Annotated in this window: 51 protein-coding genes and 2 CRISPR repeat arrays (2 of these 53 cut by a window edge); of the genes, 25 read left to right on the forward strand and 26 right to left on the reverse strand. The window is 72.3% G+C overall.

Annotation, left to right across the window (positions count from 1 at the left end; genetic code table 11):
• Both ACFVNO_RS03840 and ACFVNO_RS03845 read right to left on the reverse strand, forming a co-directional pair.
• Positions 1-99, reverse strand: partial view of a MarR family winged helix-turn-helix transcriptional regulator gene (locus ACFVNO_RS03840; RefSeq protein ID WP_378888976.1) — the beginning only. 360 nt of this gene lie to the left of the window's left edge; the window shows 99 of its 459 coding nt (coding positions 1-99); its start codon is at positions 97-99; the stop codon falls past the left edge of the window.
• A 2-nt stretch (positions 100-101) separates the two neighbouring features.
• The gene (locus ACFVNO_RS03845; protein ID WP_220565185.1) at positions 102-734 is read right to left on the reverse strand and encodes a DJ-1/PfpI family protein; all 633 of its coding nucleotides are present in this window, start codon (positions 732-734) and stop codon (positions 102-104) included.
• A gap of 593 nt (positions 735-1,327) precedes the next feature.
• On the opposite strand from ACFVNO_RS03845, the gene ACFVNO_RS03850 reads away from it, so the two are divergent.
• Positions 1,328-2,704, forward strand: coding sequence for a GntP family permease (locus tag ACFVNO_RS03850; protein ID WP_355257001.1), 1,377 nt, complete (start codon positions 1,328-1,330; stop codon positions 2,702-2,704).
• A 16-nt stretch (positions 2,705-2,720) separates the two neighbouring features.
• Here ACFVNO_RS03850 and ACFVNO_RS03855 read toward each other — a convergent pair whose 3' ends face one another.
• Positions 2,721-3,449, reverse strand: a complete 729-nt coding sequence (locus tag ACFVNO_RS03855) for a FadR/GntR family transcriptional regulator (RefSeq protein ID WP_220565189.1) — start codon at positions 3,447-3,449, stop codon at positions 2,721-2,723.
• A 108-nt stretch (positions 3,450-3,557) separates the two neighbouring features.
• Here ACFVNO_RS03855 and ACFVNO_RS03860 point away from each other — a divergent pair, with 108 nt between their 5' ends.
• Together ACFVNO_RS03860 and ACFVNO_RS03865 are read left to right on the forward strand one after the other, a co-directional pair.
• Positions 3,558-4,067, forward strand: coding sequence for a gluconokinase (locus ACFVNO_RS03860; protein ID WP_355257005.1), 510 nt, complete (start codon positions 3,558-3,560; stop codon positions 4,065-4,067).
• A 44-nt stretch (positions 4,068-4,111) separates the two neighbouring features.
• Entirely contained in the window at positions 4,112-5,581 is a 1,470-nt protein-coding gene (locus ACFVNO_RS03865; RefSeq protein WP_378888982.1) for a hypothetical protein, read from the forward strand.
• Positions 5,582-5,676: 95 nt separating this feature from the next.
• Here the strand turns inward: ACFVNO_RS03865 and ACFVNO_RS03870 are convergent, their stop codons facing one another.
• On the reverse strand, positions 5,677-6,066 hold the full coding sequence (locus ACFVNO_RS03870) for a hypothetical protein (protein ID WP_220565195.1): 390 nt from the start codon (positions 6,064-6,066) through the stop codon (positions 5,677-5,679).
• Between the two features lie 380 nt (positions 6,067-6,446).
• On the opposite strand from ACFVNO_RS03870, the gene ACFVNO_RS03875 reads away from it, so the two are divergent.
• The 7 genes from ACFVNO_RS03875 (at position 6,447) to ACFVNO_RS03905 (ending at position 14,056) form a co-directional block, all read left to right on the forward strand.
• The gene (locus ACFVNO_RS03875) at positions 6,447-8,114 is read left to right on the forward strand and encodes an ABC transporter substrate-binding protein (RefSeq protein WP_378888985.1); all 1,668 of its coding nucleotides are present in this window, start codon (positions 6,447-6,449) and stop codon (positions 8,112-8,114) included.
• Positions 8,115-8,277: 163 nt separating this feature from the next.
• A complete protein-coding gene (locus tag ACFVNO_RS03880; protein WP_220565197.1) occupies positions 8,278-9,282 on the forward strand; it encodes an ABC transporter permease in 1,005 nt (334 codons plus the stop codon).
• The gene (locus tag ACFVNO_RS03885; protein ID WP_355257018.1) at positions 9,282-10,331 is read left to right on the forward strand and encodes an ABC transporter permease; all 1,050 of its coding nucleotides are present in this window, start codon (positions 9,282-9,284) and stop codon (positions 10,329-10,331) included. Before ACFVNO_RS03880 ends, ACFVNO_RS03885 begins: the two co-directional genes overlap by 1 nt.
• 2 nt (positions 10,332-10,333) lie before the next feature.
• Entirely contained in the window at positions 10,334-11,401 is a 1,068-nt protein-coding gene (locus ACFVNO_RS03890; protein WP_355257021.1) for an ABC transporter ATP-binding protein, read from the forward strand.
• Complete coding sequence (locus tag ACFVNO_RS03895) at positions 11,398-12,498, forward strand: ABC transporter ATP-binding protein (RefSeq protein ID WP_378888991.1); 1,101 nt, start codon at positions 11,398-11,400, stop codon at positions 12,496-12,498. Before ACFVNO_RS03890 ends, ACFVNO_RS03895 begins: the two co-directional genes overlap by 4 nt.
• 247 nt (positions 12,499-12,745) lie before the next feature.
• The gene (locus ACFVNO_RS03900; protein WP_378888994.1) at positions 12,746-13,510 is read left to right on the forward strand and encodes an LPXTG cell wall anchor domain-containing protein; all 765 of its coding nucleotides are present in this window, start codon (positions 12,746-12,748) and stop codon (positions 13,508-13,510) included.
• Positions 13,511-13,690: 180 nt separating this feature from the next.
• Positions 13,691-14,056: a thiol-disulfide oxidoreductase DCC family protein gene (locus ACFVNO_RS03905; protein ID WP_220565203.1), complete on the forward strand. Its 366-nt coding sequence runs from the start codon at positions 13,691-13,693 to the stop codon at positions 14,054-14,056.
• Positions 14,057-14,343: 287 nt separating this feature from the next.
• On the opposite strand, the gene ACFVNO_RS03910 is transcribed toward ACFVNO_RS03905, so the two are convergent.
• The 3 genes from ACFVNO_RS03910 to ACFVNO_RS03920 all read right to left on the reverse strand — a co-directional run bounded on the left by ACFVNO_RS03910 (position 14,344) and on the right by ACFVNO_RS03920 (position 17,579).
• The gene (locus ACFVNO_RS03910) at positions 14,344-15,237 is read right to left on the reverse strand and encodes a 3-methyladenine DNA glycosylase (RefSeq protein ID WP_355257030.1); all 894 of its coding nucleotides are present in this window, start codon (positions 15,235-15,237) and stop codon (positions 14,344-14,346) included.
• Between the two features lie 24 nt (positions 15,238-15,261).
• Positions 15,262-17,025, reverse strand: coding sequence for a hypothetical protein (locus ACFVNO_RS03915; protein ID WP_220565206.1), 1,764 nt, complete (start codon positions 17,023-17,025; stop codon positions 15,262-15,264).
• 128 nt (positions 17,026-17,153) lie between these two features.
• A complete protein-coding gene (locus tag ACFVNO_RS03920) occupies positions 17,154-17,579 on the reverse strand; it encodes a hypothetical protein (protein WP_220565945.1) in 426 nt (141 codons plus the stop codon).
• Between the two features lie 155 nt (positions 17,580-17,734).
• Between ACFVNO_RS03920 and ACFVNO_RS03925 the strand changes: the two genes are divergently transcribed.
• Entirely contained in the window at positions 17,735-19,159 is a 1,425-nt protein-coding gene (locus tag ACFVNO_RS03925) for an aldehyde dehydrogenase family protein (RefSeq protein ID WP_355257034.1), read from the forward strand.
• Positions 19,160-19,255: 96 nt separating this feature from the next.
• On the opposite strand, the gene ACFVNO_RS03930 is transcribed toward ACFVNO_RS03925, so the two are convergent.
• Together ACFVNO_RS03930 and ACFVNO_RS03935 are read right to left on the reverse strand one after the other, a co-directional pair.
• Complete coding sequence (locus ACFVNO_RS03930; RefSeq protein WP_355257037.1) at positions 19,256-20,293, reverse strand: trypsin-like serine protease; 1,038 nt, start codon at positions 20,291-20,293, stop codon at positions 19,256-19,258.
• 262 nt (positions 20,294-20,555) lie between these two features.
• The gene (locus tag ACFVNO_RS03935) at positions 20,556-22,199 is read right to left on the reverse strand and encodes an alpha/beta fold hydrolase (RefSeq protein ID WP_378889002.1); all 1,644 of its coding nucleotides are present in this window, start codon (positions 22,197-22,199) and stop codon (positions 20,556-20,558) included.
• Positions 22,200-22,535: 336 nt separating this feature from the next.
• On the opposite strand from ACFVNO_RS03935, the gene dxr reads away from it, so the two are divergent.
• From dxr to ACFVNO_RS03965, 6 genes are all read left to right on the forward strand, one after another.
• The gene (gene dxr / locus ACFVNO_RS03940) at positions 22,536-23,783 is read left to right on the forward strand and encodes a 1-deoxy-D-xylulose-5-phosphate reductoisomerase (RefSeq protein ID WP_378889005.1); all 1,248 of its coding nucleotides are present in this window, start codon (positions 22,536-22,538) and stop codon (positions 23,781-23,783) included.
• A 21-nt stretch (positions 23,784-23,804) separates the two neighbouring features.
• On the forward strand, positions 23,805-25,166 hold the full coding sequence (locus ACFVNO_RS03945; RefSeq protein WP_378889008.1) for a M50 family metallopeptidase: 1,362 nt from the start codon (positions 23,805-23,807) through the stop codon (positions 25,164-25,166).
• Positions 25,167-25,492: 326 nt separating this feature from the next.
• Complete coding sequence (gene ispG / locus ACFVNO_RS03950; RefSeq protein WP_378889011.1) at positions 25,493-26,653, forward strand: flavodoxin-dependent (E)-4-hydroxy-3-methylbut-2-enyl-diphosphate synthase; 1,161 nt, start codon at positions 25,493-25,495, stop codon at positions 26,651-26,653.
• Positions 26,654-27,181: 528 nt separating this feature from the next.
• Positions 27,182-28,666, forward strand: coding sequence for an amino acid permease (locus ACFVNO_RS03955; RefSeq protein WP_220565214.1), 1,485 nt, complete (start codon positions 27,182-27,184; stop codon positions 28,664-28,666).
• Between the two features lie 292 nt (positions 28,667-28,958).
• Positions 28,959-29,783, forward strand: coding sequence for a carbon-nitrogen hydrolase family protein (locus ACFVNO_RS03960; protein ID WP_378889014.1), 825 nt, complete (start codon positions 28,959-28,961; stop codon positions 29,781-29,783).
• Between the two features lie 61 nt (positions 29,784-29,844).
• Positions 29,845-31,560: an NAD(P)/FAD-dependent oxidoreductase gene (locus ACFVNO_RS03965; RefSeq protein ID WP_355262436.1), complete on the forward strand. Its 1,716-nt coding sequence runs from the start codon at positions 29,845-29,847 to the stop codon at positions 31,558-31,560.
• A 151-nt stretch (positions 31,561-31,711) separates the two neighbouring features.
• Here the strand turns inward: ACFVNO_RS03965 and ACFVNO_RS03970 are convergent, their stop codons facing one another.
• The 6 genes from ACFVNO_RS03970 to ACFVNO_RS03995 all read right to left on the reverse strand — a co-directional run bounded on the left by ACFVNO_RS03970 (position 31,712) and on the right by ACFVNO_RS03995 (position 38,496).
• Complete coding sequence (locus ACFVNO_RS03970) at positions 31,712-32,629, reverse strand: RNA polymerase sigma-70 factor (protein WP_220565217.1); 918 nt, start codon at positions 32,627-32,629, stop codon at positions 31,712-31,714.
• A complete protein-coding gene (locus ACFVNO_RS03975; RefSeq protein ID WP_378889019.1) occupies positions 32,626-33,819 on the reverse strand; it encodes an NAD(P)/FAD-dependent oxidoreductase in 1,194 nt (397 codons plus the stop codon). The genes ACFVNO_RS03970 and ACFVNO_RS03975 overlap by 4 nt, the downstream gene beginning before the upstream one ends.
• 143 nt (positions 33,820-33,962) lie before the next feature.
• Positions 33,963-34,781 (reverse strand): class I SAM-dependent methyltransferase, encoded by an 819-nt coding sequence (locus ACFVNO_RS03980; RefSeq protein WP_378889022.1) that lies wholly within the window; start codon positions 34,779-34,781, stop codon positions 33,963-33,965.
• Positions 34,778-36,094, reverse strand: a complete 1,317-nt coding sequence (locus ACFVNO_RS03985; RefSeq protein WP_355262426.1) for an aspartate aminotransferase family protein — start codon at positions 36,092-36,094, stop codon at positions 34,778-34,780. Before ACFVNO_RS03985 ends, ACFVNO_RS03980 begins: the two co-directional genes overlap by 4 nt.
• Positions 36,095-36,098: 4 nt before the next feature.
• Positions 36,099-37,196: an FAD-dependent oxidoreductase gene (locus ACFVNO_RS03990; RefSeq protein WP_355262424.1), complete on the reverse strand. Its 1,098-nt coding sequence runs from the start codon at positions 37,194-37,196 to the stop codon at positions 36,099-36,101.
• The gene (locus ACFVNO_RS03995; RefSeq protein ID WP_378889026.1) at positions 37,189-38,496 is read right to left on the reverse strand and encodes a pyridoxal-phosphate dependent enzyme; all 1,308 of its coding nucleotides are present in this window, start codon (positions 38,494-38,496) and stop codon (positions 37,189-37,191) included. Before ACFVNO_RS03995 ends, ACFVNO_RS03990 begins: the two co-directional genes overlap by 8 nt.
• A 189-nt stretch (positions 38,497-38,685) precedes the next feature.
• Here ACFVNO_RS03995 and ACFVNO_RS04000 point away from each other — a divergent pair, with 189 nt between their 5' ends.
• Positions 38,686-39,960 carry a phenylacetate--CoA ligase family protein gene (locus tag ACFVNO_RS04000; RefSeq protein ID WP_378889029.1) on the forward strand — a complete coding sequence of 425 codons (1,275 nt, stop codon included), beginning with the start codon at positions 38,686-38,688 and terminating at the stop codon, positions 39,958-39,960.
• Positions 39,961-40,022: 62 nt separating this feature from the next.
• The gene (locus ACFVNO_RS04005; RefSeq protein WP_378889032.1) at positions 40,023-41,534 is read left to right on the forward strand and encodes a class I adenylate-forming enzyme family protein; all 1,512 of its coding nucleotides are present in this window, start codon (positions 40,023-40,025) and stop codon (positions 41,532-41,534) included.
• A gap of 69 nt (positions 41,535-41,603) precedes the next feature.
• Here the strand turns inward: ACFVNO_RS04005 and ACFVNO_RS04010 are convergent, their stop codons facing one another.
• Together ACFVNO_RS04010 and ACFVNO_RS04015 are read right to left on the reverse strand one after the other, a co-directional pair.
• Positions 41,604-41,774 (reverse strand): DUF397 domain-containing protein, encoded by a 171-nt coding sequence (locus ACFVNO_RS04010; protein ID WP_378889035.1) that lies wholly within the window; start codon positions 41,772-41,774, stop codon positions 41,604-41,606.
• The gene (locus tag ACFVNO_RS04015; RefSeq protein WP_355262409.1) at positions 41,767-42,576 is read right to left on the reverse strand and encodes a helix-turn-helix transcriptional regulator; all 810 of its coding nucleotides are present in this window, start codon (positions 42,574-42,576) and stop codon (positions 41,767-41,769) included. The genes ACFVNO_RS04010 and ACFVNO_RS04015 overlap by 8 nt, the downstream gene beginning before the upstream one ends.
• A gap of 368 nt (positions 42,577-42,944) precedes the next feature.
• On the opposite strand from ACFVNO_RS04015, the gene ACFVNO_RS04020 reads away from it, so the two are divergent.
• Both ACFVNO_RS04020 and ACFVNO_RS04025 read left to right on the forward strand, forming a co-directional pair.
• Positions 42,945-43,511 (forward strand): hypothetical protein, encoded by a 567-nt coding sequence (locus tag ACFVNO_RS04020; RefSeq protein WP_378889038.1) that lies wholly within the window; start codon positions 42,945-42,947, stop codon positions 43,509-43,511.
• Positions 43,511-43,771 (forward strand): hypothetical protein, encoded by a 261-nt coding sequence (locus ACFVNO_RS04025; RefSeq protein ID WP_378889041.1) that lies wholly within the window; start codon positions 43,511-43,513, stop codon positions 43,769-43,771. The genes ACFVNO_RS04020 and ACFVNO_RS04025 overlap by 1 nt, the downstream gene beginning before the upstream one ends.
• A 488-nt stretch (positions 43,772-44,259) precedes the next feature.
• Positions 44,260-44,715: a CRISPR direct-repeat array (repeat unit 29 nt; unit sequence GTGAGCCCCGCGCACGCGGGGATGGACCG).
• Positions 44,716-44,780: 65 nt separating this feature from the next.
• Here the strand turns inward: ACFVNO_RS04025 and ACFVNO_RS04030 are convergent.
• The 6 genes from ACFVNO_RS04030 to ACFVNO_RS04055 form a co-directional block, all read right to left on the reverse strand.
• Positions 44,781-44,990, reverse strand: coding sequence for a hypothetical protein (locus ACFVNO_RS04030; protein WP_378889044.1), 210 nt, complete (start codon positions 44,988-44,990; stop codon positions 44,781-44,783).
• Positions 44,991-45,197: 207 nt separating this feature from the next.
• Positions 45,198-45,509, reverse strand: a complete 312-nt coding sequence (locus tag ACFVNO_RS04035; RefSeq protein WP_378889047.1) for a hypothetical protein — start codon at positions 45,507-45,509, stop codon at positions 45,198-45,200.
• Positions 45,510-45,515: 6 nt separating this feature from the next.
• Positions 45,516-45,668: a hypothetical protein gene (locus ACFVNO_RS04040; protein WP_378889050.1), complete on the reverse strand. Its 153-nt coding sequence runs from the start codon at positions 45,666-45,668 to the stop codon at positions 45,516-45,518.
• A gap of 500 nt (positions 45,669-46,168) precedes the next feature.
• A CRISPR array of direct repeats spans positions 46,169-46,441; the repeat unit is 29 nt; unit sequence GTGAGCCCCGCGCACGCGGGGATGGACCG.
• A 75-nt stretch (positions 46,442-46,516) separates the two neighbouring features.
• Positions 46,517-46,942 carry a VOC family protein gene (locus ACFVNO_RS04045; RefSeq protein WP_378889053.1) on the reverse strand — a complete coding sequence of 142 codons (426 nt, stop codon included), beginning with the start codon at positions 46,940-46,942 and terminating at the stop codon, positions 46,517-46,519.
• Positions 46,943-47,101: 159 nt separating this feature from the next.
• Entirely contained in the window at positions 47,102-47,755 is a 654-nt protein-coding gene (locus ACFVNO_RS04050; protein WP_378889056.1) for a class I SAM-dependent methyltransferase, read from the reverse strand.
• 135 nt (positions 47,756-47,890) lie between these two features.
• Positions 47,891-48,337 (reverse strand): glycine-rich domain-containing protein, encoded by a 447-nt coding sequence (locus tag ACFVNO_RS04055; protein ID WP_378889059.1) that lies wholly within the window; start codon positions 48,335-48,337, stop codon positions 47,891-47,893.
• 590 nt (positions 48,338-48,927) lie between these two features.
• On the opposite strand from ACFVNO_RS04055, the gene ACFVNO_RS04060 reads away from it, so the two are divergent.
• Positions 48,928-49,824: a hypothetical protein gene (locus ACFVNO_RS04060; protein ID WP_378889062.1), complete on the forward strand. Its 897-nt coding sequence runs from the start codon at positions 48,928-48,930 to the stop codon at positions 49,822-49,824.
• 70 nt (positions 49,825-49,894) lie between these two features.
• On the opposite strand, the gene ACFVNO_RS04065 is transcribed toward ACFVNO_RS04060, so the two are convergent.
• On the reverse strand, positions 49,895-50,455 hold the full coding sequence (locus ACFVNO_RS04065; RefSeq protein ID WP_378889065.1) for a GNAT family N-acetyltransferase: 561 nt from the start codon (positions 50,453-50,455) through the stop codon (positions 49,895-49,897).
• 688 nt (positions 50,456-51,143) lie between these two features.
• Between ACFVNO_RS04065 and ACFVNO_RS04070 the strand changes: the two genes are divergently transcribed.
• Entirely contained in the window at positions 51,144-51,965 is an 822-nt protein-coding gene (locus ACFVNO_RS04070) for a MerR family transcriptional regulator (protein WP_355262387.1), read from the forward strand.
• 186 nt (positions 51,966-52,151) lie between these two features.
• On the opposite strand, the gene ACFVNO_RS04075 is transcribed toward ACFVNO_RS04070, so the two are convergent.
• Positions 52,152-52,382: a hypothetical protein gene (locus ACFVNO_RS04075; protein ID WP_355262384.1), complete on the reverse strand. Its 231-nt coding sequence runs from the start codon at positions 52,380-52,382 to the stop codon at positions 52,152-52,154.
• Between the two features lie 354 nt (positions 52,383-52,736).
• Here ACFVNO_RS04075 and ACFVNO_RS04080 point away from each other — a divergent pair, with 354 nt between their 5' ends.
• Both ACFVNO_RS04080 and soxR read left to right on the forward strand, forming a co-directional pair.
• On the forward strand, positions 52,737-54,239 hold the full coding sequence (locus ACFVNO_RS04080) for an MFS transporter (protein ID WP_378889070.1): 1,503 nt from the start codon (positions 52,737-52,739) through the stop codon (positions 54,237-54,239).
• A gap of 43 nt (positions 54,240-54,282) precedes the next feature.
• Positions 54,283-54,744, forward strand: coding sequence for a redox-sensitive transcriptional activator SoxR (soxR, locus tag ACFVNO_RS04085; protein WP_355262378.1), 462 nt, complete (start codon positions 54,283-54,285; stop codon positions 54,742-54,744).
• 229 nt (positions 54,745-54,973) lie between these two features.
• Here soxR and ACFVNO_RS04090 read toward each other — a convergent pair whose 3' ends face one another.
• Positions 54,974-55,581, reverse strand: the 3' portion of a protein-coding gene (locus ACFVNO_RS04090) for a helix-turn-helix transcriptional regulator (protein WP_355262375.1). 232 nt of this gene lie beyond the right edge of the window; the window shows 608 of its 840 coding nt (coding positions 233-840); its start codon lies off the right edge, out of view; it ends in the stop codon at positions 54,974-54,976.

The following is a 55,581-nucleotide window of genomic DNA, read 5'->3' on the forward strand; positions in this document are numbered from 1 at the left end:
CAGTTCCTCGGCCACCGACAGGAACTGGCCGTTGAGGCGGAAGACGGTGAGGGCGGTCCCGCTGAGCAGTTCGGCGCTGCGGAGGTCGGGCCGCGCCATGGTCAGGCCCCCTCCATCAGAGCGAAGTAGGCGCCGGCGTCGTGCTGGGCGTGCAGCCGGTACCAGGCGTCCAGCGTCCGGGGCGTGAACAGGTCCAGCTGGGCGAAGATCTCGCGGGCGAACTCGATCGGCGCGGTGGAGCCCGCGGTGATCAGCCCGTCGTCGGTGACGGCCAGGGCGTTGCGGTACCTGGCCGCGCCGGTGTAGCCGGTGGCCAGCAGGTACTCGGGCGCGGAGCTGGTGTGGTCGCGGTAGTCGAGCAGGCCCTCGCGGGCCAGGCCGGCGGTGGCCCCGCAGATCGCCGCCACCGGGACCCCGGCGTCGAGGAAGATCCCGGCGGCCGAGGCGAGGGAGGTCATCGACTCCGGGTCGACGTCCCAGGAGGCCGCGCCCGGCAGGATCAGCATCGCGCTGCTGGACGGCTTGAGCTGGGTGAGCGTGAGGTCGGGCAGGACGGTGACGCCGCCCATGGTGGTCACCGGGGCGCCGCTGAGCCCGACGGTGACGACGTCGTAGCGGCCCGGGGTGCGCTGCCACTCGCCGCTGCGGATGGTGGAGACGGCGTGGCCGATCTCCCAGTCTGCGAGCCCCTCGTAGACGGCGAGGTGGACGGTCTTCCTGCTCTCGGTGTTCATGACAACATCCTGTCATCCTGACAGCATGCTGTCAAGAGAGTAGGGGTGTGGGAATCAGAGTTCACGTGCATTCGATCGGGTGTCCATTGCCGGTTTCCGGGCGGAGTGTTCCGCGGGGCGCCCTGCGCCTGAAGAGCATGGTGAACCATCTTCCGGGCCCTGTGCTTTTCCGGGCGGTGAGGAAATTCGGATAGGCCCCTCTCCCAAACGGGAGTCCCTGATGTCTTCGCAGGTCGTTCGGGGTGTGGCGCGGGATTCGTCGTTATGTTCGGTCGCGCTTCGGGGGGCGTTCCGTCGGCGGGGGCGAGGGTCCGGATTTCGGTGGTTCGCGGGAAAAGTGGCGGAATGCGCGTTCGTGGTCCCGGGGTGCGCCCGCGAAGTGGAGTGTGACGGGGCTCACTCTCAATCGGGAACGCCCGTGTCATCGGGGGTGCGGGTGACCCGCATCTCGCTCGGGTCACAGAAGCCCACGCGGGTGTTCACAGAAGCTCACAAATGGTACTACCATTTCGTCCGCCTGCCTCGAGGACAGGCCGAGGTCGCGATGTCCGGCGACCCCGCACCTCCGACTCCGCTCACCGGAAGGCTCCGCTGTGGAGAACTTCACCCCCGTCTACGGGACGGGACCCCTCCTCGGGATCGCTGTCGGGGCCATCGCCCTGCTGCTCTTCCTGATCATCCGCCTGCGACTGCACGCCTTCATCGCGCTCGTCCTGGTCAGCCTGCTGACCGCGGTCGCCGCGGGGATCCCGGTCGCCGAGATCATGCCGACCCTCCTGGGCGGATTCGGCGGAACCCTCGCCAACGTCGCCCTGCTGGTCGGCCTCGGCGTCATGCTCGGCCGCATGCTGGAGGTCACCGGCGGCGCCGCCGTCCTGGCCGGGGCCCTCATCAGGGTCTTCGGCGAGAAGCGGGCGCCCCTGGCGCTGGGCGTCGCGTCGCTGCTCTTCGGCTTCCCGCTGTTCTTCGACGTCGGCCTCGTCGTCATGCTGCCGATCGTCTTCAGCGTCGCCCGCCGGGTCGGCGGCTCGGTCCTGACCTACACGCTGCCCACCGCGGGCGCCTTCGCGGTCATGCACGCCTTCGTGCCCCCGCACCCCGGGCCGGTCACCGCCGCCGTCGAGGTCGGCGCGGACATGGGCCTGGTGCTGCTGATCGGCCTCCTGCTGGCCATCCCCACCTGGTACCTGTCCAGCTACCTGTTCGGCCTGTGGATCGGCAAGCGCGTCGTGATCCCGGTGCCCGACGACATCATGTCCGACGGCACCGTCAAGCACGAGAACCCGCCGCACCTGGCCACCGTCGTCGGCCTGCTGCTCCTGCCGATGCTGCTGATCTTCGCCAACACCGGCGTCACCACCCTCGTCTCCACCGAGACCGTCCCCGCGGACGCGCTGTGGGTGCAGGTCTGCCAGCTCGTCGGCCAGACCCCCGTCGCCCTGCTCATCACCGTGCTGGTCGCCATGCTCGTGCTCAGCCGGGGCCGGTTCACCCGACAGGGCGTGGAGACGCTGGTCGGCGACTCCCTGGGCCCCGTCTGCGGCATCATCCTCATCACCGGCGCGGGCGGCATGTTCGGCATGGTCCTGCGCACCAGCGGCATCGGCGGCGCGCTCGCCGAGAGCCTGGACGCGATCGGGCTGCCGGTCATCGTGGCCGCGTTCGTGATCGCGCTCGCGCTGCGCGTCGCCCAGGGATCGGCCACCGTCGCCATCACCACGGCCGCCGGGCTCATCGCCCCCGCCGTGCAGGCGGCGGACGGGCTGTCGTCGATCGACCTGGCGCTGATCGTCATCGCCATCGCCTCCGGCGCCACCGCCCTGTCGCACGTCAACGACTCCGGGTTCTGGCTGGTCGGCCGGTTCCTGGGGATGGACGTCAAGACCACGCTCAAGACCTGGACCGTGATGGAGACCCTCATCGGCTTCATCGGGTTCGGCCTGGCCTTCGGGCTGAGCCTGGTGCTGTGACCCGGGACGGCCCGGCTCAGACGGGGAGGTCGTCCTCGTCGTTCCGGGTCGGGTCGTCCTCCAGGGCCTCGACGACCTCGGTGACGATGGCGCGCATGGCGGCCTCGGCCACGTCGGGCAGGCCGTCGCGGATGGCCTGGGCGACCGCCTTGTGCAGCCGCAGCGCCTCGGGGCGAGGGTGGCGGGGCATCAGGTCGTAGGAGGTGCGTCCCACGAGGACCTCCGACACCACCTGCGACAGGCCCACCAGCATCTCGTTGCCCGACAGCTCCAGGATCTGCCGGTGGAAGGCGATGTCCAGCTCGAGGAAGGTGTCCAGGTCGCCGGCGCGGCCGGTGCGGACCATCTCGTCGGCGACCACCACCAGGTGGGCGCGGGCCTGGGCGTCGCCGCGCTGGGCGGCCAGGGCGGCGGCGCCGGGTTCGACCGCGGAGCGCAGCTCGTTGAGGGAGCGCAGCTGCTCCATGCGGCCGGAACCGGCCAGCCGCCAGCGGATCAGCTGCGGGTCGAAGATGTTCCAGTCCGGCATCGGGCGCACCCGGATGCCGGTACGGGGCCTGCTGACCACCAGCCGCATCGACTCCAGCACCCGCACCGCCTCGCGTGCCACGGTCCGCGACACGCCGAAGTCCACCTCCAGCCCCTGGAGGGTGAACGTGTGGCCGGTGGCGTACTCGCCCGCGGCGATGGCGGGCCCGAGGACCGCCAGCACCCGGTTGTGCAGCGTGCGGTGATCTGTGCCCATCGTTCTCCCTGTTTCGACCGGGGGGTCAGGCTGAAGCCTAGCCGGATTGATTGATATCACTATTGATGGTGGAACTTGCGGTCGTGCAGGTCCCCACGAGGAGAAACCATGCACTTCGTCTTCATGGGCGTGTCGGGCAGCGGCAAGACCACCGTCGCCGAGCGCGTGGCCCGCGAACTCGGGCTCCCCTTCGCGGAGGCCGACGCCTTCCACCCCCGCGCCAACATCGACAAGATGGCGGCGGGGACCCCCCTCACCGACGGGGACCGCTGGCCCTGGCTGCGCGAGCTCGCCGGGTGGATCGCCGCCCACGACGCGCTGGGCGAGTCGACCGTGATGGCCTGCTCCGCGCTCAAGAGGTCCTACCGCGACCTGCTGCGCGAGGGGGCGCCGGGGGTGCACTTCCTGCACATGAGCGGGCCGGAGGAGGTCATCTGGGAGCGGATCGCCGCCCGGACGGACCACTTCATGCCGCCCGCGCTGCTGCGCTCCCAGCTGGAGACCCTGGAGCCCCTGGAGCCGGACGAGGCGGGGCGCGAGTTCGACGTCCGGTCGGACCCCGACGTGCTGGTCCGGGAGGCGCTGGCGTACGTGGAAACGGTGCTGCAACCCTCCTGACCTGCCGTCTTGCGTTGAATTGGGGGAAGCGGGACCCTTTCGTCATGCAAGATTCCGTTTCGTCCCCCGCAGCCTCCCCTGTGCGGCCCCCGCTGGACGTGCGGCAGACGTGTGTCCTGATGTTCGTCGCCGCCCCCGTGTACGGCCTGCTGGGCTACCTGACCTGGTCGCTTTTCTCGGCCGACATCCCCCAGGAGGTGGTGGGCGACCTGTGGATCCTGCTGGTCCTCACGATCCTGGCGGGTGTCGCGTCGGCGGGCCTGGCGGTGCCGGTCCGCCGCGGGGACCACGCCCTGTGGCGCACCTCCCAGGCGGTGGCCCTGTTCGTGCTGGGCGTCCCGCTGTTCGCGCTGCACATCGCCTCGAAGCTCGCGGTGACGCCGCTGCTGCTCGGGGCCCTCCTCGCGGCGGTGGTGGCCATCGTCATCAACATCGCCCTGTGGACCACCGAGGTCCGCCGCTGGTGCTCCCCGCGGCGCGCCCGCAACACCGCGAGCGCCGAGGAGGTCGAGGCCATCGCCGCCGCGGTCGCCGGACCCCGCACCCCCTCCGCCGGCGCCCCCGAGCCCGCCGTGACCCCCGAGGGCACCGCCGCCCCGGTCGCCGCCGCCATGGCGTCCGTGGCCGCGGGCGCCTCCGTGCCCGTGGACGGGCCCGAGCCGGTGGTGAGCGCCGACGCGCCCGAGCCCGCTGTCGCCCCTGAGCCCGCCGAGGCCGCGGTGGACACCGACACGTCCGAGCCGGTCGATCCTCCTGAGGCCGTCGAGGTTCCCGAAGCCGCTTCTGTGCCCGCCGAGGAGTCTGAGGCGGTGGCGAGCGCCGGTGTGACCGAGACCGCCGTGGACGCCGATGCCGACGAGGCTTCTGAGACCGCTGTGTCCGTGGTCGCTGATGCCGCCGAGGCCACGGCGGACACCGACACGCCTGAGCCGACCGTTACCCCTGGGCCTGCCGAGGACGGCACCGAGGTCGCCATGACCCCCGAGGACGCCGTCGCCCTGGTCTCCGCCGCTGTGGCGTTCGTGGACGAGTCCGAGTCGGCGGTGAGCACCGACGCGTCCGAGACGGCTGGTGCCCCCGAGTCCACCGAGGTCTCCGAGGCCGGTGTTCCTGGGCCCGTGGACACCCCCACCCCCGCGGACGAGGAGGCGACCACGGACGCCGACGCGTCCGAGTCGGCTGATGTCCCTGAGCCCGTCGAGGCGGCCGGTGCCGAGGATGTCCCTGAGGCTGCCGTGGCATCCGGGGCCACCGATGCGTCCGGGACTGCGGACGATGCCGGAACCGCCGAGGTCTCCGCGACCACGGACGATGTCGAGGCGCCTGCGTCCGCCGAGGGCGCTGCCGTCGGGGCCGCGGACACCCCTGCCCCTGTGGACGAGGTGGCGTCCGTGACCACGGACGGCGCCGAGGCCACCGCGTCTGCCGGGTCCGAGGGGGCGGACGCGTCCCCGGAGGGCGACGGCGGGAAGGACGCCGAGCCGGCCGGGGGCGGCTCCGACAAGAAGAAGTAGACCGAGACCGACCGAAACGGGGGACCGGCGTGGCCGGTCCCCCGTTCTCGTGCGCCCGTTCCGCGGGGCGGCCGGGTCAGGAGCCCCCCGCGGGGTCAGTCCTCGTCGTCGGCGAGGGCGTGCAGGCGGGCGAGGTGGTCGCTGTCGTCGTCGCCGTGGCGTTCCACGTAGGCCTCGCGGGCCTCGTCGGCGATGTCGGCGCTCTCGTCCTCGAAGCCGTAGTCGCCGAGGTCGTCGAGCAGGTCGATGGCGCGGTGCAGCGGGTCGTCGTCATCGGGCTCCTCCGCGGGGAGGTGCTGTACGACGGCGGCGAGGAGGACCGCCCGGGCGTCGTCCACGGCGCTCTCCGAGCCCGCGGCGGCGGTCAGCCGGATCCGCGTGATGGGGTCGTCGTCCGCGGCGAGCATGAGCTGTTCGGCCAGCCAGGCGCTGTCCTGGCCTTCGAGGAACGCGGTCAGTGCCGCGTCGTCAAGGGGAGTGGTCACCCGGAAGATGATAGGCCCGCCCGCGCCCTGCCCGAGCTCACGACCCAAGTCCCGATATAGACAAAAGGCAGACAAAACAGTCATTCGCCCCATGATCCAATACCATGTTCCATCATTGTTTCCCAGACCCCGAAAAAGATGAATCCCGTGTTACCCCGGGATCATCCGCAGTTCTCTCAGGTCACTCCCGTAACGCCGGTATCGGAGTTTCGGTCCCGCCTGAACAAGGCGGTCAACAAAACACACCTATGGATCACGCCACAGATCTGAAACGGTTGTATTAATACCCGGACGTCTACCTTCCCCGCTGGTACGGGCCCGGTCTAGGGTCCTCTCAATCAACCCCCGGGCACAGGCGCCCACCCCCCACAGAGGTGGACATGTTCACGAAGACTTCCAGGAAACCGGCGGCCCTCCTGGCCGCGGCGGTGTCCGTGATGCTGTTGGCGACAGCGTGCGCGGAGAGTGAGCGGGACCCCGAAGGCGACTCCTCCGCGCCGTTCGTATTCGGATCCGCGGGCGACATCAAATCCCTCGACCCGTTCCTCGCGAGCGACGGGGAGACCTTCCGCTACAGCCGCCAGGTCTACGAGACCCTCCTCGAACACGAATCCGGCGGCAGCGAGATCGTGGGCGGCCTCGCCGAGACCTGGGAACAGTCCGAGGACGGCACCGAGTGGACGTTCAACCTCCGCGAGGGCGTCGTCTTCCACGACGGCGACGAGCTGACGGCCGAGGTCGTCTGCGCCAACTTCGACCGGTGGCACAACCTCTCCGGTGCCTGGCAGAGCTCCAACAACTCCTACTACTGGCAGGCCATCTTCGGCGGCTTCGCGGAGAACGAGGACGAGGGGCTGCCCGAGTCCCGCTACGTCTCCTGTGAGGCCACCGACGAGCTCACCGCCGTCATCACCATCTCGGAGTACTCCTCCATCTTCCCGGGCGGCTTCAGCCTCGCGGCGTTCGGCATCCTGAGCCCCACCAGCCTGGAGACCATCGCCGAGGCCGAGATCACCGGCGAGGAGGGCAGCTACACCCTGCCCGAGTACACCAGGGAGCCGGGCGCCATCGCGGGCACCGGCCCGTTCACGGCCGAGGCCTGGAACCGCGACCAGGCCGAGGTCACGCTCCAGCGCTTCGACGACTACTGGGGCGAGCCCGCCGGGTTCGAGACCATGATCCTGCGCGCCATCCCCGACGAGACGGCCCGCCGCCAGGCCCTGGAGGCCGGTGACATCCACGGCTACGACCTGGTCGCCCCGGCCGACGTCGAGCCCCTCACCGAGGCCGGCTTCCAGGTCCCGACCCGCGACGTCTTCAACGTCCTCTACCTGGCCTTCCAGCAGGAGACCAGCGAGGAGCTGGCCGACATCCGGGTCCGGCAGGCCCTGGCCCACGCCGTCGACCGCCAGCGCATCGTCGACACCATCCTCCCGGCCGGCGGCGAGGTGGCGACCCAGTTCCACCCGAACACCCTCGACGGCTGGTCGGAGAACGTCACCACCTACGACTACGACCCGGAGAAGGCCGAGGAGCTGCTGGCCGAGGCGGGCCAGGAGGACCTCACCCTCGACTTCTGCTACCCGACCGAGGTCACCCGCCCCTACATGCCCGCCCCGCGCGACATCTTCGACGTCATCAGCCAGGACCTCGAGAGCGTCGGCGTCACCGTCGAGCCGAAGTCCTTCGAGTGGACCGAGTACGTCCCCAACACCGACAGCGGCGAGTGCTCCCTGTACCTGCTGGGCTGGACCGGCGACTACAACGACGCCTACAACTTCCTGGGCACCTGGTTCTCCGTGAAGAACGACGCCTGGGGCATGGACGAGCCCGAGCTGTTCGACGCCATGGCCGAGGCCAGCTCCAACCCGGACACCGAGGAGCGCGTCGCCGCCTACCAGGGCCTGAACGAGCAGATCATGGAGATCCTGCCGGGCCTGCCCATCTCCAGCTCCCCGCCGTCCATCGTGTTCGCGGAGAACGTGAACCCGCCGAACGTCAGCCCGCTCACCCAGGAGGACTTCTCGGAGGGTTCCTGGAAGGAGTGACCCGCACGGCCCCGTGACCCGGGGCCTCGGAAGACCGCCTCCCGCACCGCGGGAGGGGGAGGCCCGGCCGATCCGTCCCCCGGTCGGCCGGGCCCCGTCCATGTCGACCCCGCCCCCGACCGGGCGGGGGAAGCCTCACCCTCCACTGGCGAAAGGCGGCGAAGTGCTGCGTTTCATCGTCAGGCGTACTCTGCAACTGATCCCGACCCTGGGCGGTCTGTCGATCCTGTTGTTCATCTGGCTCCAACGCCTACCCGGCGGGCCCGAGTACGCCCTCCTCCCCGACGACGCGACCGACGAGCAGCGGGCCCAGCTGCGTCGCGCCCTCGGTCTGGACGAACCCCTCACCGTCCAGTACGTGCGGTTCCTGCGCAACATCCTCCAGGGGGACCTGGGGACCTCCCTGCAGACCGGGCAGCCGGTCATGGAGGAGTTCTTCACCCGTTTCCCGGCCACGTTCGAGCTGTCGGTCACCGCGATCCTCATCGCGGTCGCCGTCGGCATCCCGCTCGGCTACCTGGCCGCCCGCCGCCGCGGCGGGATCCTCGACTTCGCCGCCGTCGGCGGCTCCCTGCTCGGCATCTGCACGCCGGTGTTCTTCCTCGCCTTCATCCTGAAGGTGGTCTTCGCCGAACGCCTGGGCCTGTTCCCGTCGGCGTTCCGGCTCTCCCCGGGGCTGAGCCGCACCGACCTGAGCGGGTTCGTCATCCTCGACGGCCTGCGCACGGGCGAACTCGACGTCGTGTGGGACGCCCTGATGCACCTGGTGCTCCCGGGCCTGGCGCTGGCCTCCATCCCGCTGGCCGTCATCGTCCGGATGACCCGGGCCAGCGTCCTGGAGGTCCTGGACGAGGACTACGTGCGCACCGCCAACGCCAAGGGCCTGTACCGCCGGACGGTCCGCGGCCGCCACGTGCTGCGCAACGCGATGCTGCCGGTGGTCACCGCCATCGGCCTGCTCACGGGCAGCCTGTTCGCCGGCGCGGTCCTCACCGAGAGCGTGTTCGCGTTCCCCGGCGTCGGCTCGTTCGTGTACGCGGCGACCCAGACCCGCGACTACCCGGTCCTGACCGGGTTCATCCTGCTCATCGCCACCATGTACGTGCTGATCAACCTGCTGGTGGACATCTCCTACAGCCTCCTCGACCCGAGAGTGCGGGCCCAGTGATGCCGACGACACCCAACGCGCAGAACCCGTCGGACGACCCGGGGACCCCGGACACCGGCCCCGCCCGCCAGGACGGGGGCGGCACCTCCCTGCTCACCCGCAAGGCCGACAGGATCGACCGGCTCGCGGAGCTCATGGGCCCCCGCGACGACGGCTCCGGCGGCGCGGGCATCTGGCGCACCGCGTTCCGCCGCCTGCGCCGCAGCCCCATGGCGATCTCCGGCGCGGTCATCGTCGCCGTTTTCGTCCTCATCGCCCTGTTCGCCCCGCTCATCGCCCCCTACTCGGCCACCGCGCAGACCTGGGGCGGGGAGGTCTTCCCCAACCAGAACATCTTCGTCGGCCCGCGGGCCGAGAACTGGCTGGGCCTGGACAACCTGGGCCGCGACCAGTTCTCCCGCATGGTGATCGGCGCCCGCCAGACCCTCCTGGTCGGCGTCGTGGCGACCCTGGTCGGATTCGGCGTCGGGGCCCTGATCGGCGGCACCGCCGGCGCCGCGGCCACCCTGGGCGGGCGCTGGGGCCGGGTCGTCGACAACGTCATCATGCGCGTCATCGACATGATGCTGGCGCTGCCCACCCTGCTGCTGGCGGTCACCGTGGCGGCCCTGATCGGGGCCAGCCTCACCACGGTCATGCTCGCGGTCGGCATCGCCCAGGTGCCGGTCTTCGCCCGCCTGCTGCGCGGCGCGATGATCGCCCAGGGCAACCGCGACTACGTGCTCGCCGCCCGGGCGCTGGGGGTGCGCACCCACAAGATCGCCCTCACGCACATCCTGCCCAACTCCCTGGGGCCGGTCATCGTGCAGTCCACGCTCACCCTGGCCACCGCCATCATCGACGCGGCGGCCCTGTCCTACCTGGGCCTGGGCAACCCCGACCCGTCCTTCCCCGAGTGGGGGACGATGCTCGCCGACGCGCAGCGGTTCCTCTCCAGCGCTCCCCAGCTGGCCGTCTACCCGGCGCTGGCCATCATCGTCACCGCGCTGGGCTTCACCCTGCTCGGTGAGGCGATGCGCGAGGCCCTCGACCCGAAGCTGAGGAAGTAAGCATGGGTTCCAGCACACCGCTGCTCGCGGTCGAAGAACTGTCCGTCGTGTTCGGCGGCCGCGGCTCCGACGAGGTCCGGGCCGTGGACGGGGTCTCCTTCACCCTGGAGGAGGGCCGGGTCACCGGCCTGGTGGGGGAGTCCGGCTGCGGCAAGAGCGTCACCTCGCTGGCCCTGATGGGCCTGCTGCCCTCCCGCGGCGTGCGGGTCGGCGGCTCCGCCGTCCTGCGCACCGGCGACACCGGGGTCGACCTGCTCGGGCTGTCCCCCGCGCGGATGCGCGACCTGCGCGGCTCACAGCTGGCGATGATCTTCCAGGACCCGCTCAGCTCCCTGAACCCGGTGGTCCCCATCGGCCGCCAGGTCACCGAGATCCTCACCCGGCACCGGGGCCTGCGCGGATCGGCCGCCGAGAAGGAGGCCGCCGACCTGCTGTACCGGGTGGGCATCCCCGACCCCAAGAGGCGCCTCAAGGAGTACCCGCACCAGCTCTCCGGCGGCATGCGCCAGCGGGCCCTCATCGCCATGGCGGTGGCCTGCCGCCCCCGGGTGATGATCGCCGACGAGCCCACCACCGCGCTGGACGTCACCATCCAGGCCCAGATCCTCGAACTCCTCAAGGACCTGGTCACCGAGGAGGGCACCGCCCTGCTCATGATCACCCACGACCTGGGCGTGGTGGCGGGCCTGTGCGACGACATCAACGTCCTGTACGCGGGGCGCGCGGTGGAGACCGCCCCCCGCGCGCCCCTGTTCGCCGACCCCACCCACCCCTACACGGTGGGCCTGCTCGGGTCGATCCCCCGGCTCGACGCCCCGCGCGGCGAACCGCTCACCCCGATCCGCGGGTCGGTCAACGACAACATCGCCTGGTCCGACGGGTGCGCGTTCGCTCCCCGCTGCGACCACTACACCCTGGACTGCCTCCAGGGGCCGCCGGAGCTGGTCGTCTCGGGCGCCGACGGCGCCCACGCGCACCGCTGCGTCAACCCCGTCCGGCACGCCGACGTGGTGGACCGGGCCGTTCTGGAGAGCCCGTCCGTGGTGGGCGACGAGGAGGAGAGCGCATGAGCCTGTTGCGGATCGAGGACCTCAAGGTCCACTTCCCGATCAGACGGGGCGTCGTGTTCGACCGCACCGTCGGCCACGTGTACGCGGTGGACGGCGTCAGCCTGAGCATCGAACGCGGCAGCACCTACGGCCTGGTGGGCGAGTCCGGCTGCGGCAAGACCACCCTGGGCCGGGCGGTGCTGCGCCTGGTCGACATCACCTCCGGCTCCGTCGTCCACGACGGCCGCGACCTGGCCACGCTGGGCGGCGAGGAGATGCGCCGCGAGCGCCGCAACCTCCAGATGGTCTTCCAGGACCCGCTGGGCAGCCTCAACCCCCGGCAGAACATCGGCTCCATCCTCATGGAGGGGCTGGAGACCCACGGCATCGGCGGCCCCTCCGCGGAGGAGGCCGCGTCGATGAGCGCCGCGGAGCGCAGGGAGGCCACGCGGGCCGACCGGCGGAGGCGGGTCGTGGGGGCGCTGGAGCGCGTCGGGCTGTCCTCCAAGGCGCTGGACCGGTACCCGCACGAGTTCTCCGGCGGCCAGCGCCAGCGCATCGGCATCGCCCGCGCCCTGGTGCTGGAGCCCGACCTCATCATCTGCGACGAACCCGTGTCGGCGCTGGACGTGTCCATCCAGGCACAGGTCCTCAACCTGCTGGAGGAGCTCCAGGAGGAGCTGGGCCTGACCTACCTCGTCATCGCCCACGACCTGGCGGTGGTCCGCCACGTCAGCGACACGGTGGGCGTGATGTACCTGGGGGCCCTGGTGGAGGAGGCGCCCAGCGACGACCTCTACGAGACGCCGCTGCACCCCTACACCCGGGCGCTGATGTCCGCGGTGCCCGTCCCCGACCCCACGGTGGAGGACACCCGCGAGCGCATCCTCCTGGCGGGCGACCTGCCCTCGCCCGCGGACCCGCCCCCCGGCTGCCGGTTCCACACCCGCTGCCCCTGGCGGCAGGAGGAGCTGTGCGACACGGAGCGCCCGGAGCTGCGGCCGATCAACGGCGGCGCGCACCGGGTGGCCTGCCACCACGCGGAGAGGATCCTGTCGGGGGAGATCCTGCCGAGCGAGGAGCGCGCCGAGCGCATCGTGCACGGCTCCGCGGGATGACCCCGGGCCGGCGGCGGGCGGGGAGAGCGCGCCCGCCGCCGGACCCGGTCCGCCCCCGCCCGCGGATCCCTCCCGCGGGCGGGATTTCCGGACGTGCGTGCCGCCCGGGGGTTTCGGTCAGGGATGCCGGTGCGACTTCGTGACCAGGGTCGAGGGGTTTCCAACCGGACGATTGGCTATATTCGGCTTGTCCCGTATCTCCGGTATCCCCGCCTACCGGAAGCATCTCTGTCCCCAGGAGACCCTCTTGTCCCCCGACTTCCGTCCGGGTGCCCGCGCGCCCCGTGTCATCGCCGTCTCCGCGCTCGCCGCGGGCCTGGCCTTCGGGGCCGCCGCCCCGGCCTTCGCGTCCGCGCCCTTCGCCCCGCCCGGCGACAACGGCACCGTCAAGATCCACTCCCCGCAGACCCCGGAGGAGGACGACCGGAACGAGCCCAAGGTCTGCGAGTTCCAGGTCGTGGGCCACGGGTTCGACCCCGCCCAGGAGGTCACCTGGGAGATCCTCACCCAGGGCGGCAAGCCCTCCGAGCGCGAGGTCGTCCTGTCGGGCGGGCTCGAACTGGACGGGGAGGGCGCGGGGAGCACCGAACTGCTCACCCTCGACGACGGCCACTACCGTCTGGAGTGGACCTTCGAGGGCCAGCAGAGCAACGCCGCCAAGCACAAGGTCTTCAAGGTCGAGTGCTCCGAGGAGGAGCCCTCCCCGGAGCCCTCCCCGTCGCCCGGCGGCGAGCCCTCCACCCCGCCGGAGAGCCCCGAGCCCACCGACCCGCCCACGGTCGAGCCCACCGACCCCGCGGCCCCGGTGGACCCGACCGAACCGGAGACCCCCGTGGACCCGACCGAACCCGCCACCCCCGGCCCGTCGGACGAGCCCACCGCCCCCGCCGGGGAGGAGCCGAGCCTGCCCCTGACCGGCTCCGCCATCGCCGGGCTCGTCGCCGCCGGCGCGGCCGCGGCCGCCGGCGGCGGTGCCGCGATCTACTTCGGCCGCAAGCGCAGGCTCCAGTAGGGGTCCGGGCCCGAGGAGCGCGGGGGTGCGCCGCGAACGTGGCGCACCCCTCGCCCCCCTCCCGCTTCGCCGGCCCCCGACCGGGTAGGGGCCGGATGTGACCCCTCCCCGGCGGCGGGGTCCCGCCGCTCCGGCGGGGGCAGGCCCGCCCGCCGGACCCGTATCCGCCAGGAGAGCGCGATGGCAGTGTTCCTGTACGACGACGACTGCGGTTTCTGCAAGCGCATGGTCGCGCTGGCGCGGGACCGGCTGGGCGCGCGCACGGAGTTCGCGGCCTGGCAGGACACCGACCTCGACGCCCTCGGCCTCACCCCCGAGCAGACCTCCGAGGCCGCCTGGGTGGTCCACCCCGACGGGCGCCGCTTCAGCGGCGGCGACGCGGTCGCCGAGGTGCTGCTGTCCTCCCGGCCCCTGCTGCGGCCCGTCGGCCGCCTGATGCGGCTGCCGCTGCTGCGCTCGGCCAACCGCCTCGCCTACCGGTGGGTGGCCGCCAACCGCTACCGCCTGCCCGGCGGCACCGCCTCCTGCGCGCTGCCCCGCCCCTAGGCTGTGCTTTTTGAACCTCCGCTGCGCTTCGGCCCGCCCGTCGCCCGCCACCGCCCTCAACGGACGGCCTGCGGCCGCAGCCCGGCCACCTTGTTCGGCGCCCCCCCCGAGGGCGGGAACCTTCGGGCCTGCGTCGATATCCTCGCCCGCCCGTCGCCCGCCACCGCCCTCAACGGATGGCCTACGGCCACAGGCTTTCCTCGAGGACGTCTCCTCCGGGCCTCCAGGACCCCACCGGGCGCCTCACGAAACCCCAGGAAGCACCGGAGAGCGTTCAAGAACAGGCGCTAGGCGACGGCCTCGCGCAGTGCGCGGCAGACGTCCAGCAGCCGCCCGCGCAGCACCGCGCCGCGCTCGGCGAACCCCTCCTGGCGGCGCATGTACTCGGCCTTGCCCTCGGCAGTCTCGATCCGCACCGGCGCGTACCCCCACTCCCGCAGGTCGTAGGGGGAGGCCCGCATGTCCAGTTCCCGGATCTCCCGGGACAGCTCGAAGCAGTCCACCACCAGCTCCGACGGCACCGCCGGGGACAGCTTGTACGCCCACTTGTACAGGTCCATGTTGGCGTGCAGGCAGCCCGGCTGGTCCAGCTCGGCCTGCGTCTCCCGGGTCGGCCGGAGCGTGTTGAGCGGCCGGGCCGGCTCGGTGAAGAACCGGAACGCGTCGAAGTGCGAGCACCGGATCCGGTGCGACTCCACCACCCGGTCGGTCCCCTCGGCCCCCAGCCGCAGCGGCACCTGCCCGTGCCGCACCTCCCGGGTGCGGTACACCATCGCCCACTCGTGCAGCCCGAAGCACCCCAGGTGGGCGTCCCGGGAGGCGACCGCCGACAGCAGCCCCTCCACGAAGCCGACCACCGGCCGGGCCGCCAGGAACGCGGCCGCGTCCAGGCCCACCCCCTCGGGGACGGCCGCCGCGAACCGCTCCGACAGCCGCTCGCGCGCGCCCTCCCCGGCCAGCACCGTGCCCACCCCGGGGTCCCAGCGCCGCAGCCGGGAGGGCTTGAGGTTGTAGTAGGTGAACAGGAAGTCCTCCACCGGGTGGCGCTCGCCCGCACGGCGGCGCCGCAGGTGGTCGGCGGTCAGCGCGTCCACCCGCTCCTCGTGGCGGCGGGCGCGCTCGCGCCACGCGTCCTCCGCCAGTACCTCCACGGCCCGCACGGCCCCGGTGTCCGTTCCCATCACGGGCCCCAGGGTACGCGGCGGTCAGTTGGACTGCTGCACGGGCAGATGGCGCCCGAGGTACCCGATGTACACCCGGTTGGTGGTCCCGGGCCCCAGGTCGGGGAAGAAGTACAGCCGCGGGCAGATCCCGTACTCGATGTCGAGCTTGATGTGCGCGTACATCGGCACCCGCCCGGCGGGGTGCACGTCCTCCGGCACCCGGAAGAACCGCTTCTCGTTGAGCTTGCCCCGGTTGCGGACGTGGTCCGACTCCTGCGACGCCAACCGCTTGACCGGGATCACCCGGTACCCGTCGGGGTTCTCCTTGAGGTAGGAGTGGAACCCCAGCCCCCGGTCGGGGTTGTCGAACTGGTAGCGGGCGTAGTCGTTGAGGGCGATCAGGGCCTCCCAGGCCCGGGTCACCCACAGGGACTCCTTGCGGCTGTCGGACAGCTCGTAGACCGTCTGGTCCTCGATGGTGAAGTACAGGTGCGGCAGCGCGGTGTCGTCGGTGATCCGCTCCAGCAGCTCGGACACGCTGCGGGGCGGGCGCAGGGCCGGGTCGCGCGGTGCGGGGGCGGCGGCCAGCCGGAACAGCCCGGCCTCGCGGGCCTGCTCGCGCAGCCACCGCACCTCGTAGCGGGCGCCGCGCAGCCGCCCGCGCTCCTCGTCCAGCTCCTCGGCCAGGTCGGCGGTCTCGGCCAGCAGCTGGCGGCGCTCCTCGGCCAGCTCGCCGATCCGCTCGCCCTGCCGGGTGACCTCCTCCTTGAGGCGCTGCACCTGGAGCTCCAGGGCCTTGACCTCCTGGGCGGCCGCCAGGTCCGCGGCCTGTCCGGACTCGCCCGCCGGATGCGCCCCGGCGACGCCCGGGGAGACGCCGGTCTCGGGGGAGGGGGCGCGGCGCAGGTCCTCGGTCTCCTCGTCCAGGAGGGCGTCCACCGCGCGCAGGGGGCCGGGCAGGTCGATGTCCAGGGCGTTCTCGCGCACCCGCCGGGACAGCGCCGCGCCCACCCAGTTGCGGATGCGCTCCCCGTCGCGGGCGGTGTCCAGGGTGCTCGGGCTCATCCGGGGGTGCCGGGAGGGGTCGCCCCCCGTCCCGGGTAAGAAGGTCCGCACCCCGCCGGAGGGGATGTCCATCCCCTCCGGGAGCAGGTGCACGATCCGCTCCTGGGCGGCGGAGTCCAGCACGTACACCGACCCCATCCCGGTGCACCGGGACAGGGCGGCGGCCATCGCGGTGCGCCAGTCCGCGACGGTGACGTCGCCGGGGGCGCCGGTCGCCAGCACCGCGAGTCTTCGCTCCGGGTCGCGGATCGCGGACACCAGCGCGTCCATCAGCGTGTCGTCGCGGCCGCGCACGATCACCGGCACCGGGGGGATCCGGTGCCCGCCGTCGTGCGCGGGCAGGGCGTCCAGCAGCATCCGCGCGGCCTCGGGCGGCATGATGTCGAGCCGGGGCTGCTCGGAGGCGCCCGCGGTGTCCACCGCCATGTCCAGCCACAGGTACCGCCACGGTGCCAGCTCCGGGTCCACGACGACGGTGACGACCGTCCGCCACACCCCGTCGGGCTTGTCGGACTCGGTGGTCAGCCGCAGGAAGGACAGGCCCTCCTCGGGGTTGTCGTGCCGCACGACCAGGGCCCGGGAGCGGTTGCTCAGTTCGTAGCGCCCCGAGGCGGTGAAGTCCACCCGCGCTCCGGAGTTCCCCCGTTTGCTCAGCCACCGGGACAGCACGGCCGACGCGGTGGCGATGGGGTCCCCCTGGTCCTCCGGGACCGCGATGAGCGTGCGGTAGACAAGCGGCAATGGGCACTCCCGGGCTTCCGTCGTCGGCGGCGGACCCGAGGACCCGACCCGAACGAGCCGGTAGGGCCCTCATCACCACTGTGTACGAAAGAGCACCCCGGCGCCAGTCGGGCGACCGGAGGTGGTCTTCACGGGGTCCCGTCGCCCAGGGTGTACCCGTCCTCGGTCCAGGGAATCTCGGCGTCGTCGATGTGCACGTGCCACCGGGCGCCGGGCAGGGCGCGGCGCATCCTGCCCAGGGCGTCCAGGTAGTGGCGCAGCTGGGCGAAGAGGGGCTCGAACCCGCAGGCGGGCGGCGGCACCTTGCTGGACCCGGCCAGCACCTGCGCCCCGTGGAGGTGCTCCTCGGAGTAGAGGAACAGCCCCTCGAAGACCTCCGCGGGCGACCGGTACTCCTCGGGCATCTCGCCCGAGGCGTGCCAGGCCGGGAACAGCTCCAGGGCCTCCTCCCGCAGGGCCTCCTCCCCTTCGGAGGCCAGGCGCGCGATCGTCGCGCGCTCGTCCCCGGTCAGCGGGGTGTCGCGTTCGGCGCTGTAGTAGAGGGAGACTCCCATGGGCCGGCCTTCCTTCGGGTGCGGGTGTGCGCGGTGTGTCCTGTGGGACGACCCTAGAAGAGGGGGCCGACATGCTCCATTGCGGCCAATCCGCGGCGTCCGCCTGGCAAGTCTGGACAAGGCGGGGGCGGGGTCCGGGTACTAGCGTCCCTTCCATGTCCACGCACCCGTTCTGGCTGGCCGGCACCGCCGCGACCGGCGACAGCGAACTCACCGTCGTCAACCCCTACACCGGCGAGGTCGCGGGCCGCGTCTCCGTGCCCACCGCCGACCAGGTCGAGCAGGCCGTCGCCGCCGCGCACGCCGCGGCCGCCCAGGCCGCCGCCCTGCCCGCGCACGCCAAGGCCGCCGCCCTCGACCACATCTCGCGCCGCATCGGCGAGCGCGCCGAGGAGATCGCGCAGACGATCACCGCGGAGAGCGGCAAGCCGATCAAGTGGTCCCGCGTCGAGGCCGCCCGCGCCGTGTCCGTGTTCCGCTGGGCCGCCGAGGAGGCCCGCCGCGACAGCGGCGAGCTCCAGCGCCTGGACACCGACGCCGGCGGCACCGGCCGGATGGCCCTGGTCCGCCGGGTCCCGCACGGCCCGGTGCTCGGGATCTCGCCGTTCAACTTCCCGCTGAACCTGGTCGCCCACAAGATCGCCCCGGCGATCGCCGTCGGCGCCCCCATCATCCTCAAGCCGGCCCCGGCCACCCCGATGACCGCGCTGCTGCTGGGCGAGATCATCGCCGAGACCGACCTACCCGCGGGCACCGTGTCGGTGCTGCCGATGCCCAACGACCTGGCCGGCCGCCTCATCGACGACGCCCGGCTCCCGGTCATCTCGTTCACCGGCGGCGCGTTCGGCTGGGAGATCCAGAAGCGGGCCCCGCACAAGCACGTCACCCTGGAGCTGGGCGGCAACGCCGCGGCCGTGGTGCTCGACGACGCCGACCTGGACTGGGCGTCCTCGCGCGTCGCCCTGTTCGGCAACAACCAGGCGGGCCAGGTCTGCATCGGCGTGCAGCGGGTCGTCGTCACCGGCGCCGTGTACGACGAGTTCGTGTCGCGCCTGGTCGAGAAGGTGGAGGCGCTGGGCACCGGCGACCCCGCCGACGAGGGCACCGACGTGGGCCCGCTGGTGGACGAGGCCGCCGCGGTCCGCGTCCAGGAGTGGGTGGAGGAGGCCGTGGCGGGCGGCGCGAAGCTGCTCACCGGCGGCACCCGCGACGGCGTGACCGTCGCGCCGACGGTGCTGGCCGACGCCCCCGCCGACAGCCGCGTGATGCGCCAGGAGGTGTTCGGCCCGGTGCTGGTGCTCCAGCGGGTCGCCGACACCGACGCCGCCTTCGCCGCGGTCAACGACAGCGACTTCGGCCTCCAGGCGGGTGTGTTCACCCGCGACCTGCCGACCGCGTTCCGGGCCCACCGGGAGCTGGAGGTGGGCGGCGTGATCATCGGCGACGTGCCGACCTTCCGCGCCGACCAGATGCCCTACGGCGGCGTCAAGGGTTCGGGCGTGGGCCGCGAGGGTGTGCGCGCGGCCATGACGGACCTGACCTACGAGCGTGTCATGGTGCTCACCGGCATCAGCCTGTGAGCCGCCGCCGACGGCTCCCGCTCACTGCCGGGCGGGGGCCGTCGGCGTACGGGGACCGCGGCCGCGGTCCGTCCGTACCGGGGGCGGCGCCGGCGCCTACGCCCCGGACGCGTGCTCGTACAGCCTGCGGGCCTCCTCGCCGAACCGCGGCCCGTACTGGGTCCGCCGGTCGTCGGCGTACTTGAAGCTCACCACCGAGGACACCGTCCCCACCCCCGTGGCGGGGTCGAAGCCGGTCAGCCACGGCCCGCCGCTGGAGCCCTGGGTCATCCCGCAGCGCATCCCGTTGGCGGTGGTCCCGCCGGTGTCGGCGCGGGTGCGGCCGGAGCAGTAGTGCAGCTCCCGGCCGTTGTACGGGGAGGCCGCCGGGTACCCGAACGAGTACACCTGCACCCCGTTGCGCACCCGCGTGTCCGTCCAGGTGTCGAACGCGATCCGCTGGGAGCCGACCCGGTCCTGCACGGTCCTGCCGTCGGCGGTGTTCACCACCGCGACCGCGAGGTCGTAGCTGTCGTCGGCCCGCTTGGACCACTCCGGCGACACCAGCAGGTCGCGGGCGGTGTAGCGGCCGTAGGGCGAGGACCCGTCGTCGAAGCCGGGCACGAACGTCCAGTTGCGCGCCCAGGAGCCGGTCCCGTCCTTGGCGCAGTGCCCGGCGGTGACGACGGTGCTCCCGTTGGGGGCGTCCACCACCGAGGCCGAACAGGTGAAGTCGCGCCCGTCCATGGTCAGGAACACCTTGCCGGTGGTGCGCACGACCCGGCCCCCGGCCGTCCACCTCTCCCCGGTGCTGTCGTCGCGCGGGGCCGCCTGGTGCTCGGCCTCGGGGCGGGGGACCACCCCCTGCGCGCCGGACAGGGTCCGGTCGAGCAGCTCGGTGATGGGGCGGGCGGCGGCCATGCGCTCGGGGGTCCAGTAGGACAGCACGGCCCGCTGCTGGTCCTCGGTGACCGCCGCGCTCTGCCGCACCACCCCGTCGGCCTCGGAGAGGGCGGTGTGCGCCTCCTGGAGGCGTTCGGGGACGGTTCCGGCCTGTGCGGGGTCGGGCATCCGGTCGGCGTAGACGAGGCCGCCGACGGAGAGGGCCGCCGCGGCGAGGGCGGCCAGGAGCTTGTGCGCGGTGGACGAGGTCATGGACCGCATCTTTGCACACATGAAGTAATCACATGACTACTTTGAGTTTGTGTCCGGGGTTTTTCGGGAAAACGCGGACGGCCGCCTCCGACACGGGGGCCGTATCGGAGGCGGCCCGGGCGGTCGCGCCGTGCCGCGGGAGTGGTGCGGCGCGCCGCCGGTCAGGCGACCCGCTTTCCGGTCACGCACCCGGCGGGGTTCGCGTCGGTGCCGTTTCGGCGACGTGGACCCCGCCGGAGCGGTCCGGGGCCGGTGTCCGGGGTCAGGAGAAGGGGATGGTCACCCGGGTGGGCTCGGCCTCGGGGGAGGACACCGTCACCCGGTTCCCGATCGTGCTCTCGCTGTCGTAGCGCAGGTCGCGGGTGTCCACCACGACGGACAGCCGGTGCCCGGCGGGCACGTCCCACACCACCGGCGCCAGCTCGGTCGTCACCGTCACCGGTGTGCCCGGGCTCGCGTCGCGCAGCGTGTAGGGGGCGTGCGAGAGCAGGGCGCCCCGGCCGCCGGCGTCGATCGCGTACAGGTACACGAACACCGACTGCGTGCTCGCGGTGGGCGTGAACGTGAACGTCGCCTCCGGGGTGCCCGCCACCCGGGCGCCGTCCGGGTAGGCCGGGCTCGTCCACACCCCGGCCCGGTAGCGGTCCACGGTGGGCAGCAGCACCCCCGTGGGCACGTCGAAGAACTGCTGGAGGGCGCCGCTCAGCATCACGGTCCCGCTCTCCGCGGTGGTGCCGATCCCGGTGCGCACCCGGTAGTCCCACCCCGTGTCGGGGTCGGCGCCCATGGCGCCGCTGTTCTGCCAGCGGGCCCAGTCCGTGCTGGGCTCGCCCAGGTAGAAGGTCTGCTCGCCGCCGGTCACCGACTCCCAGTCCGGGTACGAGGTCCAGGTCCCGCGCCCGTTGTTGGGCTTGACCATCACGGGGTCGGCGGTGTCCACGCCGTTGTCCTCGCCCTTGAGGTGGTGGTCGAACCAGTCGCCGACCCCCGCCCAGATCTCGTCGGGCAGCCCGGCCGCGCCGAAGATCTCCTGGGTGGCGTGGTCGCCGGGGGCGATCATGAGCCGCTTGGGGCCGGTCAGCTCACCGTAGAAGTCGGTGATGTGTCCGACCGGGAACATGCCGTCGTTCCAGCCGTGGGCCATCATCACGGCGGTGCCGTTGGCGTTGAGCCGGTCGACCTTGGTGGCGGCCGACCGGTCGGGGGCCATGTCCAGGGCGGGCCGGATGTCCCCGCGCCGGTAGGCGCGCTCCACGTTCTGGAGGGTCTCGCCCTTGCGGCCGGTCAGCGCGGCGGCGCCCAGCAGCAGCTCGGCGGACTGCACGTCGACCGTCTCGTTGGGGTAGAGCGACTCCCGGAGGTCGGCCCAGCCGCTGAGCGAGGCCACCGCCTTGATCCGGTCGTCCTCGGCCGCGGTGAGCAGGCTGATGCCGCCGCCGTAGGAGATCCCGGCCATGCCGATGCGCTCGGGGTCGGAGTCGGTGTTCTCCAGGGCCCAGTCGATGACCGCGCTGGCGTCGGCCCGGTCCTCGGGGCCGGCCACCTCGATGGCGCCGCCGGAGTCCCAGAAGCCGCGCGAGGAGTAGGTGACGACCTGGTAGCCGGACTCCTGGGCGAGCCGGGCCCCCGCGCCGACGTACAGCAGGTGCGGGGTGGCCCAGGCGGACGGCATGACCAGCAGGGGGTGCGGGCCCTCGACGCCGGTGGGCGTGATGACCTTGGCCTTGATCTCGGTGCCGTCGTGGCCGGTGATGGTCACGTAGCGGATCTCGGAGCCGATCGCCGCGGCGGCCGGTGCCGGGGTCAGCAGGACCGCGGCCAGTACGGCCGCCGCGAGCCCGGACAGCAGCCGGACGAGGGCGGGGCGGCGGAGCGGGGGAGAGGGACGCGGGGTCTGGGAAGGCATGTGTCGGGAACCTCGGGGGAGCAGGGACGGGAGGTTTCCGATGGGTCGTCGCGCCGCCGAGGCCATCGGGGGGTGCCGGCCGGGGGAGGCCGGCGCGCAGGGGACCGCGCAGGGGGACGGGGGCAGGGAGATGGGGGAAAGGGTGACGGGGGTCGCAAGTAACTGTGAGGTAACTTACCCACCGGTTAAGTTAGGACAGCGGGCGCCGCTTGTAAAGCCCCCGTGACACCGGGCTCCCCGCCGACCCGCGGGTCGGCTCCCGCGTCCGGTCCCGCGGACCTGACAGTTCGTCCACAGGCCCCGGCGGCGGTGCCCCGCTTGGGCGACAATGGGGACGTGCGACAAGAACAGCAGCGAACTGTAGTCCTCCTCGGCTCCACCGGCTCGATCGGCACCCAGGCCCTGGACCTCGTCCACCGCAACCCCGACCGCTTCCGCGTCGTCGGCCTGGCCGCCGGGGGCGGCCGGGTGGACCTGCTCGCCAAGCAGGCCGCCGAGTTCGGCGTCCCGCGGGTGGCCGTCGCCGACCCCGCCAAGGCGGACGAACTGCGCCGCGCCCTGGCCGGGCACGGCTCCACCGCCACCGTGCTCGCCGGCCCCGAGGGCGTCGCCGAGCTCGCCGCCGAGCCCTGCGACACCGTCCTCAACGGCATCACCGGCGCCCTGGGCCTGGAGTCCACGCTGGCCGCGCTGCGCGCCGGGAGCACCCTGGCGCTGGCCAACAAGGAGTCCCTCATCATCGGCGGGCCGCTGGTCCGCGACCTGGCCCGGCCCGGCCAGATCGTCCCGGTCGACTCCGAGCACTTCGCCATCGCCCAGTGCTTCCCCCACCTGCCCGACGAGGAGCTGCGCAGCCTCGCCCAGGGGCACGTGGCCGCCCGCCGCGACGAGGTGCGCCGCCTGGTCGTCACCGCCAGCGGCGGCCCCTTCCGCGGCCGCCGCCGCGAGGAGCTGGAGGGCGTCACCCCCGCCGAGGCGCTCGCCCACCCCACCTGGAGCATGGGCCCGGTCATCACCGTCAACTCCGCGACCCTGGTCAACAAGGGCCTGGAGGTGATCGAGGCCAACCTGCTGTTCGACATCCCCTTCGACCGCATCGACGTCGTCGTGCACCCGCAGTCGATCGTCCACTCGATGGTCGAGTACGTGGACGGGTCCACCATCGCCAAGGCCAGCCCGCCCAGCATGATGATCCCCATCGCCTACGGCATGAGCGCCCCCGACCGCGTCCCCGACGCCGCGCCCGGCATGGACTGGACCAGGGCCCAGAGCTGGACCTTCGAGCCCCTGGACCACGAGGCCTTCCCCGCCGTCCGGCTGGCCTGCGAGGTCGGCGAGGCGGGCGGCACCGCCCCGGCCGTGTACAACGCCGCCAACGAGGAGGCCGTCGACGCCTTCCTCGCTGGAAACCTCGCGTTTCCGGCGATCCTGGACACCGTCGCGCGGGTAGTCTCTGAGCATCAGCGAACGGAACGCCCCGGTGAGGCGTCCCAGCGACCAGGGGGCCTCACCCTCGACGACGTGTACGCCGCTGACGGATGGGCCCGTACCCGAGCGCGCGAACTGGTCGCACGCCGGGCCTGACACCGGTGTAGGGAGAGATGCATGGTCCTGCTGCTGACCGTGGTCGGGATCGTCCTGTTCGTTCTGGGGCTGCTGTTCTCGATCGCCTGGCACGAACTCGGCCACCTGGGCACCGCCAAGCTGTTCGGCATCAAGTGCACCGAGTACATGGTCGGGTTCGGCAAGACCCTGTGGTCGTTCCGCCGCGGTGAGACCGAGTACGGCGTCAAGGCCGTCCCCCTGGGCGGCTACGTCCGCATGGTCGGGATGATGCCGCCGGCGCGGAAGACCGCCGACGACAGCGGCCGCAAGCTCTCCCGCTGGCGCGCCATGGCGGAGGACGCCCGCGAGGCCTCCTACGTCGAGCTGGGGCCGCAGGACCAGGACCGGCAGTTCTACCAGCGCGCGCCCTGGAAGCGCCTCATCGTCATGTTCGCCGGGCCCGGGATGAACGTCGTCCTGGCGGCCATCCTGCTCGGCGTCCTCTTCATGGGCATCGGCGTCCCGCAGCAGACCACCCAGATCGCGGTGGTCAACGAGTGCGTGGTCTCCGCCGAGGCCGAGAGCCGGGTCGACTCCTGCGAGGGGCTGCCGCCCACCCCCGCCAACGAGGCGGGCCTGCGGCCCGGCGACGTCATCGTCGAGGTCGACGGACAGCCCACCCCGGAGTGGAACGACGCCAACCAGCTCATCCGCTCCTCCCTGGGGCCCACCGAGATCGTGGTGGAGCGCGACGGGGAGCGGCTCCCGCTCACCGTCGACATCATCGAGAACGAGCTCCCGGCACGCGACGCCGAGGGCGAGTTCATCTACGAGACCGACGCCGACGGCGACGAGATCACCGACGAGCAGGGCTTCCCCGTCTACAAGATGGAGACGGTCGGGTTCCTGGGCATCATCTTCGCCACCGAGCGCGCCCCGCTCACCCTCGCCGAGTCGGCCGGGGAGATGGGCGACATGATGATCGGCGTCGGCGAGGCGCTCATCGCGCTGCCGTCGAAGATCCCCGGGGTGTTCGCCGCCGCCTTCCTGGGCGAGGAGCGCACCGCGGACTCGCCGGTGGGCATCGTCGGCATCTCCCGCATCGGCGGCGAGATCATGGCCCAGGGGCTGCCCATCGCCGACACCGCCTCGATCATGATCCAGATCCTGGCGGGCGTGAACCTCTTCCTGTTCGCCTTCAACATGCTCCCGATCCTGCCGCTGGACGGCGGGCACATGGCGGGGGCGATCTGGGAGTGGATCAAGCGCGGCTGGGCCAGGCTCACCCGCAGGCCGGAACCGGCCCCGGTGGACGTGGCCATGCTGACACCGGTCGCCTACATCGTGGTGGCCTGTTTCCTGGCGTTCAGCGTGGTGCTGCTGATCGCCGACCTGTTCAACCCGGTCCGCCTGTTCGGCTGACCGGGCCCGGGCCGGCCGCGGACCGCGGCCGGCCCGGGCGCCCGCCGCGCGCATCCGGGCGGGGTCCGGCCGCCTTCGGCCGGACCCCGCCCGGTCTGCGGGGATCCGCCCCGATACGTGGGTTCCGTGTGATGCGAGGCACCCCCCGGGGTGCGGGTAACCTGGGTGCGCGATCCGGGAACGGCGGCACGTCCCGCACGGCCGCCCCGCACAGGCGTCGATTCCCCGGTCGTGGCTCCGCGCAGCGCGCCGGGCGCCTTCTCTGTGAACCGGACGAAATTCCAAGTGCCGCCCCTCCCTCCGGCGGCAGACGAGGTGAATCAAGCGTGACGACCGTCGATCTCGGCATTCCCGCCACCCCGCCGCGCCCGCTGGCGACCCGGCGCAAGACCCGGCAGATCATGGTCGGCAACGTCCCCGTGGGCGGGGACGCGCCGGTGTCCGTGCAGTCCATGACCACCACCCGCACCTCCGACATCAACGCGACCCTGCAGCAGATCGCGGAGCTGACCGCCTCGGGCTGCCAGATCGTCCGGGTCGCGGTGCCCACCAACGACGACGCCGACGCCCTGCCGGTCATCGCCAAGAAGTCGCAGATCCCGGTGATCGCCGACATCCACTTCCAGCCCAAGTACGTGTTCCAGGCCATCGACGCCGGCTGCGCCGCGGTGCGCGTCAACCCCGGCAACATCAAGAAGTTCGACGACAAGGTCGCCGAGATCGCCAAGGCCGCCGGCGAGGCGGGGGTGCCGATCCGGATCGGCGTCAACGCCGGGTCCCTGGACAAGCGGCTGCTCGCCAAGTACGGCAGGGCCACCCCCGAGGCGCTGGTGGAGTCCGCTCTGTGGGAGTGCTCCCTGTTCGAGGAGCACGGCTTCCGCGACATCAAGATCTCGGTCAAGCACAACGACCCGGTCGTGATGGTCAACGCCTACCGCCAGCTGGCCTCGGCGTGCGACTACCCGCTGCACCTGGGGGTGACCGAGGCCGGCCCCGCCTTCCAGGGCACGATCAAGTCCGCGGTGGCGTTCGGCGCGCTGCTGTCGGAGGGGATCGGGGACACGATCCGGGTGTCGCTGTCGGCGCCGCCGGCCGAGGAGGTCAAGGTCGGCACCCAGATCCTGGAGTCGCTGGGGTTGCGCGAGCGGGGGCTGGAGATCGTCTCGTGCCCCAGTTGCGGGCGGGCGCAGGTGGATGTGTACACGCTGGCGGAGGAGGTCACCGCCGGGCTGGAGGGCCTGGAGGTGCCGCTGCGGGTGGCGGTGATGGGCTGCGTCGTCAACGGTCCGGGTGAGGCGCGTGAGGCGGATCTGGGGGTGGCCTCGGGCAACGGCAAGGGGCAGATCTTCGTCAAGGGCGAGGTGATCAAGACGGTGCCGGAGTCCAAGATCGTGGAGACGCTGATCGAGGAGGCCATGCGGATCGCCGAGGAGATGGGCGAGGCCGGGGTCGAGCCCGGCGAGCCCACCGTCGCCGTCGCAGGCTGACACCCGCCCCACACTCACACCACGGCCGCGCCCCACCGGGCGCGGCCGTTCGTGTTCCCCCGTCCGCCGCAGGCGGCTGCCTGCCACGCGTGCTCATTGCGGCCGCGCCCCTACCGGGGCGCGGCCGTTCGTGTTCCCGCGCCCGATGGGGGAGCCCTGGCGGTGTCGTCCCGGCCCGCGCGGACCGGGACGGGGCGGCGCCGGGCGGCGGGACCGTTCGGGAAGGGGAGTTTCCCGTATACGTGCAGGTCACCCGTGTGTCATCACACAGCGTGATTTAATGTGGAATCCATCACGTCGATGTGCGTTTTCTTGCGCTGGGACGCATGTTCCGCGCGCGCATTCCGGATAGACGCAATGAATGTGGGTCATGTTACCCAGGTAACGCGGCTACCGTTGCTGAGGGCATTTTCCCTCCGTTAACGGACAGGGGAGCGCCCGTCCCCCCACACCGCACCCCACCCGGGGCTCCTCAGCGTGCCCGCGTCCGGGGAGCGGTGTGCCCGCGTATGAAACGAGGAGTGACACGTGGTCGACCAGAAGACCCCCGCGGACGCCCCCGGGGTGCCCGCGCGCCCGGGCGGTGCGCCCGCGCTTCGGGAGCGCCTGACCAGGCGCAAGCCGGTGGAGAAGCTCGTCGCCGAGACCGAGGGCGCCGCGGGCGCCGGCCTGCGGCGGCACATGGGCTTCTGGCAGCTGTCCATGATCGGCATCGGCGCGACCCTGGGCACCGGCATCTTCGTGGTCCTGGGCGAGGCCGTGCCCGTCGCCGGCCCGGCCGTCATGATCTCGTTCGTGCTGGCGGGCGTCACCGCCCTCTTCTCCGCCCTGGCCTACGCCGAGATGGCGGGCATGATCCCGGCCTCCGGTTCGGCCTACTCCTACAGCTACGCCACCATCGGCGAGTTCATGGCGTGGATCTGCGGCTGGTGCCTGATGCTCACCTACGGCGTCTCCGTGGCCGCCGTCGGCGTGGGCTGGGGGCAGTACATCAACGAGCTGCTGCACCTGACCACCGGCCTCTCCCTGCCGCCCGCCGTGCTGGCCGGGCCGATGGAGGGCGGGCTGGTCAACCTCCCGGCCGCCATCGTCGTCCTGCTGTCGATGTTCGCCCTGCTCGCCGGGGTGCGCGAGAGCAGCCGCGTCAACGCCGTGATGGTCACCATCAAGATCGGCATCCTGGTGATGTTCGTGGCCATCGCCGTCACCGCCGTCCAGGACGGCAACTTCGCCCCCTTCATGCCCATGGGCATGGCGGGCGTCAGCGCCGCGGGCGCCACCCTGTTCTTCTCCTACATCGGGTTCGACTCGGTCTCCACCGCCAGCGAGGAGGCCAAGAACCCGCAGCGCGACCTGCCCCGCGCGATCATGTTCTCGATGATCCTGGTCACCGCCATCTACTGCCTGGTGGCCTTCGCCGCGGTCGGCGCGCTGAACTGGACCGACTTCGTCGACGGCGAGACCTCGCTGGCCGGCATCCTCACCAGGGTCACCGGCACCCCGATCTGGGCCGTCATCTTCGCCGCGGGCGCCGTCCTGGCCCTGGCCAGCGTCGTCCTGGTGGTCCTCTACAGCCAGACCCGCATCCTCTTCGTGATGTCGCGCGACGGCCTGATCCCCAAGGCGTTCTCCAAGGTCGACGCCAAGGGCACCCCGCGCCTGAACACCGTCATCACCTCGGTGCTGATCGCCGTCCTGGCCGCGTTCATCCCGCTGGGCCCGCTCGCCGACGCCACCGCCATCGGCACCCTGTTCGCGTTCGCCCTGGTGAACGTGGCCGTGCTGGTGCTGCGCCGGACCCGTCCCGACCTGCCCCGCGCCTTCCGGGTGCCGGGCGCTCCGGTCACCCCGGTCCTGGGCGTCCTGGCCTGCGCCTACATGGTGGCCAGCATGGGCGCGAGCGTGTGGATCGCGTTCGGCGCGTGGCTGGCCGTGGGCCTGGTGGTCTACTTCGGCTACAGCATGAAGCGCTCCGCGCTGGAGGCCGAGGACACCGTCGAGGTCCGCTCCTGAGCCGAGACGGAGCCCACGGAGGGGGTCGGGATTCCCGGCCCCCTCCGCCGTGTTCCAGGGGAGGGCGCCGCCGGGGCCGACGCACGTGTTCGGTGCATATGTGCACACAGACGCAAAGAAACACATCAATGCGTCGAAAATACGCAAAGCATCTGATGTGCGACGCACACTTCGGACGGGTGCCGCCGCCTAGAGTGGACCCGGCCTCGCAGCCGCCCCACCAGCGGCGATGAGACCCCCGACCCCGCGGCGACGGCGCCGCGGACACCAGACCCGAGGGACGGAGGAGCGGATGGCACGGCGGACCCTGCGCGTGGCCCTGGACCAGGGCACCGGCCGCAGCGGCGACCCCGCCGACGCCCTGGCCCGCCTCTCCGACCGGGCGCGCGCCGCCGCCGACGCGGGCGCCGACCTGCTGATCGGCCCCGAGATGTCGCTGACCGGCTACAACATCGGCGCGGACGTCGCCCGCCTGGCCGAGCCCGTCGACGGACGGCTGGCCGCCCAGGTCGCGCGGATCGCCGCCGACACCGGTGTCGCGATCGTCCACGGCTTCCCGGAGCGGGACGGGGACGCGGTGTACAACACCGTCCTGCTCACCGGCCCGGACGGCGCCCGGCTGGCCGCCTACCGCAAGACCCACCTGTTCGGCGACCTCGACCGCGGCGCCTTCGCCCCCGGGGACGCCCCGGTGGTCCAGGCCGACCTGAACGGCGTCCGCCTGGGGCTGCTGGTCTGCTACGACGTCGAGTTCCCCGAGCCCGTGCGCGCCCACGCGCTGGCCGGGACCGAGCTGCTCGTGGTGCCGACCGCCCTCATGCTGCCCTACACCGACGTGCCCGACCGCATCGTCCCGGTGCGGGCGCTGGAGAACCAGATCCACCTGGCGTACGTGAACCGCTGCGACACCGAGGGCGACCTGCGCTACGCGGGCCGCAGCGCCCTCGTCGCCCCCGACGGCACCGAGACCCTGCGCGCCGGGGCCGGCGAGGAGCTGCTCGTCGGCGACGTCGACCTCGGCGCCATCGCCCGCGCCCGCGAGGGGCAGTCCTACCTGGACGACCGCAGGCCGGGGCTGTACGGCTCCCTGAGCCGCGACCGGGCCCGCGCCCGCTAGACCCCTGCGGCCGCTCCCGGCCGCACCGCCACCACCGCCACACCGACCCTGGAGGGGATTCATGACGTCTGCCGTGCCCACGGCCGCCGGCACCGGCCCGGTGCAGGACCCGCCGCTGAACATGTGCGGACCGGACTTCCCGTTCGCCTACGACCGGTACCTCGAGCACCCCGCCGGGCTCGGGCAGATCCCGGCGGAGCGGCTCGGGACCGAGGTGGCGGTCATCGGCGGCGGCCTGTCGGGCATCGTCACCGCCTACGAGCTCATGAAGATGGGGCTGCGGCCGGTCGTGTACGAGGCCGACCGGATCGGCGGCCGCCTGCGCACCGAGCGCTTCCCCGGCGTCGACGAGGAAGAGGTCGTCGCCGAGATGGGGGCCATGCGCTTCCCGCCCTCCTCCACGGCGTTCTGGCACTACGTGGACCGGGTCGGGCTGCGCACCGAGCCGTTCCCCAACCCGCTCGCCCCCACCACCCCCAGCACCGTCGTCGACCTCAAGGGCGAGTCGCACTACGCGACCACCCTGGCCGACCTCCCTGAGGTGTACCGCGAGGTCGCCCGCGCCTGGGAGCGGACCCTGGAGGACGGGGCGCAGCACTCCCGGATGCAGCGCGCCATCCGCGAGCGCGACGTCGCGACCCAGAAGGAGATCTGGAACGAGCTCGTGGAGAAGCTCGACAACCAGACCTTCTACGGATTTTTGTGTGATTCTCCGGCTTTCGCTTCCTTCCGCCACCGTGAGATCTTCGGACAAGTGGGATTCGGCACCGGTGGCTGGGACACCGACTTCCCGAACTCCATCCTGGAGATCCTCCGGGTCACGTACACGGGCGCGGACGACGACCACATGGGCATCATCGGCGGTGTCCAGCAGCTTCCCCAACGGCTCTGGGAGGACGCCCCGGACAAGCTCGTCCACTGGGCGCAGGGCACGACTCTGGCGAAGCTGCACGCGGACGGTCCGCGCCCGGCCGTCACGGCCCTTCGCCGCACCGCGGCGAAGGGCTCGGCGGCGGGCAACATCACCGTGACGGACGCGTCGGGCTCCACCCGCACCTACGCCGCGGCGGTGTTCACCGCGCAGAGCTGGATGATGCTGTCCAAGGTCGACTGCGACGAGTCGCTGCTGCCGATCGACCACTGGACCGCGATCGAGCGCACCCACTACATGGAGTCCTCCAAGCTGTTCGTGCCGGTGGACCGGCCGTTCTGGAAGGACAAGGACCCCGAGACCGGGCGCGACGTCATGAGCATGACGCTCACCGACCGGATGACCCGCGGCACCTACCTGCTGGAGGGGCCGGACCCCGACGGGCCCGCCGCCATCTGCATGTCGTACACCTGGTGCGACGACTCGCTGAAGTGGCTGCCGCTGTCCCCGAACGAGCGCCTGGAGGTCATGCTGGCCTCGCTCGCCAAGGTGTACCCGGGCGTGGACATCCGCTCGCACATCACCGGCGACCCGGTCACGGTGTCGTGGGAGGACGAGCCGTACTTCATGGGCGCCTTCAAGGCCAACCTGCCGGGGCACTACCGGTACCAGCGCCGCCTGTTCACGCACTTCGCGCAGGACTCGCTGCCGGAGGAGTACCGCGGACTGTTCCTGGCCGGCGACGACGTGTCCTGGACGGCCGGCTGGGCCGAGGGCGCGGTGCAGACGGCGCTCAACGCCGTGTGGGGGGTGATGCACCACCTCGGTGGCGCCACCGACCCGACGAACCCGGGCCCGGGCGACGAGTTCGACGAACTCGCGCCGGTGGCCCTGCCCGAAGGCTGAGGTCAGGGGAGACCTCTGCGACAGGACCGGTGGGCGCGCGGAACCGCGAACCCCGCGCGCCCGCGCACCGGTCCGTCGCGAGCCGATGGGAACGTGCACCCCGGGGCTATGGGGATGGCCCCGGGGTGTCCCCGTGCCCGGACCCGGCCGCTCAGCGCAGGGTGAGCGGGGTCTCGGAGTCCAGACGGGTGAGCTTCTCCGGATTGCGGACGTAGTACAGGCCGGTGATCAGGCCGCCCTCGACGCGGGCCGCCATGATCCCGTCGAACTCGCCGTCCAGGTGGATGGCCAGCGCGGGGTGGCCGTTGACCATCGTGGCCCTGCCGGTGACCGCCGAGCCGACCTTGCGCAGGCCCCCCATGGTCGCCCGGACCACCCGGTCGGCGCCGACGATCGCGTTCGGCACGGCCCGCTTGATGCCGCCGCCGTCGCCCACGAGGACGACGTCGGGGGCGAGCACGTCCATCAGGCCCTGGAGGTCCCCGGTCTCGAAGGCACGCCGGAACGAGTCCAGCACCGCCCGACCCTGGTCGGGCGCGACCGTCTCGCGCGGGCGGCGGGCGTCCACGTGGCGCCGGGCCCGGTGGGAGATCTGGCGGACCGCCGCCGACGTCTTCCCGACGGCCGCCGCGATCTCGTCGTAGCCGAGGCCGAAGGCCTCCCGCAGCACGAACACGGCGCGCTCGGTGGGCGACAGCGTCTCCAGGACCAGCATGAGCGCCATCGACACGCTCTCGGCGAGCTCGACGTCCTCGGCCACGTCGGGCGAGGTGAGGAGGGGTTCGGGCAGCCAGTTGCCGACGTAGGACTCGCGGCGGCGCTTGAGCGTGCGCAGGCGGTTCAGGGCCTGGCGGGTGGTGATCCGGACCAGGTAGGCGCGCGGTTCGCGGACCTGCTCCCGGTCGACCTCGGCCCAGCGCAGCCAGGTCTCCTGGAGGACGTCCTCGGCGTCGGCGGCGGAGCCGAGCATCTCGTAGGCGACCGTGAACAGCAGGTTGCGGTGGGAGACGAAGTCCTCCGTCGCCGGATCGGCCCGCCGCTCCCGCCCGGTGTCCTCCACGGTCCTCATCCCTTCACGGGCTCGGTGGCGGATCGCTGCCGGAGCAGGCGCTCGCGGTGGCCGCCGTCCCCGAACCGCACCCGGCGCTCGCCGGGCCTGCGCGCCTCGTCGGACAGCTGCCCGACGATGCCCCGGCAGATGAACTCCTTGATCCTCCCACCGGCCCGGCCGGAGATGTGGGCTCCGCGGGCTACGTCGTTGCGGTGGGCGATCTGGAAGATACCGGTACGGCGGCCGAGGCTGATGCACTGGGCGGCGAACATGACGGTCAGGGGCTCGGGCGCCCGCCCCTCGATCCGGGCGAGCACCGTGTCGGCGGCCTGCGGGCCGGACTGGACGGCCGCCTGGCAGCTCATCCGGACGGGGAGGCCCGACGGCGCGGCGGCGTCGCCGGTGGCGACGATGTGCGGGCTGTCGAGGCTGGTGTAGGTCTCGTCGGTGAGCAGGCGGCCCTCGGCGTCGGTGCTCAGGCCGCTGTCGCGGGCCAGGCGCGGGACGGAGAAGCCGGCGGCCCACACGGTGACCGCGCTGGGCAGTTCCCGGCCGTCGGCGAGGCGGACGGAGGCGTCGGTCACGGCGGTCACCCGGGAGCCGGGGCCGTCGAGGACGGTGACGCCCAGGGCCGCGAGGCGGCGGGCGACCGAACGGCGGCCGCGCGGGTGCAGGTAGGGGCCGAGCAGGCCGCCGCAGGCCAGGGTGACGGGGTGCCCGGTGGCCTCGGCCAGCTCGGCGGCGGCCTCGATCCCCGTGGGGCCGCCGCCGACCACGGTGACGGGCGCCGCCGCCGGGGCCGCGTCCAGGACCCGCTTCAGGGCGCGGGCCTCCTCCAGGCTGGCGAGGGGGTGCGCGAACTCGGCGGCGCCGGGGACGCCGGCTACGGCGCTGGAGCTGCCGACGGCGTAGACGAGGTGGTCGTAGTGGAGCGGATCCCCTGAGGCCAGTTCGACGGTGCGCGCGGCCGCGTCGATCCGCGTGGCCGTGTCGACCACCAGCCCGACGGCGGGGGCGAGCACGTCGGCGTAGTCGACGACGGCCCCGTGGGTGTCGGCGGCCAGCTGGTGCAGGCGGATGCGGTCGACGAAGGCGGGTCGCGGGTTGACCAGGGTGACGGCGAGGTCGGTGCGCCGGGTGAGGCGGTTGGCGGCGAGGACGCCGGAGTATCCGCCGCCGATGACGACGACTCGGGTGTTCGCGGTCATGGTGTCTCCTCCGTTTTCAGCGGGTCGACCACAGGACACCGGCGGCCCGCGGTCTGTGACACCGTGCCGGGGGATCCGCGGCACCGGACCGGAAAAAGGGACGGGGGCGGCGCCACGCCGCCCCCGCCCCGCCGGGCCCGGAGTCACATCCCGGGGCCGCCGGGACGCGTGCCCACCGCGAAGCGGGTGCGGGCCGTCGCCCGCAGGCCCTCCCGGGTCACCGCGGGTTCGAGGAGGGCGAAGGCCCTCTCCCGGAACTCCTCCAGCAGGTCGGCCGGCAGCCGCTCGTAGAAGGCCCGGAAACCGGTGGTCCAGGTCCACTCCCACCAGGCGGCGGTGTCGGCGAAGACGAACGCCGACTCCTCCTCCACCACCCGCACGCCGGTGAACCCCGCCTCGGCGAGCAGCCCCCCGGCGTTCATGTCGAAGTCCGGCCTACGCGCGGCCGCCGGACCGGCGCGCAGCGCGACGGACCGGAACAGGTCCGACATGGCCGCGCGGTCCCCCGGCATGAGCTGCTCCACCGGAACGGAGACCCCGCACCGCCCGCCGGGGCGCAGCGCGCGCAGGAAGCCGCGTGCCGCGGACCCCGGGTCGGGCATGAGGAACAGCGCGAACGCGCACAGCACCCTGTCGTAGGAGCCTTCGGCGACGGTGAGCGCCTGGGCGTCCATCCGGGCCGCCGTGGCGTTCGCCGTGCCCCGCCCGGCGATGTCGGCGGCCAGCTGCGCGACCATGCCCTCGGACAGGTCCACCCCGTGCACGGCACCCGCCGGGCCCACCCGCTCGGCCGCCGGGAACAGGCAGGCCCCGCGGCCCGCGGCCACGTCGAGCACGCGCTCCCCCGGCAGGGGGTCGACCAGGTCGACCAGGCGGTACCCCAGTACGGCGAAGTGGCCGACGTGCGGGTCGTATCCGGCGGCGCACCTGTCGTACACGGAGTCCCACGTGGTTGTGGTCATCGGCGCCGCTCCCCCCGCGCCAGTTCCGCCAGCCCCTCCGAGACCGTCTCGGCGACCGTGTCGATGTCCTGCCGGGTGTGCGCGGTGCTCAGGAACCAGGGCTCGGCGGGCACGGGGTGGAAGTACACGCCCCGGCGCTGGCAGGCCGTCTGGAGGAGCCGGTGCCCGGCCTCGTCCACCTCGCCGGTCGCGGGGTCGGTGAGCGCCACCGACATCATCGAGCCGACCCGGCCGATCCGCGCGGTGCGCCCGGCGCCGTCGACGGCCTCGCGCACCCGCGCCTCGGCGTGGGCGCCGATCCCGTCCAGTTCGGTGTACAGCGCCCCCGCCGACCGGATCTTGGCCAGCGTCGCGGCCACCGCCCGCAGGGCCGCGTGGTTGCCCGAGTAGACCCCGGCGTGGAACGCCTCGTACCGGGCCAGCGGCTCCATCACCTCGCGCGACCCCCCGAAGGCCGCGACGGGGAACCCGCCGCCCATCGCCTTGGACACCACGGTCAGGTCGGGCACGACGCCGTACAGCTCCTGGCCGCCGCCCCGGGCGACCCGGAAGCCGGTGATCACCTCGTCGAAGACCAGCAGTGCGCCGTGCTCGCCGGTCAGGCGGCGCAGCAGCTCCAGGAAGCCGGCGTCGGGCACGACCACGCCGTCGTTGGCCAGGACCGGCTCGCACATCACCGCGGCCAGTTCGGCCCCGTGGTCGGCGAACACCTTCTCCACCGCTGCCGCGTCGTTCCAGGGGGCCTGGAGGGTGTGCTCCATCGCCTCCGGGATCATCCCCGCAGCCCCCGGGGCGGGTCGGCGGCCGTCGCCCCCGCGCGACCGCAGGAGCGTCTCGCTCCAGCCGTGGTAGTGGCCCTCGAAGGTCAGCACGAGGGTCCGGCCGGTGACCGCGCGCGCGAGGCGCACCGCCGACATCAGCGCCTCGGTGCCGGAGTTGGCGAACCGGAGCCGTTCGACGCCGGGCACCAGCTCCGCCACCAGCCCCGCCGCCTCCCGGTCGATCCGGTGCGGCAGCCCGGTCATGTGCCCGCGGCCGAACTGGGCGGCGATCTGCGCGGTCACGTCCGGGTCGGCGTAGCCGAACAGGTGGGGGCCGTAGCCCATGTTGACGTCGATGAGCTCGTTGCCCTCGATGTCGCGGACCCGGCAGCCGGAGGCCGAGTCCACGACGATCGGCTCGATGATCCCGCGGGCCCGCATGTTGCTGCTGACGCCGCCCGCCACGAACCCGTGGAGGTCGGCGTAGGCGGCCTGGTTGGACAGTCCCGTCCTGGGGCCGTCGATGGTGGTCATCATGGTCCTTTCCGTCACGTGGTCAAGGTGTCGCCATGGAGTGGAACCGGTCGGGGGAGAAGGGGGTGAGCAGGTCCGGGCGCCGTCCCGAGGAGATCTCGTCCGCGACCAGGCGGCCCAGGAGCGCTCCGAGCGTGGCACCGCTGTGCGTGACGGCCTCGTAGTAGCCGGGCACGGCGTCCAGGAAGCCCACGCTGGAGCCCCCGTCCGCCGGGAAGGCCCTGATGCCGACGCGGACCGCGGTGGGCCGGGTGCCGCGCAGGGCGGGCAGGACGCGGCCCGCCCGCTCGATCAGGTCCCGGACGGGGGAGTCGAGCGGTTCCCCGGACGGCCCGGCCAGCCGGGCGTCGACCCCGTCCGAGCGGACCCGCACGCCGTCGGGGCCGGCGGGCCGGACGCTGACGTCCGGGCCGAGCAGCATGGCGTCCACGCCGCCGGGCAGGGGCAGGTCCGCCAGCAGCCCCGGGGTGGGGGCCAGGGCCAGAGGGCCGCCGACGAGGCCGGCGACCTCCTCGGCCCCCGCGCCCGCCGCGTTGACCACCGTCCCGGCGTCCACCCGGCCGCCGTCGGCCAGGGCGACGCCGCACACCGCGCCCGCGGCGTCGGTGAGGATCCGTTCGACACGCGCCCCGAACCGGACCTCGGCCCCCTCCCGCCGGGCCCGGTCGACCATCCACCCGGCCATGGCCGGCAGGTCGACCCAGCCCTCGTCGGGCAGCCGCACGACACGGGGGGACAGGGCGGCGCGGTCGACACCGCGCGGGACGGCGGGCGCCTCCGGTGCGACCTCCTCCGCCGCGTAGCCCCACTGCCGCGCCCGGGCCAGGTCGGCGTCCAGGCGGTCGGGGTCCCGCGCCCAGAGCAGGGTCGGGCAGGGGTGGAACCCGGGCGCCCCCTGGGCGCCGATCCGGTGGAGTTCGCGCAGGCCCGCGTGGTTCAGGTCGAAGTAGGCCCGGGGCGGCTTGCCGAAAGCGGTGGCGCGCGAGAACGAGGCGGCGCTGGCCGCCGTCGCGGGTGCGGGCGCGGCCTCCAGCACCCGCACGCGCGCCCCCGCCAGCGTGAGGTTCCAGGCCACCGAGGCGCCGATGATCCCCGCGCCGACGACCACGACGTCACACATGCGCCCGCTCCGTTCCGGCCGCCGCGGGGACGGGGCCGTCCTCCCAGGACACCGGGCCCCGCGGCCAGTCCGCGGGCACGTTCCGGACCCGCTCGGGCGTCGCCCAGCCGGTGCGGTCGCCGCCGGTGAGGTTGACCAGGACCACGTCGTCCGCGGCGATCTCCCCCTCCCGGCGCATCTTCACCGCGCCGGCGAGGGCGGTCGCGCTCGCGTGGCACACGCGCAGGCCCTCGGTCTCCTCCAGCAGGTCGCGGGCCGCGTTGATCTCGGCCTCGCTCACGGAGGTGATCCGGCCGCCGCTGCTCCGGCAGACCTCGCGGATGTAGGGGTAGGTGCGGGTGGGGTCGCCGCGCAGGATGGCCTCGGCCGGCCCCTGCGGGTCGTGCACGATGTGCCGCGGGGCGATGGACTCGGCCCCCTCCGCGTAGGCGCGGGCCATGGGGGCGCATCCGGCCTGCTGCACGGCCGTGAACCTCGGCACGCGGGAGAGCCGCCCCAGCATCCGGTACTCCAGGGCGCCCTTGTAGGCGCCCAGGAGGCCCATGCCGCTGCTGACGGCCTGGAACACGTGGTCGGGCTCGGCGTCCATCTGGTCGAAGGCCTCCAGGTAGGCCAGTTTCAGGCCCTCCCTGCGGGCGACGTTGAAGAACCCGCCCTCGGTGAACGCGCCGGTCCGCAGGGCGAAGCGCCGGGCGGCCCGGCCGGCCTCGACGAAGTCGCCGTCGACCAGGTAGGTGGTGACCGAGGGGTGGTCGGTGTAGTTGAGCCGGTGCCGGAAGCGCCGGCCGCAGAACAGGGCGAGTTCGACGCCCTCCAGGGACTGCACGCCGTGGGCGTAGGCCGTGGAGCTGTTGCCCGTGGACGCCATGACGAACCGCCGCACGCCGAGTTCGGCGAGCCTGGAAAGGCCGACGGAGGCGATGCGGTCCTTGGTGCTCCGGGTGGGGTTCTCGCTCTCGTTCTTCAGTATGATTCTGGACATCCCTATTCGTTCGCCCAGTTTCTCCGCGGTGAAGCAGGGGGTGTTGCCCTCGCCGAGCCATTTGAGGGAATTGCGGTCGCGGACGGGCAGGAGATCGAAATACCTCTGGAGGGGGTTTTCTCCTTTTTTGGGAGGGCTCTCGGCCGTGGACACGGACGCCAGGTCGTGGACGGCGTCGATCGCTCCGTCGCAGGTCGGACAGCGGTGGGCCGCCTCATCGGGGGACGGGTCTCCGCACAGTACGCACATCAGTGTGAATCCGCCGGGCGTCGCGGGCGCGCGCTCCATCAGCGTCTCGTAGCGCAGGGCCGGGCTCATGGGTCCCTTTCGATCGAGGGTCGGGCGGGCATGCCGAGTGCATTGTTTCCCCGCCTGTCGCCGGGGGAACCACCTTTCTGAAAATTTTTATTTCCGTGCCCGGGCGGGCCGGAAAATCGGAAGAGAGCTGGTTGATTCGGTATGTCGGTTGATTTTCTCTCCCCTGGAGAATGGTCTGGTTTCGACGGCTTGCGGAAGGTCTGGGAGGACCGGCTGCCCGAGGCGCTGGCCAGGGCGTCCCGCAGCGACTTCTACCGGCCCCGCCTGGAGGGCCGGGTGTCGCGCACGGGCCCCGACGACCTGGCCGTGCTGCCCCTGACCACCAAGGACGACCTGCGGGCGGGCTACCCCTTCGGCATGCTCGCCGTCCCGCGCCGGAGGGTGGTCTCCTACCACGAGTCCAGCGGCACGTCGGCGGGCCGGACCACGGCGTCGTTCCACACGGAGGCGGACTGGGAGGAGATGCTCGACCGCTTCCGCCGGGGTCGGACGTCCCTGGGGCCGGACGACACCGTGCTGGTCCGGGTGCCCTACGCGATGGTCACCATCGGCCACCAGGTCCACGCCGCGGCCAGGGCGGCGGGGGCGATGGTGGTCCCGGCGGACGCGCGCTCGACCGCGATGACCTACCGCCGGGTGCTCGGGCTGCTGCGCGACCTGGAGGTGACCGTCGCCGCCGCGCTGCCGACCGAGCCGCTACTGTGGGCCGCCTGCGCGCGCGAGACGGGCGGGTCGCCCCGCGAGCACGCCCCCCACCTGCGCACCCTGATCGCCACCGGGGAGCCGCTGAGCGACGCCCGCAGGAACCGGATCGGCGAGCTGTGGGGCTGCGACATCGTCGTCAGCTACGGCAACTCCGAGTGCGGCTCCAGCCTGGCGGGCGAGTGCCCCGAGGGCACCCTGCACCTGTGGGCGGACCGCTACCTGCCCGAGGTGCTCGACCCCGCCACGGGGCGCACCACCCGGGAGGGGAACGGCCGCCTGGTCGTGACCACGCTGTACCGCGAGGCCATGCCGCTGGTGCGCTACGACACCGGCGACGCGGTGGAGCTGTCCTACGGGGAGTGCCCGTGCGGGTGGGCGCTGCCCCGGATCCGGGTGCTGGGGCGCTGGGACCAGGGGGTCGAGGTGGGCGGCCGGACCGTGTTCGGCTCGCAGGTGGAGGAGGTCGTGTTCGGCCTGCCCGCCCGCCTGGGGGCGCTCATGTGGCGGGCGCGGACGCACGGGGGGCGCCTGCACGTGCGAATCGAGGTTCCGGAGCCGGACGCCGCGGAGGCGGTCGCCGTGCTGACCGGGGACCTGGACGCGGCCTTCGGGCCGGGGTGCCGGGTCGAGGCCGTGCCCCTGGGGACGCTGGTGCCCCTCGACGAGCTGACCCGCGCCTCGCACGTCGCCAAGCCCCGCTACCTCTCGGCCGCCGAGGAGGACACGGGGCTCGCCTACCCGGCCCCGGCGGCCCCCTGACCGACCACCGGGAGCGGTGAGAGGCGACAAGTGAGAAGCGAGAAGTCGGAGAGGACGAGAAGATGACCCCTGTACTGGAGGCCCTCGCCGCAGCGCGGGACCGGCGGGCCCTGCACGACCCCCGGGATACGTTCACGGCGGGAGAGGCTCTGGACACCGTGTACCGGCTCGCCCGGGCCCTGGCGGAGTACGGCCACGGCCCGGGGCGGGTCGTGGCCCTGGTCGGACCCATCAGCGCCCGGATGTACCTGGTGTCCCTCGCCGCCCAGGTCACCGGCGGGGCGCAGGTGGAGATCCCCGTCGCGATGCCCGCGCGCGACCAGGCCGCCCTGGTCCAGCGGTGTAGGGCGGACCTCGTGGTCGTGGACCCCGACGCGGCCGACGCGTCGGCGGTCGAGGGGCCGGGGGTCCGGGTGCTGGCGCTGGCGCCCTCGCCGTCCGGCGAGGACCTGTTCGCCGCGGCCGAGAGGTGCTCGGCCCGGCCGCTCGCCCCGCGGTTCCGGAGCGGGGACCCCAGTCGCATCTCCCTGACCGGCGGGACCACGGGCCGCGCCAAGCCCGTTCTGCGCCGGTACCGGGCGCCGGTCCACACCCGGTCGCCGTGGGCGCGCCACCTGGGGCAGGACGGGACGGGGCCGCGGCGCGTGCTCAAGACGGAGCGCCTCACCGGGCTGGGGAGGACCCTGGGCGACGTGGCCGTGACCTGTGGCGCGGAGCTCGTAACGCTCCCGGTGTTCGACCCGTCGGAGGTGCTGGCCGTCATCCGGGGGAGGGGGATCACGCATCTGCTCCTCGCCCCGCACCAGCTGCGCCTGCTGCTGGACCTTCCGGAGACGGCGGGGGCGGACCTGTCGTCCCTGCGCTGTGTCGTCACCGCGACGGCAGCGGCCAGCCCGGCGCTGCTGCGCCGGGCGGTGGAGAGGCTCGGGCCGATCGTGCACGCCACCTATGGGCAGACGGAGGCGGGGCACATCTGCTGGCTGGAACCGGAGGACTATGCGAGGACCGGGCCCGCGGCGTCGTACGGGTGCGGGAGGCCCATCCCGGGGGCGCAGGTCCGGATCCGCGACGAGGGGGGTGCGGACTTGGCGGCCGGTGAGCGCGGGCGGGTGTGGGTGCGCACCCCCTTTTTGATGGACGAGTACCTGGACATGCCGGAGGACACCGCGCGGGTGCTGCGTGAGGGGTGGCTGGACACCGGTGATGTCGGGTTCTTGAACGAGGAGGGGTTCCTGACCCTGCTGGGGCGCTCGACCGACGCCATGGTGGTCGGGGGAGAGGTCGTCTATTCGGCCGAGGTGGACGCGCTCGTCCAGGAGCACCCGGCGGTGGAGGACTCGGTCACGTTCGACGTGCCGGGGGAGGGGGGAGCGAGCCTGCACACGGCCGTGGTGCTGCGGGGGGAGGGTGAGGGGGACGTTGGGGAGGACGAACTGAGGGCGCTGGTGGCCGCGCGGCTGCCTGAGACCCACGTGCCGTCGTCGTTCCGGCTCGTGTCCCGGATCCCGCTGACGTACGCCCATGAGCCGTGCTGGGACACCCTGCGTGCGGGGGAGGTGGCCCGGACCCGCTGAGGGGAGGGGGTCGCTGAGAAGGTGGGGACCGGCCCCGCCGAGGGTTGATAGGTGGGGCCGGTCCGGGTGCTAGTTCGCGGGGAGCGCCCGCAGGAGCGCGGTCCACTCCCCGGCGGTGAAGCCGAGGTGCCCCAGTTCCCGGTTCTGTGTGTCCCGCACCAGGGTCGACTCGCCTTCTCGAACCTCCACGCAGTTCTGCGCTCCCGAGCTGTAGCTGGACTTATGCCACTGCTCACTCATACTTGTCTCGCATCTCCTTCAAGAAGGCCACCGACTGGAGTGGTGATCTCGCGGTTGCCTGCAATCTACTGAACAGCATCCCGAACTGACGCACGTCCTGCGGAACGTCGGTGTTCTGAGCGCCATAGATGGACTCCACGTGCACCAGCTCGGGGGCTGCCGGGGACGCTATCAGCACGAACGGCCCGTCCAACCCGGCATGGGGTAGCTGGTCCCATCCGTGCATCTGCAACATGACTCTGCCTCGTTCGGCAAGTCCGATGAGAACATCGATCTGGTCCCGCATGATCTTTGGGGGGCCGACCGGGCGGATCACGGCAACGTCATCGAGCACCACATGGTATTGAGGGCCACCGTCGCGAAGGATCCTGGCACCCCATTGGATCCGCTTTCGAACGCGTTCCTCGACCTCCTCCGGAGATAGCCAAGGGGCTCCCGACGTGATGATCGTCTTTGCATAGTCGGGATGCTGCATCCTGCCGGGTACCAGGCTGTTGTGGTACTCCCGGATCATCTCTGCTTCTGCTTGGAGCTCGTGGAGTTGCCCCAGCCAATCCACATGTTCTGGCTGGTAGATCTCTTCGTGCAACCGGGTCAGGCGCTTGTTCGCGCCAAGGAAGGCATCCACGGTCTGAACCTTGGACGCGTCTAGTTTGCGGCGACCATTTTCTATATGCGAGATATGTCCGACTGAGCAGTTGAGGTGCCTGGCAAGGGATGCCTGCTGCTTGCCTGCACGTTTCCGTGCTCGCATGAGAGCTTGCCCAAAACGGACATCCGAGGGGTTCCTCTCGTCCTTCATGCCCATCATGAAACCAAAGAGTGGCCTGGAAGTCTACGAAAAGTTGTCATTATTTGCGGGCAAGTATGCGGTAGTGGTCGGCTTCTTTTCGGCGCTTTGAATTCGCTCGGCCAGCTGGAATGTTATGGGCAGCGGGTCAGCCTCCTGTGGGCCGGGCTGACTGTTCGCTACGCCTGCCCTGTCGCCATGCCTGATCACAGGCCATCGGCAGGAGACCGGGCGCAGGAAAAGCGAAGCGCCCTGGGCCGTTCGCGGCGGCTCCAGGGCGCGTGTCCCTACCAGGCATGTACCTATCGAGGTGAGACGGAATGCAGTGTATCGCCGGGGAACACGCCCCTCCGAGGGGTGACGCGACCACGATCACGGTGGTGCGTGGACGGTCCGGAGTGCGCCACCTGCGCCCGGCCGAACTCACGGCCGTGCGGCGCAAGGCACGCGCGGCCTTCGCCCTGAACCACGGCGGAGCGGGCGGCGACCTGCTCTCCCCGGAGTTCTCCCCGCTGTTCACCCGCCCGCACCCGGGCCGGCGGACACCGGTCCCGCATGTGTCCCCGCCCCGCCCGGCCGGGGCCGGCCGCCCCACCACCGGCCGGGTGATCCCCCTTCGCCCCGATCTCGTGGGCTGGACCCGACCCCTGACCGGTGGAAGTCCCCTTCACCTGCTCCCGGGGCGCGGACGCCACCACCGGCCGGAGTCCCCGGTCCGCCCGACCCTGGCGGACTACACCCACCGCACCCCGGCACCGCCTTCCACCGGCCGGCGGACCACCACCCTGGTCGGACGTGAGGCCCCGCCTCCGGCCTCCGTCCCGGAGCGGCGGCCCACCGTCCGGCGCCGCGCGTCCCGGGTCCGCGCCTACGTCGCGCACCCTGCGGGCGACCTGGCCCCGCTCACCCTCGCGGTCCGCGCCTACCTGGCCAAGGGGGTGCGGTGATGCTCGTCGGGGACATCAACATCACGGACCTGTTCGACGCCATCGGGGACGCCCTGGCCCTGCCGCCCGCCGCGACCCCGGACGGGGAGGCCGCCCGCGCCTCCCTCCTCGGGCGGCGCATCGCCGCCGTCTGCGCGGCGGTCGCCCACGTCCGCACCACGGGCGACCCGGTCGAGGCCATCGGCATCCTCGACGCGGCGGTGGAGGAGCACCCGGCCGACTACGCCCTCCGGTCCCCGCGCCCGAGGAGCGCGCCGTGATCCCGCGGCCCTGCGGGGAGACCTCGCTGAACAGCGGCGGGTTCCGGCGCACCTGCGTCCTCGACTCCGACCATCCGGGAGACCACGAGGACCTCGACGGCCGGACCTGGCAGCCTCCGGGGGCTGTCTTGGCCCGCCTGCGCGCAGCCTGGGGCGACACCCACCGCATCGCCTGGACCGGTTCGCTCTGGGTCGCGGTCCACCGCGACCCCGCCGCCTCCTGGCGCACGCATGTCGAACCCACACCGGCCCAACTCGAAGACCGCCTCCGCCGACACACGGCACCACGTGCCGAGCCTCGGCCGTGCCGGTAGCCCGACTCTGAGGCAGGGGCCGTGTCGTGTCTGCGGCCCCTGCCTCCGTTCGTCCGCGTGCGTTGCCTTGCTTGAGTACTCAAGCCGCCACGTGCCACAGTGGACGAGGCTGCGGGCCCTCCTGAGGCTAGTTAACGCGGGGATAACGCCCCGTGTTTTCCCAGGTCGCGAACTGTGAGCCCCGCGCACGCGGGGATGGACCGCCGCCGCTCCTGGGTCGGACACACCAGAGCTGGTGAGCCCCGCGCACGCGGGGATGGACCGTGGTGCGCCGTAACGTCGGCAAGAGCCCCGATGTGAGCCCCGCGCACGCGGGGATGGACCGCGGAGCAGCACGCCACCCAGGCCGCCTACGACGTGAGCCCCGCGCACGCGGGGATGGACCGCGCCGCGATCTTGGCGTCGACGAACTTGATGTGTGAGCCCCGCGCACGCGGGGATGGACCGCTGCTCTGACCTGATGCGGCCTTCCACGCCCCGTGAGCCCCGCGCACGCGGGGATGGACCGGCGCCTCGGCCCCCGCCGCGTTCCCGGGCCTCGTGAGCCCCGCGCACGCGGGGATGGACCGGGCACCGCCCCGCCGTCGCACCTGCGCCGGATGTGAGCCCTGCGCACGCGGGGATGGACCGGCGACTAGGCCCCCGGGCCTTTCGCATGCCCGCCCTCTGGATGTGCCTGCGCGAAGCGCTTCGACCTACCCACCCGGACAGTCCTCGAAGCCGTCCGCAACCACTTCCCTAATGCCTACGAGCACCTGGCCGAGGACTACCCCGGCAAGGTCGTCCTCGCCGCGTTCGAGCGCGAGTACCGCAAGAACCGGCTGGAGTACGGAGTCACCGAGGCCCGACCGTTCTTGATCCCCGAGGGCCAGCAGCGGCTCGGACAGAGCCCCTGTGAGTTCCACGCCACCCCTGGGGCTTTGATCGCGTTCTGCTTCACCTGGGCCTGCCCGGCGGGCACCTCGTTGACTCCGGAGGACCGTCCCCACCCGCCGGGCTCTCCACGTGCCCGCCGCGCCCCACCCCGGGGTCTCTCCTGCAGCGGGTCCTCACGTCCCATCCTCGTCTCCGCGTTCGGCTGGGGGGCCTGCGCGTCGAGACAGGGACGGGGCCTACTTCTCCGCCTGGTCCCGCTTCTTGCCGAACCACGGGTCCACGAACACCGCACCGAAGACCAGCACGGTGCCCAGGACAATCGACGCCCACACAAGCAGAGTTCGGTTCGACCAAGCGGCCGCACATGCCGGGCCTCCGAGGTAGCTGCTCTCGCGATCGAACACCTTCCCGCACTCGCCTATGAACATGGGCCCGGACTGGACGGGGTCGATGGACTCGATGGGCTCGATGGGTAGGAGCCCCGCGACGACACCGGTCACCATGAGGGCGACGCCGACCAGGATGAACAGCTTCGTGGAGTGCCGCATGATCGCCTACCGGTAGTACGTCTTCGTGGTCTTCTTCCGCGGCACGATCATCCTGAACAGCCACATCCCGCACGTCAGCAGGGTGAGCAGCAGGTGTGTGGAGTTCGCCAGCCCGCCCAGGCCGCGCCGCTTCTCGACGCTCTTGGTGTACCGGGGCATCGGCGGAGGAGTCGCGGGCGGCAACTGCTGAGGCGGCGGATAGAACACCTGCGGCGGGGCGGAGGAGGCTGCTGCCGCCCCTGCCGGCGGCGAGGATCATACGGACTCTGAGGCCCAGGTCCAGGGGCAGGGGATACGGCACCAGACACCTCCGGTGCGAGCGTGCGGGATGCCACCACGGTAGCCTCGCACACCCCGCCACAGGGGCCCTGGCCGGCACCGGACACTACGACAACTAGAGCCCCACTGGGGCGTCAGGGGATGACCGATGCCAGGGGGATGGGCGGGATCCAACCGCCGGGTCGAAGTCTCGGCCGCGCCGGTAGCTCGTCTCTGAGGCGGGGGCCGTGTCGTGTCTGCGGCCCCTGCCTCCGTTCCTCCGCGTGCACTGCCCTGCTTGAGTACTCAAGCCGCCACATGCCACAGTGGACGAGGCTGCGGGCCCTTCTGAGGCTAGATAACGTGGGGATAACGCCTCACGTTTTCCCAGGCCGCGAACTGTGAGCCCCGCGCACGCGGGGATGGACCGCCCCGGAGAGCGTCGCGGGCCTGATCATCGGCGTGAGCCCCGCGCACGCGGGGATGGACCCCGGTCTAGATCGGTGACGCTCGTGTCGTCGTCGTGAGCCCCGCGCACGCGGGGATGGACCGGCGATGGAACGGGTGGTGCCCCTAAAGCGCAGGTGAGCCCCGCGCACGCGGGGATGGACCGGAACGGTCCTTGGCAACCGCGCTGTTGTAGTCGTGAGCCCCGCGCACGCGGGGGTGGACCGAGCGAGTCCCGGCCGCGCCGGTGACCCGCACATCCGGGGTGGAGGCCGCACCGGCGTCCTCCACCCCGCACCCCCTCAAACCCCATCCGCCTCCACGACGGTCACCTGCCACAGATGCCCGTCCGGGTCGGCGCAGACACCGGCATAACCCCAAGGCTGCTGCTCGGGCGCCGCCACGATCTCGCCTCCGGCCTGCCGGGCCCGTTCGATCACCTCATCGACCGCCTTCGGCGTGCCGACCACGAAACTCAGCAGCACCTCGTGCGACCGGGGCGGTGCGACCTCCCGGCCCTCGCCCAGGACCCACCCGAACCCTCCCGTTGGAATGAGCATCAGCCGCGTTCGCTCGCCGATCTCGAACTGCAACGGCTCGGGCACCCCGTCCTCGGCCGGCTCACCCAGCGCCGCGAGACCGAACACCTCCCGGTAGAACACCATCGCCCGCATCCGGTCCGCGATCGGCAGACTCACCACGATCGCGCCGCCATCACTTGCGGCCATGACCGCTCCCTTCCTTCTGTGCGCCTTCTGGATCCATCCCTTCCGACCCCCGCGAGCCCCTGAATTCATCGCGCTCGGGCCGATGACACCGAAGAACTCGTAACGCAGCCCGGGGCGACTCCGCGCACGCGGGAACGGTTCGACCGGACCCGTGAACGCCTACCGGATGGCGACCCCGATCACCGTGCCCACGTGATCCTCCTCCGGTGCCGTCTCCTCCCACACCCGGACCTGGCCGAACCCGTGTCCGGTGAGGATGTTCTCCCACTCCTCGGGTTCGTAGGCCCACCGGTACACCCACACCCGGCGGCCGGTGAACCCGGCCCCGTACATGCCCTGCACCCCGTACGACCCCGGTACCGCCGAAGCGTGGGAGAACACGAACTTCCCGCCGGGCTCCAACCGGTCATGGACGAGGGGGAACAGCACCGCGGGGTCGGTGAACCACGCCGCGCCCCAGATCGAGTAGACCGCCTCCCACCTCCGGGCGGTGCCGCCCAGGAACTCGGTCACGTCCGCGTGGTGGAACTCCGCACCCAGGTGCTCCCACCGCTGCTGCGCGGTGCGCACGGCCACCGGGGACACGTCCACGCCTGCGGCCTTCACCCCTTGGGCGGCCAGCGCGGCGACCGCGTCGCCCCGACCGAATCCCAGCTCCAGGGCCGTGGAGGGTTCACCGAGCAGTTCGGCTCCGGGCCCGTGCCCCGGGTACTGGGTCCACTCCAGGACCGGGGCCTCCTCCGGCCCTTGCCGGGTGACACCCTGGATGTACCGGTCCCAGTAGCCGGGAATGTCCGTGGTCGGGTCGGCCATGGTGTGGTCCTTGCGGCTTCGGTGACAGGACCCGCACCACGGTAGCCACGCCACGGTCGTGACGGCAGGGGAACAGCGGAAGAGGCCGACACCTCCAAGAGTGTCGGCCTCGTCCTGGTCCAGCCGTCCGCCGGGTCAGTGGCAGTTCGACCCAGGGGCGCAGGGAGTGCACTGGAGGGCGTCGCGGTCCCACAGCGGCCAGTCCACCGTGAACCCGTTCTCCTGGATGATGCGGGCGGTCCTGGCCACGGTCCCGTCGTACTTGAACTCGATCTCGGGGACGTGCTCCAGGAATCGGCCGCCGAAGTACCGGTGGCAGAACTCGCGGTAGTTCACCGTGTCCAGGATGAACCCGTGCACGGCGATGTCGACCAGCGGCCCGCACCCGATCTCCAGGCCCTGCCCCCACTTCTCCATGGCGGTGATCAGGTAGGCGACGGCCTGTCCGAAGCACCGGTCGGCCATCACGGAGTCCCAGGGGTGGTCACGGGTGAGCAGGGCGATCTGCCGGTCCCACACCTGGGGGGTGACGAAGCTGTGCGGATCGCGGGTGGTGGTGGAGGTGTCCGCAGTCGCGGTCATGATGTCTCTCCTTCCGGCCCCGGCCGGCGGGGTCCGACCGGGGTATCTCCCAGAGAACGCTCCTTGCCGCGTGCGCATCAATGCCGTCACAGGGAGCGGACATTGACCGGGGAGACAATGTTGGGACCCCGTCGGCCCGGGTACATCCCCGAACCCCAACTCCCTTCTTCCCCCGGGAGACGGATGTGAAGGTCACCCGTACCGTCCGTGCCCAGCTCGCCCGCGAAGCCTCCCGTATCCGCGCCGAACAGCAACGCCACGGTGCGCCCGTCCCGGCGATCGCGGCCCAGATCATCCGGGACCTGCCCATCACCCCACTGGAGGCGTGGCGGCTCGCCTACGGGTGGTCGCGCCCTCACATCGTGGAAGCCGTTGCCGAGGTGTACAGGGCGGACGGGCTCGCTCCTCCCGGGCTGACCACCGCCATGCTGTGCCGATGGGAACACGGATACTCCCGCCCTGGCCCTGACTACGTTCACGCCCTCGCCCGCGTGTACGGGGTCCCCCCAGCTCGTCTGGGTGTTCCCCTCCCGGGTCCCGCCCCTGGTTGGTACGGTCACCGCATACCGCAGCCGCGACAGGAGCACCGTATGCCCGCCGAGTACCCCGAACTCACCGCCGTCGCCGACAGCATCGCCCTCACCGGCCCAGGCGCGGGCACCCCCGACCTCGCCTACCAGGCCCTGGCGTTCTACGAGCTGCGGTACAGCGACTACCCGCCCCACGTACTGGCCGCCGAGGTGGCCCGCTGCCGCAACCTCCTCATGGTCCACCAGGACACGGACACCCGGCGTGTCCTCGGATGGCTGTCCGCACTGCTCGGTAACCTCGCCCACCACACCGGGGATGCGACCGGTGCTCTCATCCACCTCGGCACGGCGGCACGGTTGGGGGAACAGGTCGGAGACCGGTGGTTGACCGGCTGGAGTCTGGGCGCCCAGTCCATGGTGGCGTTGGGTCAGGACCGGGCAGGCGATGCGTTGGAGCTGGCGGGACAGGCGGCCGGGTTTGTGGACACCCCACTGCGGCGGGCACAGATCATGGCGTGGTGCCGGTTGCGGGCCCTCGCCTCGTTGGGGGACCAGGACGAGACGGCTCGGGTCGCTGACGCTGCGCGGCGGCACATGGACAGCGCTGAGGAGACCGGGGGCCGCTTCGGGTTCGACCGGGCCGAGTTCGAGCTGCATCTGGCGGAGGCCGCGTTGGGCCGGGACCCGGTCGGTGCCGCTGCGCACGCGGACATATCGGCCGGGCTGAAACGGGTGGGGTCGCCGGGGTGGGCTGCTGCCACGGTGGTGTTGGCGCGTGCTCAGGCCGCGGTCCGGGACGGTGAGGGGGCGGCCGAATCGGGGCTGCGGGTGCTGGACACAGTACCGGCCGAGGGGGTGCGTGAGACCACGAAGGGCCGACTGCGTCGGTTGGTGGAGGACCTGGAGGGATATCCGGGCGCTGCGGGGTTGAGGGAAGCCGTTCAGGGGCGTTGGTGAGGCTGCGTCGTGCATACGGGGATGGGTCACCTCGTCGGGGGTGCGGACGAAAGGCGGGCAGGTCCCGGTCCTACCGGTCGGCCGCCGGGCGCCACTCGCGGCGGAGGAGGCCGAACACCCAGGAGTCGGAGACCTCGCCGTTGACGACGCAGTCCTCGCGGAGGGTGCCTTCGTGGACGAAGCCGAGCTTCTTCAGGACCCGGGCGGACGCCGCGTTGCGGGTGTCGGCCTCCGCCTGGACACGGTTCAGGTCCAGGGTGTCGAACGCCCACCGCAGGACGGCGTGCGCGGTCTCCGTGGCGTAGCCGTGACCCCACACGTCGGCGTCGAAGATGTAGCCCAGGGACGCGCTGCGGAAGTCCGGGTTCCAGCCGGTCAGGCCGCACCAGCCGATGAACGCGCCGTCGGAGGCGCGGTCGACGGCCACCCGCGCCCCCGTCCCCTCCTCCTCGATCGTCCGGCAGTTCGCGAGGAAGCGCTGGGCGCGGGCCGGTTCGGTCCACGGCGGGGAGTCCCAGTAGCGCAGCACGTGCGTGTTGCTGTGCAGCGCGTACAACGGCGCCGCGTCGGCCTCGGTGAACGGCCGCAGCCGCAGGCGGGCGGTGTGCAGCTCGGGAGCGGGCAATGTCATACGGGGCATCCTGCCGTCCAACGATCACCTCCGACCACCTTTTTATCCGGACGCCCGGGGCCGTCATGGACCCGGTGCCCTTCAACGGACGCGTCGGACGGCGCCCGGTCGGTCTCGTGGACCCCAGGGCCACGATCACCTTCGAACGCCGTCTCCGCCTTGGAGCGGTAGGAGATCATCGGACCAGGAGGCCCCGATGACCGCGTTCCCCGTTCCTGGCAATCACTTGCATTGGTGGCTCGTCACCGGCACCCGTTGGCGGCGTCTCCACGCCATCCCCGCGTCCGTATTCGACCAGTGGGACGAGGACACCGTCGGCGCCCTGTGCAGGCACCCCGGACCCACCGCATCCGCCTTGTGCGGATATGAGGGCGGATGGCGGCTCCCGGGAATGCTCACCCGACTCGGCCAGGCCAGGTGCGCGCAGTGCTGTGATCGGCTCGGTATCGGGCGCGGGCACGGCACCCCCGTGAACGAGGGAGCGTGAGCAAGTGAGCAATGAGAGCGGTCCGACCGTGTGAGCCCGTCCGGGACGGTCGTGCCCGGCGCCGCATCGGTGGGGGCCGCGCCGGTGGCGCCTGCGTCCTTTCCCCTTCTCCCTTTCCCCTTTCGTCCTGTCTCCGATCCGGCGGCCTCCGAGTAGGGTCTTGACCCTCACACCGTGTCAGGCGGTCGACTCGGAGACACCATGTTCACCATCGGAGATTTCGCCCGGCACGGCTGCGTCTCGGTCCGCATGCTGCGTCACTACGACGCGACAGGACTCCTGCACCCGGCCCACGTCGACCCCGCCAGCGGCTACCGCTACTACACCGCCGCCCAGCTCTCCCGCCTCAACCGGATCATCGCGCTCAAGGACCTCGGATTCACCCTCCAGCAGGTCCGGGAGATCGTGGACGAGAAGGTCGGCGCCGACGAACTGCGCGGCATGCTGCGGCTGCGGCGGGCCGACCTGGAGACCGCGAGGGCTTCCGCGGAAGCCCGGCTGCTCCAGGTCGAGGCGAGGCTCCGAGCGATCGAGAGCGAGGGCCACATGCCCACCAACGACATCGTCATCAAGAACGTCCCCGCCGTCCGAGTGGCGGAGCTGACCGCGACCGCCGCGAGCTTCGAGCCCGAGGACATCGGCCCCGTCATCGGGCCGCTCTACGACGAGCTGTTCCGACTGCTGGACGCGGCCGGCATCGTCCCCACGGGCCCCGGCATCGCCTACTACGAGGACGCCCCCGAGGGTGGCGGCCGGATCACCGTCCACGCCGCCGTCCAGGTCTCCGCGCCTCTCCGGGACGGCGACTTCCGGGTCCTCGACCTGCCGTCCCTGGGCCAGGCGGCGACCATCGTGCACCGCGGCTCGATGGACGCCGTGCTCCCCACCGCCCAGGCCCTGGCCCACTGGATCGACGCCAACGGCTACCGGCCGGCCGGGCACCCCCGCGAGATCAACCTGGAGTGTCCCGAGGACCGCGACGACTGGGTGACCGAACTCCAGGCACCGGTGACCCGGGCCTGACCGGTCGTTCCCGGCCCGTCCGATCCCGTCCGGCCCGGTTCCGCCCGGTCCCGCCCGGACCAGGGCCGGGACCGGGCACGGGGTCGGGTGGCCCCGGGGCCGCAGCGCGCCCCGCCGCCCGACCCCGCCCTCCGGGGCTTCCCGCGACGAGCCGGTGCCCCGGAGGGGAACCCGCGCCGATCCGCCTCAGCGGCCCTCGGTCCCGTTCCTGCGGGCTGCGGCCCTGGCGCCCCGTCGGCGCAGGTCGGCCCGTGCCGTCCACTCGTAGACCGCGTCGTACCCGGCGATGCCGAGCCCCATCAGCCCCAGGAGCCCGGTGATCACCGTGGCCGGGATCAGGTCCAGCATCCTGGAGAGCACCGCCACGACCATGAACCCGATCCCCAGACCCAGGCCCCACTTCCCAATACCGCTCATACCGAGCGAACCTATCGGATCCGCCCTGGCCGAGGATTCCGTGGTGCACACGACGTGACCGGCGATGTGACCGGTCGTGGCCGGGCCGTTCGAGCGCCTCAAGCGCCTCGAGCGCCTCAAGCGCCCCGGGCGGTCCGACCCACCGGTGGTCTCCGTGCCGGTGACGAGCCCGGCGGCGCCGACCGCCTTCGACGGGGCGGCACCCGTTCCCGCCGTCATCCGACCGGCCCCTCACACCCGGCCCGCCTCGACCTCTGCGTGAAAACCGGCTCCGACCAGGGCATTTGACCTCAACAGCAGTTGAGCTGATGAGGTGTTCGCCGTCTGCTTCGGAACCAGGGAGAGCGAACGGTCATGGCGAACAGCACAGGCGGAGCGGTCACGGGGGCCGCACCGCACCCGGGACCGGCGGACCGGCCGTCCCGATTGACACTTCCGGTGGTCCTGGTCGGCGTCGTCCTGGTGGCGATGTCCATCTCGGGGACGGCGGTGGCACTCCCGAGCATCGGCCGTGACCTCGATACCTCCGGTTCTCCGTTGAACTGGGTCGTCGCCGGTTACAACCTGGCCTTCGCCGCCATGACGCTCATCGCGGGGTCGACCGCCGACCGGGTCGGACGGCGGCGGGTCTTCGTCGTCTCGGCGCTGGTGTTCTCGGTCGGCTTCCTCGGGACGGCACTGAGTCCGATGATCCTGGCCGTCGACGTTTTCCGCATCGTCTCCGGTGTCGGGGGCGCGGGGATCATGGCGGCGGGCGGCGCCGTCCTGGCCTCCACGTACGAGGGGGCCGCCCGCAACCGCGCTTTCGCTCTGATGGGCACCATGGCCGGGCTCGGTATCGCGATCGGCCCCACCTTGTCGGGACTGCTGATCAGCGCCATGGGGTGGCGGGGAGGCTTCGCGGCCTTCACCGTGATCGGACTGCTGGTCGCCGTGGGCGGGACCCGTGTCCGGGAGTCCCGCGCAGCCGCTTCCGAACGGACCGACCGTGTGGGCGGTGTCCTGTTCGTGGCCGCGCTGACGCTGTTGATGTTCGCGCTGCTGGAGGCATCCGCGCTCGGCTGGACCCACCCGGCCGTCCTCGTGACCGGCATCGGGGGCCTGGCCGCCCTGGTCGTGTTCGGCATCGTCCAGCGGCACAGTGCCTCTCCGGTGCTGGCACCCGCCCTGGTCGCCAACCGCGGATTCCTGGGGTGGAGTCTGGCGACCCTGACCACCTCCATCGGGTTCCTGGGCGTCCTGGTCTTCCTGCCCACCTACCTGCAGGCGGCGGCGGACCTGTCCCCCGCGGCCGCAGGGATCGCGATGCTGTTGCTGACCGCTCCCGTGCTCGTCGTGCCCATGGCCGCGGTGGGGCTGGTGAACAGGGGGGTCCCGGCCCGTGCGCTGATCATGGTCGCCCTGCTGCTGGTCGTGGCCGGGAACCTGTGGCTGGTGACCCTGGACGCCGAGGACGCGGTCGCCGTCGTGGCAGCGCCGCTCGTGCTGATCGGCATCGGTATGGGGGCGTCCTTCGGTATCACCGACGGCCAGGCCATGGCGCTGGTCGACCCCGACGCCGTCGGTACGGCGGCCGGTTTCCTCAACACCCTGCGGGGAGCGGCCGAGGCCCTCGTGATCGCCGCGTACAGTGCTTCTCTCGTCGGTCTCCTGTCGGCCAGGCTCGATGACGCGGACCGCGCCGCCGAGGTCGGCGCCGGACGCCTCACCGACGGAGCGGAGGCGGTGGAACTGGAAGCCTTCACCTGGTCCTGGCAGCTGACCCAGCTCGGCGTCGGCCTGCTCTGCCTCGCCCTGTCGGTCACCGTGGCCGTCCTGGTCTACGGTCGTGCCGCGGCGTCCCACCGGGCAAGCTGAACGCCTGAGCACCGGGACCCCGGGCACGGAGAGGAGCGAGCCGGTGAACGTCGGTCCAGACGACCACCTCACGATCGGTGAGGTCATCCGCCGGACCGGTGTGTCCGCCTCCGCCCTGCACTTCTACGAACGCAAGGGCCTGATCTTCAGTGAGCGCGGCGGTGCCAACCAGCGCGTCTTCCCCCGGCACATGCTCCGCCGGATCTCCTTGGTCATCGTGGCCAAGAGACTCCGCATCCCGCTGTCGGACGTCGCCGAGGTCTTCGCCGGCCTCCCCGTCGACCGCGCCCCCACCCACAAGGACTGGCAGCGGGTCTCCCGGCGCTGGAAGAAGCAGCTGGAGGAACGCCGCCGTGTCATCGAGAGGCTCGAACAGGAACTCACCGGCTGCATCGGCTGCGGCTGCCTGTCGATGAAGGCATGTCTGCTCCTCAACCCCGACGACGCCCTCGGCGGCCGCGGCCCCGGCCCGGTACGCCTCCAACAGCCCGACGCCGCCCCCTAGCCCGGCCGGGGTCCGGCTTCGGGCGGGTCCGCCGCCAGAAGCGGGAGGCGCGCCGTGTTCGCGGGCCGCGGACGCGCTTTCCGGCGGCCCCGGGCCTTTGGGACAGGGCCGCGGCCGATCCCGTCCTTCGGACCGGCGGCGGTGCCGCCCCTACAGGTTCGGCGGGATGCCGCCGGCCGGCCCCGCGCACCGATCCCCGGTTCCCACCCGGTCCTCCTCGGCAGGCCCCTCAGCCCAGCGCCTGCGCCCCGATGACCGACAGCAGCCGGAGCTTCTCGTGGCTCTCACTGCCAGGGACGGCCGTGTAGACCAGCAGCGAGTGCGACTGGCCCGGGTCGATCAGCCTTTGGCAGTGCAGCTCCAGGGCGCCGACCTCCGGGTGGACGAAGTGCTTCACGTCGTGCGGCCGCACCCCCACCTCGTGCTCCTCCCACACCCGCCGGAACTCCTCGCTCCGCTCCAGCAGCAGCTCCGCGAGGTGAGCCGCCTGCGAGTCCGGCCCCCGCAGGGTGAGGACCTGGCGCAGTCCCGAGGCGTACATGCGGGAGAGGAACCCGTGCTCCTCCGGCGCGTACAGCAGCCGCGACCCCGGGTCGGTGAACCACCGGTACCCGATACTGCGTTCGGGCCCCGTGAACCGGGTCGTGTCCCCGGTCAGCGCCACCCCCATCGGGCTCTGCCGCAGCGTCTCCCCGAGCTCGGTGACCACCTCCGCGGGCGTGTCCTCCAACCGGTCCAGGATCCGCAGCAGGCCGGGGCTGACATGCTCGCTGACCGACCCGCGCGCGGGCGGGTTGTGCCCGGCCAGGCGGAACAGGTGGTCCCGCTCGTCGAGCG

This window comes from Nocardiopsis sp. NPDC057823 (assembly GCF_042797335.1).
GTDB lineage: Bacteria > Actinomycetota > Actinomycetes > Streptosporangiales > Streptosporangiaceae > Nocardiopsis > Nocardiopsis changdeensis.

Excerpts from the sequence above, each read along its gene's own strand:
- ACFVNO_RS04015 (WP_355262409.1), bottom strand. The coding sequence starts at position 42,576 with ATGAAGGACGAGAGGAACCCCTCGGATGTCCGTTTTGGGCAAGCTCTC.
- ACFVNO_RS03890 (WP_355257021.1), top strand. The coding sequence starts at position 10,334 with ATGGGTTCCAGCACACCGCTGCTCGCGGTCGAAGAACTGTCCGTCGTG.
- ACFVNO_RS04075 (WP_355262384.1), bottom strand. The coding sequence starts at position 52,382 with ATGAGCGGTATTGGGAAGTGGGGCCTGGGTCTGGGGATCGGGTTCATG.
- ACFVNO_RS03965 (WP_355262436.1), top strand. The coding sequence starts at position 29,845 with ATGACGTCTGCCGTGCCCACGGCCGCCGGCACCGGCCCGGTGCAGGAC.
- ACFVNO_RS03865 (WP_378888982.1), top strand. The coding sequence starts at position 4,112 with ATGCAAGATTCCGTTTCGTCCCCCGCAGCCTCCCCTGTGCGGCCCCCG.
- ACFVNO_RS03860 (WP_355257005.1), top strand. The coding sequence starts at position 3,558 with ATGCACTTCGTCTTCATGGGCGTGTCGGGCAGCGGCAAGACCACCGTC.
- ACFVNO_RS04040 (WP_378889050.1), bottom strand. The coding sequence starts at position 45,668 with ATGCCCCGGTACACCAAGAGCGTCGAGAAGCGGCGCGGCCTGGGCGGG.
- ACFVNO_RS04065 (WP_378889065.1), bottom strand. The coding sequence starts at position 50,455 with ATGACATTGCCCGCTCCCGAGCTGCACACCGCCCGCCTGCGGCTGCGG.
- ACFVNO_RS03910 (WP_355257030.1), bottom strand. The coding sequence starts at position 15,237 with ATGGGAACGGACACCGGGGCCGTGCGGGCCGTGGAGGTACTGGCGGAG.
- ACFVNO_RS03855 (WP_220565189.1), bottom strand. The coding sequence starts at position 3,449 with ATGGGCACAGATCACCGCACGCTGCACAACCGGGTGCTGGCGGTCCTC.
- ACFVNO_RS03920 (WP_220565945.1), bottom strand. The coding sequence starts at position 17,579 with ATGGGAGTCTCCCTCTACTACAGCGCCGAACGCGACACCCCGCTGACC.
- ACFVNO_RS04060 (WP_378889062.1), top strand. The coding sequence starts at position 48,928 with ATGCCCGCCGAGTACCCCGAACTCACCGCCGTCGCCGACAGCATCGCC.
- ACFVNO_RS03845 (WP_220565185.1), bottom strand. The coding sequence starts at position 734 with ATGAACACCGAGAGCAGGAAGACCGTCCACCTCGCCGTCTACGAGGGG.
- ACFVNO_RS03945 (WP_378889008.1), top strand. The coding sequence starts at position 23,805 with ATGGTCCTGCTGCTGACCGTGGTCGGGATCGTCCTGTTCGTTCTGGGG.
- ACFVNO_RS03925 (WP_355257034.1), top strand. The coding sequence starts at position 17,735 with ATGTCCACGCACCCGTTCTGGCTGGCCGGCACCGCCGCGACCGGCGAC.
- ACFVNO_RS03975 (WP_378889019.1), bottom strand. The coding sequence starts at position 33,819 with ATGACCGCGAACACCCGAGTCGTCGTCATCGGCGGCGGATACTCCGGC.
- ACFVNO_RS04005 (WP_378889032.1), top strand. The coding sequence starts at position 40,023 with ATGACCCCTGTACTGGAGGCCCTCGCCGCAGCGCGGGACCGGCGGGCC.
- ACFVNO_RS03960 (WP_378889014.1), top strand. The coding sequence starts at position 28,959 with ATGGCACGGCGGACCCTGCGCGTGGCCCTGGACCAGGGCACCGGCCGC.
- ACFVNO_RS03995 (WP_378889026.1), bottom strand. The coding sequence starts at position 38,496 with ATGAGCCCGGCCCTGCGCTACGAGACGCTGATGGAGCGCGCGCCCGCG.
- ACFVNO_RS04070 (WP_355262387.1), top strand. The coding sequence starts at position 51,144 with ATGTTCACCATCGGAGATTTCGCCCGGCACGGCTGCGTCTCGGTCCGC.
- ACFVNO_RS03875 (WP_378888985.1), top strand. The coding sequence starts at position 6,447 with ATGTTCACGAAGACTTCCAGGAAACCGGCGGCCCTCCTGGCCGCGGCG.
- ACFVNO_RS04050 (WP_378889056.1), bottom strand. The coding sequence starts at position 47,755 with ATGGCCGACCCGACCACGGACATTCCCGGCTACTGGGACCGGTACATC.
- ACFVNO_RS03930 (WP_355257037.1), bottom strand. The coding sequence starts at position 20,293 with ATGACCTCGTCCACCGCGCACAAGCTCCTGGCCGCCCTCGCCGCGGCG.
- ACFVNO_RS04045 (WP_378889053.1), bottom strand. The coding sequence starts at position 46,942 with ATGGCCGCAAGTGATGGCGGCGCGATCGTGGTGAGTCTGCCGATCGCG.
- ACFVNO_RS03970 (WP_220565217.1), bottom strand. The coding sequence starts at position 32,629 with ATGAGGACCGTGGAGGACACCGGGCGGGAGCGGCGGGCCGATCCGGCG.
- ACFVNO_RS03895 (WP_378888991.1), top strand. The coding sequence starts at position 11,398 with ATGAGCCTGTTGCGGATCGAGGACCTCAAGGTCCACTTCCCGATCAGA.
- ACFVNO_RS03935 (WP_378889002.1), bottom strand. The coding sequence starts at position 22,199 with ATGCCTTCCCAGACCCCGCGTCCCTCTCCCCCGCTCCGCCGCCCCGCC.
- ACFVNO_RS03990 (WP_355262424.1), bottom strand. The coding sequence starts at position 37,196 with ATGTGTGACGTCGTGGTCGTCGGCGCGGGGATCATCGGCGCCTCGGTG.
- ACFVNO_RS04055 (WP_378889059.1), bottom strand. The coding sequence starts at position 48,337 with ATGACCGCGACTGCGGACACCTCCACCACCACCCGCGATCCGCACAGC.
- ACFVNO_RS04010 (WP_378889035.1), bottom strand. The coding sequence starts at position 41,774 with ATGAGTGAGCAGTGGCATAAGTCCAGCTACAGCTCGGGAGCGCAGAAC.
- ACFVNO_RS03905 (WP_220565203.1), top strand. The coding sequence starts at position 13,691 with ATGGCAGTGTTCCTGTACGACGACGACTGCGGTTTCTGCAAGCGCATG.
- ACFVNO_RS04035 (WP_378889047.1), bottom strand. The coding sequence starts at position 45,509 with ATGCGGCACTCCACGAAGCTGTTCATCCTGGTCGGCGTCGCCCTCATG.
- ACFVNO_RS04080 (WP_378889070.1), top strand. The coding sequence starts at position 52,737 with ATGGCGAACAGCACAGGCGGAGCGGTCACGGGGGCCGCACCGCACCCG.
- ACFVNO_RS03980 (WP_378889022.1), bottom strand. The coding sequence starts at position 34,781 with ATGACCACAACCACGTGGGACTCCGTGTACGACAGGTGCGCCGCCGGA.
- ACFVNO_RS03885 (WP_355257018.1), top strand. The coding sequence starts at position 9,282 with ATGCCGACGACACCCAACGCGCAGAACCCGTCGGACGACCCGGGGACC.
- ACFVNO_RS04025 (WP_378889041.1), top strand. The coding sequence starts at position 43,511 with ATGCTCGTCGGGGACATCAACATCACGGACCTGTTCGACGCCATCGGG.